The sequence below is a fragment of the Mesorhizobium sp. CA7 genome (assembly GCF_020165015.1).
Lineage (GTDB): Bacteria > Pseudomonadota > Alphaproteobacteria > Rhizobiales > Rhizobiaceae > Mesorhizobium.
Window position 1 is genome coordinate 397756 of record NZ_JAIUHH010000004.1, and the last position, 55507, is coordinate 453262.

Annotated in this window: 57 protein-coding genes and 1 pseudogene (2 of these 58 running past the window's edge); 29 read left to right on the forward strand and 29 right to left on the reverse strand. The window is 63.6% G+C overall.

Annotation, left to right across the window (positions count from 1 at the left end; translation table 11 throughout):
- The 10 genes from LB552_RS11985 to LB552_RS12030 form a co-directional block, all read left to right on the forward strand.
- Positions 1-252: the 3' end of a glycosyltransferase gene (locus LB552_RS11985; protein WP_224605653.1), read on the forward strand. 846 nt of this gene lie to the left of the window's left edge; only the last 252 of its 1098 coding nucleotides appear in the window; its start codon lies off the left edge, out of view; its stop codon occupies positions 250-252.
- A complete protein-coding gene (locus LB552_RS11990) occupies positions 252-1055 on the forward strand; it encodes a nucleotidyltransferase family protein (RefSeq protein ID WP_224605654.1) in 804 nt (267 codons plus the stop codon). The genes LB552_RS11985 and LB552_RS11990 overlap by 1 nt, the downstream gene beginning before the upstream one ends.
- A gap of 2 nt (positions 1056-1057) precedes the next feature.
- Positions 1058-1819 carry a TIGR04290 family methyltransferase gene (locus tag LB552_RS11995; protein WP_224605655.1) on the forward strand — a complete coding sequence of 254 codons (762 nt, stop codon included), beginning with the start codon at positions 1058-1060 and terminating at the stop codon, positions 1817-1819.
- Positions 1812-2747, forward strand: coding sequence for a beta-xylosidase (locus tag LB552_RS12000; protein ID WP_224605658.1), 936 nt, complete (start codon positions 1812-1814; stop codon positions 2745-2747). The genes LB552_RS11995 and LB552_RS12000 overlap by 8 nt, the downstream gene beginning before the upstream one ends.
- A gap of 18 nt (positions 2748-2765) precedes the next feature.
- A complete protein-coding gene (locus LB552_RS12005; RefSeq protein WP_224605660.1) occupies positions 2766-3827 on the forward strand; it encodes a glycosyltransferase in 1062 nt (353 codons plus the stop codon).
- Positions 3827-4819, forward strand: coding sequence for a GNAT family N-acetyltransferase (locus tag LB552_RS12010; RefSeq protein WP_224605663.1), 993 nt, complete (start codon positions 3827-3829; stop codon positions 4817-4819). The genes LB552_RS12005 and LB552_RS12010 overlap by 1 nt, the downstream gene beginning before the upstream one ends.
- The gene (locus LB552_RS12015; RefSeq protein WP_224605665.1) at positions 4816-5730 is read left to right on the forward strand and encodes a class I SAM-dependent methyltransferase; all 915 of its coding nucleotides are present in this window, start codon (positions 4816-4818) and stop codon (positions 5728-5730) included. Before LB552_RS12010 ends, LB552_RS12015 begins: the two co-directional genes overlap by 4 nt.
- A 59-nt stretch (positions 5731-5789) precedes the next feature.
- On the forward strand, positions 5790-6008 hold the full coding sequence (locus tag LB552_RS12020; protein ID WP_140725913.1) for a hypothetical protein: 219 nt from the start codon (positions 5790-5792) through the stop codon (positions 6006-6008).
- A gap of 192 nt (positions 6009-6200) precedes the next feature.
- Positions 6201-6338, forward strand: a complete 138-nt coding sequence (locus LB552_RS12025) for a hypothetical protein (RefSeq protein ID WP_224544246.1) — start codon at positions 6201-6203, stop codon at positions 6336-6338.
- Positions 6339-6461: 123 nt separating this feature from the next.
- Positions 6462-6623 carry a hypothetical protein gene (locus LB552_RS12030; RefSeq protein WP_176477115.1) on the forward strand — a complete coding sequence of 54 codons (162 nt, stop codon included), beginning with the start codon at positions 6462-6464 and terminating at the stop codon, positions 6621-6623.
- A 3-nt stretch (positions 6624-6626) separates the two neighbouring features.
- Here LB552_RS12030 and LB552_RS12035 read toward each other — a convergent pair whose 3' ends face one another.
- The 5 genes and pseudogenes from LB552_RS12035 to LB552_RS12055 all read right to left on the reverse strand — a co-directional run bounded on the left by LB552_RS12035 (position 6627) and on the right by LB552_RS12055 (position 11837).
- Positions 6627-7208: a sigma-70 family RNA polymerase sigma factor gene (locus LB552_RS12035; protein WP_224527665.1), complete on the reverse strand. Its 582-nt coding sequence runs from the start codon at positions 7206-7208 to the stop codon at positions 6627-6629.
- A gap of 132 nt (positions 7209-7340) precedes the next feature.
- Positions 7341-9266, reverse strand: coding sequence for an APC family permease (locus LB552_RS12040; RefSeq protein WP_224605668.1), 1926 nt, complete (start codon positions 9264-9266; stop codon positions 7341-7343).
- Between the two features lie 310 nt (positions 9267-9576).
- Entirely contained in the window at positions 9577-10128 is a 552-nt protein-coding gene (locus tag LB552_RS12045; protein WP_318012032.1) for a VOC family protein, read from the reverse strand.
- Between the two features lie 9 nt (positions 10129-10137).
- A pseudogene (locus LB552_RS12050) lies at positions 10138-10539 on the reverse strand (MaoC family dehydratase); the annotation flags it as partial.
- A 224-nt stretch (positions 10540-10763) separates the two neighbouring features.
- Complete coding sequence (locus LB552_RS12055) at positions 10764-11837, reverse strand: class I SAM-dependent methyltransferase (RefSeq protein ID WP_224605672.1); 1074 nt, start codon at positions 11835-11837, stop codon at positions 10764-10766.
- Between the two features lie 125 nt (positions 11838-11962).
- Here LB552_RS12055 and LB552_RS12060 point away from each other — a divergent pair, with 125 nt between their 5' ends.
- Positions 11963-13072, forward strand: a complete 1110-nt coding sequence (locus LB552_RS12060) for an AraC family transcriptional regulator (RefSeq protein ID WP_224605675.1) — start codon at positions 11963-11965, stop codon at positions 13070-13072.
- 433 nt (positions 13073-13505) lie between these two features.
- Here LB552_RS12060 and guaA read toward each other — a convergent pair whose 3' ends face one another.
- A complete protein-coding gene (gene guaA / locus LB552_RS12065; protein WP_224605678.1) occupies positions 13506-15071 on the reverse strand; it encodes a glutamine-hydrolyzing GMP synthase in 1566 nt (521 codons plus the stop codon).
- A gap of 58 nt (positions 15072-15129) precedes the next feature.
- Positions 15130-15612 carry a MarR family winged helix-turn-helix transcriptional regulator gene (locus tag LB552_RS12070; protein ID WP_140839396.1) on the reverse strand — a complete coding sequence of 161 codons (483 nt, stop codon included), beginning with the start codon at positions 15610-15612 and terminating at the stop codon, positions 15130-15132.
- An 87-nt stretch (positions 15613-15699) separates the two neighbouring features.
- Here LB552_RS12070 and LB552_RS12075 point away from each other — a divergent pair, with 87 nt between their 5' ends.
- Entirely contained in the window at positions 15700-16017 is a 318-nt protein-coding gene (locus LB552_RS12075) for a hypothetical protein (RefSeq protein ID WP_224605696.1), read from the forward strand.
- Positions 16018-16029: 12 nt separating this feature from the next.
- Here the strand turns inward: LB552_RS12075 and LB552_RS12080 are convergent, their stop codons facing one another.
- From LB552_RS12080 to LB552_RS12090, 3 genes are all read right to left on the reverse strand, one after another.
- Complete coding sequence (locus LB552_RS12080) at positions 16030-16668, reverse strand: 5'-methylthioadenosine/S-adenosylhomocysteine nucleosidase (protein ID WP_224527549.1); 639 nt, start codon at positions 16666-16668, stop codon at positions 16030-16032.
- Between the two features lie 217 nt (positions 16669-16885).
- Positions 16886-17347, reverse strand: a complete 462-nt coding sequence (locus tag LB552_RS12085) for a PaaI family thioesterase (protein WP_140635058.1) — start codon at positions 17345-17347, stop codon at positions 16886-16888.
- A gap of 94 nt (positions 17348-17441) precedes the next feature.
- Positions 17442-18734: an RsmB/NOP family class I SAM-dependent RNA methyltransferase gene (locus tag LB552_RS12090; protein WP_224605699.1), complete on the reverse strand. Its 1293-nt coding sequence runs from the start codon at positions 18732-18734 to the stop codon at positions 17442-17444.
- A 330-nt stretch (positions 18735-19064) separates the two neighbouring features.
- Here LB552_RS12090 and LB552_RS12095 point away from each other — a divergent pair, with 330 nt between their 5' ends.
- A complete protein-coding gene (locus LB552_RS12095) occupies positions 19065-19742 on the forward strand; it encodes an MIP family channel protein (RefSeq protein WP_095769152.1) in 678 nt (225 codons plus the stop codon).
- 64 nt (positions 19743-19806) lie between these two features.
- Here the strand turns inward: LB552_RS12095 and katG are convergent, their stop codons facing one another.
- On the reverse strand, positions 19807-22014 hold the full coding sequence (gene katG, locus LB552_RS12100) for a catalase/peroxidase HPI (RefSeq protein WP_224605701.1): 2208 nt from the start codon (positions 22012-22014) through the stop codon (positions 19807-19809).
- 173 nt (positions 22015-22187) lie between these two features.
- Here katG and LB552_RS12105 point away from each other — a divergent pair, with 173 nt between their 5' ends.
- The gene (locus tag LB552_RS12105) at positions 22188-23096 is read left to right on the forward strand and encodes a hydrogen peroxide-inducible genes activator (RefSeq protein WP_224605704.1); all 909 of its coding nucleotides are present in this window, start codon (positions 22188-22190) and stop codon (positions 23094-23096) included.
- 57 nt (positions 23097-23153) lie between these two features.
- On the opposite strand, the gene LB552_RS12110 is transcribed toward LB552_RS12105, so the two are convergent.
- The 6 genes from LB552_RS12110 to hisS all read right to left on the reverse strand — a co-directional run bounded on the left by LB552_RS12110 (position 23154) and on the right by hisS (position 30320).
- Positions 23154-24200 carry a calcium:proton antiporter gene (locus LB552_RS12110; protein ID WP_224605708.1) on the reverse strand — a complete coding sequence of 349 codons (1047 nt, stop codon included), beginning with the start codon at positions 24198-24200 and terminating at the stop codon, positions 23154-23156.
- 136 nt (positions 24201-24336) lie between these two features.
- The gene (locus LB552_RS12115) at positions 24337-24960 is read right to left on the reverse strand and encodes a poly-gamma-glutamate hydrolase family protein (RefSeq protein ID WP_224605711.1); all 624 of its coding nucleotides are present in this window, start codon (positions 24958-24960) and stop codon (positions 24337-24339) included.
- 10 nt (positions 24961-24970) lie between these two features.
- A complete protein-coding gene (locus LB552_RS12120; protein ID WP_224605714.1) occupies positions 24971-26731 on the reverse strand; it encodes an AMP-binding protein in 1761 nt (586 codons plus the stop codon).
- 86 nt (positions 26732-26817) lie between these two features.
- Positions 26818-27519 carry an ATP phosphoribosyltransferase gene (hisG, locus tag LB552_RS12125; RefSeq protein ID WP_224605717.1) on the reverse strand — a complete coding sequence of 234 codons (702 nt, stop codon included), beginning with the start codon at positions 27517-27519 and terminating at the stop codon, positions 26818-26820.
- Entirely contained in the window at positions 27516-28634 is a 1119-nt protein-coding gene (locus LB552_RS12130; RefSeq protein WP_224605721.1) for an ATP phosphoribosyltransferase regulatory subunit, read from the reverse strand. The genes hisG and LB552_RS12130 overlap by 4 nt, the downstream gene beginning before the upstream one ends.
- Positions 28635-28808: 174 nt before the next feature.
- Positions 28809-30320, reverse strand: coding sequence for a histidine--tRNA ligase (gene hisS / locus LB552_RS12135; RefSeq protein ID WP_224605723.1), 1512 nt, complete (start codon positions 30318-30320; stop codon positions 28809-28811).
- A 238-nt stretch (positions 30321-30558) separates the two neighbouring features.
- Between hisS and LB552_RS12140 the strand changes: the two genes are divergently transcribed.
- Together LB552_RS12140 and LB552_RS12145 are read left to right on the forward strand one after the other, a co-directional pair.
- On the forward strand, positions 30559-30795 hold the full coding sequence (locus LB552_RS12140; protein WP_224605726.1) for a hypothetical protein: 237 nt from the start codon (positions 30559-30561) through the stop codon (positions 30793-30795).
- Positions 30796-30822: 27 nt separating this feature from the next.
- The gene (locus LB552_RS12145) at positions 30823-31206 is read left to right on the forward strand and encodes a hypothetical protein (protein WP_224601053.1); all 384 of its coding nucleotides are present in this window, start codon (positions 30823-30825) and stop codon (positions 31204-31206) included.
- A 205-nt stretch (positions 31207-31411) separates the two neighbouring features.
- On the opposite strand, the gene LB552_RS12150 is transcribed toward LB552_RS12145, so the two are convergent.
- Positions 31412-32050 carry a DNA-3-methyladenine glycosylase I gene (locus tag LB552_RS12150; protein ID WP_224605743.1) on the reverse strand — a complete coding sequence of 213 codons (639 nt, stop codon included), beginning with the start codon at positions 32048-32050 and terminating at the stop codon, positions 31412-31414.
- 40 nt (positions 32051-32090) lie between these two features.
- Positions 32091-32252: a hypothetical protein gene (locus LB552_RS12155; RefSeq protein ID WP_224605746.1), complete on the reverse strand. Its 162-nt coding sequence runs from the start codon at positions 32250-32252 to the stop codon at positions 32091-32093.
- Positions 32253-32263: 11 nt separating this feature from the next.
- Between LB552_RS12155 and LB552_RS12160 the strand changes: the two genes are divergently transcribed.
- The gene (locus tag LB552_RS12160) at positions 32264-33004 is read left to right on the forward strand and encodes a L,D-transpeptidase (RefSeq protein ID WP_224605749.1); all 741 of its coding nucleotides are present in this window, start codon (positions 32264-32266) and stop codon (positions 33002-33004) included.
- 358 nt (positions 33005-33362) lie between these two features.
- Complete coding sequence (locus tag LB552_RS12165; protein WP_224605752.1) at positions 33363-34283, forward strand: bifunctional 5,10-methylenetetrahydrofolate dehydrogenase/5,10-methenyltetrahydrofolate cyclohydrolase; 921 nt, start codon at positions 33363-33365, stop codon at positions 34281-34283.
- A gap of 10 nt (positions 34284-34293) precedes the next feature.
- Here the strand turns inward: LB552_RS12165 and LB552_RS12170 are convergent, their stop codons facing one another.
- The 6 genes from LB552_RS12170 to LB552_RS12195 all read right to left on the reverse strand — a co-directional run bounded on the left by LB552_RS12170 (position 34294) and on the right by LB552_RS12195 (position 41626).
- Complete coding sequence (locus LB552_RS12170) at positions 34294-35298, reverse strand: hypothetical protein (protein ID WP_224605786.1); 1005 nt, start codon at positions 35296-35298, stop codon at positions 34294-34296.
- A 31-nt stretch (positions 35299-35329) separates the two neighbouring features.
- Positions 35330-36628, reverse strand: coding sequence for a glycolate oxidase subunit GlcF (glcF, locus tag LB552_RS12175; RefSeq protein ID WP_224605789.1), 1299 nt, complete (start codon positions 36626-36628; stop codon positions 35330-35332).
- A 64-nt stretch (positions 36629-36692) separates the two neighbouring features.
- Positions 36693-37910, reverse strand: a complete 1218-nt coding sequence (locus LB552_RS12180; RefSeq protein WP_224605793.1) for an FAD-binding protein — start codon at positions 37908-37910, stop codon at positions 36693-36695.
- A 223-nt stretch (positions 37911-38133) separates the two neighbouring features.
- Positions 38134-38646, reverse strand: coding sequence for an endonuclease domain-containing protein (locus LB552_RS12185; RefSeq protein WP_224605796.1), 513 nt, complete (start codon positions 38644-38646; stop codon positions 38134-38136).
- Positions 38646-40142 carry an FAD-linked oxidase C-terminal domain-containing protein gene (locus LB552_RS12190; protein WP_224605799.1) on the reverse strand — a complete coding sequence of 499 codons (1497 nt, stop codon included), beginning with the start codon at positions 40140-40142 and terminating at the stop codon, positions 38646-38648. The genes LB552_RS12185 and LB552_RS12190 overlap by 1 nt, the downstream gene beginning before the upstream one ends.
- Positions 40143-40303: 161 nt before the next feature.
- Complete coding sequence (locus LB552_RS12195; RefSeq protein WP_224605802.1) at positions 40304-41626, reverse strand: DUF3422 family protein; 1323 nt, start codon at positions 41624-41626, stop codon at positions 40304-40306.
- A gap of 209 nt (positions 41627-41835) precedes the next feature.
- Between LB552_RS12195 and LB552_RS12200 the strand changes: the two genes are divergently transcribed.
- From LB552_RS12200 to LB552_RS12210, 3 genes are read left to right on the forward strand one after another with little or no spacing between them, the layout of a single operon-like run.
- Positions 41836-42639, forward strand: a complete 804-nt coding sequence (locus LB552_RS12200) for an FCD domain-containing protein (protein ID WP_095769968.1) — start codon at positions 41836-41838, stop codon at positions 42637-42639.
- 15 nt (positions 42640-42654) lie between these two features.
- Complete coding sequence (locus LB552_RS12205; RefSeq protein WP_224605805.1) at positions 42655-43791, forward strand: alpha-hydroxy acid oxidase; 1137 nt, start codon at positions 42655-42657, stop codon at positions 43789-43791.
- A gap of 59 nt (positions 43792-43850) precedes the next feature.
- Complete coding sequence (locus tag LB552_RS12210) at positions 43851-44618, forward strand: metallophosphoesterase (RefSeq protein ID WP_224605808.1); 768 nt, start codon at positions 43851-43853, stop codon at positions 44616-44618.
- A gap of 42 nt (positions 44619-44660) precedes the next feature.
- On the opposite strand, the gene LB552_RS29625 is transcribed toward LB552_RS12210, so the two are convergent.
- Positions 44661-44792, reverse strand: a complete 132-nt coding sequence (locus tag LB552_RS29625; RefSeq protein WP_263481599.1) for a hypothetical protein — start codon at positions 44790-44792, stop codon at positions 44661-44663.
- Positions 44793-45085: 293 nt separating this feature from the next.
- Positions 45086-45784 (reverse strand): type 1 glutamine amidotransferase, encoded by a 699-nt coding sequence (locus LB552_RS12215; RefSeq protein WP_224605810.1) that lies wholly within the window; start codon positions 45782-45784, stop codon positions 45086-45088.
- A gap of 85 nt (positions 45785-45869) precedes the next feature.
- On the opposite strand from LB552_RS12215, the gene LB552_RS12220 reads away from it, so the two are divergent.
- From LB552_RS12220 to LB552_RS12245, 6 genes are all read left to right on the forward strand, one after another.
- Positions 45870-46517: a hypothetical protein gene (locus tag LB552_RS12220; RefSeq protein WP_224605813.1), complete on the forward strand. Its 648-nt coding sequence runs from the start codon at positions 45870-45872 to the stop codon at positions 46515-46517.
- A gap of 132 nt (positions 46518-46649) precedes the next feature.
- Positions 46650-47384: a 16S rRNA (uracil(1498)-N(3))-methyltransferase gene (locus tag LB552_RS12225; protein WP_224605843.1), complete on the forward strand. Its 735-nt coding sequence runs from the start codon at positions 46650-46652 to the stop codon at positions 47382-47384.
- A gap of 240 nt (positions 47385-47624) precedes the next feature.
- Positions 47625-48998 (forward strand): glutamate--cysteine ligase, encoded by a 1374-nt coding sequence (locus tag LB552_RS12230; RefSeq protein ID WP_224605846.1) that lies wholly within the window; start codon positions 47625-47627, stop codon positions 48996-48998.
- Between the two features lie 102 nt (positions 48999-49100).
- Positions 49101-50099: a DUF937 domain-containing protein gene (locus LB552_RS12235; RefSeq protein WP_224605849.1), complete on the forward strand. Its 999-nt coding sequence runs from the start codon at positions 49101-49103 to the stop codon at positions 50097-50099.
- Positions 50100-50127: 28 nt separating this feature from the next.
- The gene (locus LB552_RS12240) at positions 50128-50379 is read left to right on the forward strand and encodes a type II toxin-antitoxin system HicA family toxin (protein WP_224605851.1); all 252 of its coding nucleotides are present in this window, start codon (positions 50128-50130) and stop codon (positions 50377-50379) included.
- The gene (locus tag LB552_RS12245) at positions 50363-50587 is read left to right on the forward strand and encodes a type II toxin-antitoxin system HicB family antitoxin (protein WP_095819825.1); all 225 of its coding nucleotides are present in this window, start codon (positions 50363-50365) and stop codon (positions 50585-50587) included. Before LB552_RS12240 ends, LB552_RS12245 begins: the two co-directional genes overlap by 17 nt.
- Before the next feature lie 208 nt (positions 50588-50795).
- On the opposite strand, the gene LB552_RS12250 is transcribed toward LB552_RS12245, so the two are convergent.
- Positions 50796-51062, reverse strand: coding sequence for a DUF1127 domain-containing protein (locus tag LB552_RS12250; protein ID WP_224605854.1), 267 nt, complete (start codon positions 51060-51062; stop codon positions 50796-50798).
- Between the two features lie 237 nt (positions 51063-51299).
- Between LB552_RS12250 and LB552_RS12255 the strand changes: the two genes are divergently transcribed.
- A complete protein-coding gene (locus tag LB552_RS12255; RefSeq protein WP_224605857.1) occupies positions 51300-52256 on the forward strand; it encodes a LysR substrate-binding domain-containing protein in 957 nt (318 codons plus the stop codon).
- Between the two features lie 2 nt (positions 52257-52258).
- Here the strand turns inward: LB552_RS12255 and LB552_RS12260 are convergent, their stop codons facing one another.
- The gene (locus tag LB552_RS12260) at positions 52259-54469 is read right to left on the reverse strand and encodes an EAL domain-containing protein (protein ID WP_224605859.1); all 2211 of its coding nucleotides are present in this window, start codon (positions 54467-54469) and stop codon (positions 52259-52261) included.
- 119 nt (positions 54470-54588) lie between these two features.
- Between LB552_RS12260 and xseA the strand changes: the two genes are divergently transcribed.
- Positions 54589-55507 carry the 5' portion of an exodeoxyribonuclease VII large subunit gene (xseA, locus tag LB552_RS12265; RefSeq protein WP_224605862.1) on the forward strand. 647 nt of this gene lie beyond the right edge of the window, so 919 of the gene's 1566 nt are visible here — the first part of the coding sequence; it begins with the start codon at positions 54589-54591; its stop codon lies beyond the right edge, outside the window.

Below are 55507 nucleotides of genomic sequence, written 5' to 3' on the forward strand. Positions count from 1 at the left end.
GCGATCATCTCCGACGATTGGGCCGGCCTCGACAGCTTCTTCACGCCCGGCAGCGAGATTCTGTTGGCACACACTACCGGCGATGTCGTCGCCGCGCTTGGCCTGTCGGACAACGAAATCGAGACGCTTGGCCGCCGCGCCCGTGAACGCGTCCTCGACGAGCACACGTCCGCGCACCGCGCCGCCGAACTCGATCGCATCTTGAACGCCGCCGCTTCCATGGCAGGTGGAGCAATGGAGGAAGCCGTCTGATGTTGGGGATCGTGCCTGCCGCAGGCCGCGGCAGCCGCATTCAGCCGCTGGGTTTTTCCAAGGAGCTGTTGCCGGTCGGCAGCCGGCTGGACGGGCAGACCGAGCGCCCCTGCGCGGTGAGCGAATATCTGGTGCGGCGGATGGTCCGAAACGGCGTCAACCGCATCTGCTTCATCATCGGTTCCGGCAAGTCGGACATTCTCGAATATTATGCCGCGGGTTATGACACCGCCGCAGCAATCTTCGTCGCGCAGCCCTCCCCGATCGGACTGTGCGATGCGATCTTCCGTGCCGAGCCGCTGGTCACGCCGGAAGAAACGGTCCTGATCGGCCTGCCGGACACGATCTGGTTCCCCGAGGACGGCTTCTGCCGGCTGGCCGACGACCGGCTGTCCTTTCTGATGTTTCCGGTCGATCGCCCGGAACTGTTCGATGCCGTCGTCCTGGATCAGAGCGGACGTGTCAAGCAAATCCAGGTCAAGCAAGCTGATGCCGCAACAAACTGGGTCTGGGGCGCCTTCAAGATGCCTGGCCGTATCTTCCACCAGCTCGCGGCACTGTGGCGCCAGCGCGACGGCTTCGACGAGTATTTCGGCACGCTGATCAACGCCTATCTCGCAGCCGGAGGCGAGGCTTACGGCGTCAAGGCCGGAACGGCCTATGTCGACGTCGGCACTTTCGATGGATATCGCACGGCGCTCAGGCTGCTCGAAAGCAACGATGTCGTTGAAGATGAGACCCCGCCGATGCTCGCATCGCAAGATCTCTCAACGGTGCCAACCCTTCCAGGCGAAGGAGCTTAGCCATGCTGCATTCCAGCACGGAAATACGCCGCCGCATCGACGCACTGGGACCGTGGTTCCACAATATGGAGCTTGCGGGCGTGGAAACCGCGCCGGATCATTTCCTCGGCAATTATCCACTGATCAAATGGCGCAAATTCGCGGATGCCATTCCGACTGACCTTTCGGGCATGTCCGTGCTCGATATCGGCTGCAACGCCGGCTTCTATTCGATCGAGATGAAGAAGCGCGGCGCCGATCGCGTGCTCGGCATCGATTTCGACCAGGCCTACCTCGCCCAGGCGAGCTTCGCCGCCGAGATCGCCGGCTGCGATATCGAATTCCGGGAAATGTCCGTCTACGACGTCGGGGCGCTTGGCGAACGCTTCGACATCGTGCTGTTCATGGGTGTGCTCTACCACCTGCGCCACCCGCTGCTGGCGCTCGACCTGATCCGCGCACATGTCGCAGGCGACCTGATGATCTTCCAGTCGATGCAGAGGGGCAGCGGGGACGTCCTGCCGCTCGAACAGAACTACCATTTCTGGACACGCGACCTCTTCGATCAACCTGAATTTCCGAAACTGCACTTCATCGAGCATCGCTATGCGGACGACCCGACCAACTGGTGGATTCCAAACCGCGCCTGCACCGAAGCGATGCTGCGCAGCGCCGGCTTCGAAATCGTGCTGCACCCTGAGGACGAGGTCTATTTCTGCCGTGCGGCCGGCAATCCGTCCGACGGCGCCGCCGTCTATCCCGCGAAAGGAGAGGCCGATGATTGAAGCCGCGATGATCTGGAACGAGCCCAACAACAAATCGCATTGGGATCCCGAGCTCGACCCGGACTGGAGCCGTTTTGCCTCGATGGCGATCCTGGCGGCCGATGCGATCGACCGGGAGAACCCGGCCGTCACAAAGGTGCTGGGCGGTATTTCGCCGATCGATGCCGGCTTCATGACGCGCATGAAGGATTTCGGCGTGCTCGACCATGTCGACGCCGTCGCGGTGCATGGCTTCCCGCTCGATTGGAACCTTTGGCAGATTCATGAGTGGCCGCAGAAGCTCGGCGAGATTGCCGCTGTCACCGATCTGCCGATCTGGGTCAGCGAAGTCGGCGTCTCGACTTTCGGCGCCGAGGAGATCCAGCTCTGGGGCCTGCGCCGCACTGCCGAGCTGCTGCTCGATATCGCGCCGCAGGTGCAGTGGTACAGCCTCTATGATCTGCCGCGTTCGTGGGAGGCGACAACGCGCCATCGGGAAGCGGAAGGTTCGTCCTATTACAGGCATTTCTACATGGGCCTGCTGCGCGAGGACGGCACGCCCAAGCCGGCGCTCGAGGAATTCGTGCGCCATACCCCGCAAATGGGCCTGGTCCAGTGGTTCCATTTCGAGGACCATCGGCTGGATGATGCCGTTGCCTGGATGCACCGACTGGGCGTGACGCACCTGCGCACTGGCCTGTCCTGGGCGGACAGCTTCCGGCCGAACGCGCTGGACTGGTTCGATCGCCAGATGGAAGCGCTCGCCGACTTCAACGTCACGGTGACCTTCTGCTTCACGCCCGAGCATCGCGGTCTCCAGCCCCACCACACAAGTCCGCCGCAGGTGCCCGAGGAATTCGCCGAATTCTGCGCGGCGATGATCCGCCGCTACGCTCCTGCGATCAGCGACGACATGACACGAACGCGGCGCGTGTCGGCGGCATGGTGAGTTCCGGCTCGATCGGCGATGACACTGACTGTCCTCAACGTCGCCTACCCCCTCGCGCCTGTCGGGCCGGATGCGGTCGGCGGCGCCGAGCAGGTGCTGTCGGCGCTGGACCGGGCGCTGGTTGAGAAAGGCCACCGGTCGGTTGTCGTCGCCTGCCATGGGTCAAAGACGGCCGGCGTCCTGGTGGAAACACCGGCCGAAGCAGGCGTGCTCGATAAGGCGGCGAAGGACCGGGCCCAGCAGGCGCATCGCGACGCGATCGCGGCCGCCCGGGCGCGCTGGCCTATCGACGTCGTTCACCTCCACGGCATCGACTTCGATGCCTATCTGCCCACCGACGGCCCAACCTTGGTGGCGTTGCACCTGCCGCTGGGCTGGTATCCCTCCGAAGTGCTTGCGCCGTCGCGCGAGGACCTGTGGCTGCACGCGGTCTCGGAGGCGCAGCACCGGACAGCGCCGGCAGGGTCGAGACTTGCGAAGCCTATTCCAAACGGCGTCGATATCGATGCGCTGAACGAGCCCCGGTTGCGGCGCAATTTCGCTTTGGTGCTCAGCCGCATCTGTCCCGAAAAGGGCATCCATCTCGCAATCGAGGCGGCCAAGCGCGCCGGCACTCCCCTGGCGATCGCCGGCCACGTCTATCCCTATGAGACCCATTTGCGCTATTTCGCCGACGAGGTCCGTCCTCGCCTCGATCGGCAGCGGCGTTTTCTCGGGCCGCTGGGGTTTCGCGCCAAACGGCGGCTGCTCAACGCCGCCCGCTGCCTGGTCGTCCCCAGCCTTGCCGCCGAAACAAGCTCGCTTGTCGCAATGGAGGCGCTTGCCTGCGGCACGCCGGTCGTCGCTTTCCCGAATGGCGCCCTTCCCGACGTCGTCCAGCATGGCAGAACCGGATTTCTGGTCAATGACGTCGAGGAGATGGCTAAGGCCATCGTCCATTCTGGAGCGCTGGACCATGAGACCTGCCGGGCCGAGGCGCGCCGCCGCTTCTCGCTTGAGCGCATGGTCACATCCTACATGGATGCTTACGAAGCGCTGGCCAAGCTTGGCACCCGCCGCACCTTGCTGGGAATCGCGTGATGGGCGGTCTGCGCACCGAGATCATTCGCGATCCAGGGACGTTCGAGGACCTCGAGCCGTGCTGGTGGCAACTCTGGGGGCGGAGCATGTCGGCCACGCCGTTCCAGTCTCCTGCCTGGCTCATCCCCTGGTGGCGTACATTCGCGCCGGGCGATCTCACGGCAATTGCCGTGTGGAGCGGAGACGAACTCGCCGGACTGGCGCCGCTCTATATCGAAAGGCATGGCTGCGGTCAGCGTCTGCTCCCCATCGGGATTTCGCTGAGCGACTATCTCGACATTTTGTGCGCGCCGGAACTGGAGGCGGAGACTGAGGCCGCCATAGCCGAAGCGGCGCTGTCGCTGGAATGGTCGCAGTGGATCCTGCCCGATCTCTCGGCCGATGCCATATCGCTGAGCCTTGAGCTGCCGAATGCCGAAGAGCGCCGGTCGATGGCGCACGCGGCCTGTCCTGTGCTGTTGCTCGACGGCGATCGGACTCTGGCCCGCTCGGTTCCGGCGAGACGGAGGCGTCAGTTGCGCCGCGCAGAGAGAGCTGCCCGGCGAAGAGGAGCCGTCATTGTCAGCCGTGGCGAATCCGATCCGCAGACATTTCTCGACAGGCTCATCCGACTGCATGGCGCGCGCTGGACCGGCCATGGCGGTGGCGTCCTGTCCGACACGGCTGTGGAATTTCATCGCCGTGCCCTGCCGCGGCTTGCCGATAACGGCATGGCGCGATGCTTGACGATCCAGATCGACGATGCCGTCGTCGGCGCCTATTACGGTTTTCATCACCGCGACCGGGCCTATGCCTATCTTGGCGGTTTCGATCCGGCCTATGCCGACGAAAGCCCCGGCGCGATTCTGATCGGGCATGCCATCACCGAAGCCGCCAGCGAGGGCGCGCTGGAGTTCGATTTCCTGCGCGGCAGGGAAGGTTACAAATATGGTTGGGGCGCGAAGGACCGCTGGACGGCGCAGAAGGTCTGGACCAGGAGCGCCTCGCCGTGAACATCGCGAGCCAACCCGGCGCGATTGCCAGGCGCCTGCTCGAGGATTGCATGACGGACGGCCTTTCCGTCGACAACGCGCTGGCCAGATTAGCCGTTTATACCGACAAGACGACCAGCGCGGTGCAACTGGCGGATATCGCGCTGGACATGCGTCCAAGCCATGCTCCCCGGCGATGCTGGCTGGAGGAGGTCGCCACGATGCTGCGTGGCAAGGCGGACACCTTCGACAAGGTCCGCAGAGCGGCTGCCTGCGTGTCGCATGACCGGCCGGATAGCGAACCGACCGCCATGACCGTCAAACGGCTGGCCGGCAGCTTCGATCGGGCGGCCGCCATATCTCCCGCGGCCAGCGTCCAGTTGTCCTCGCTTGGCGACGAGCACAGGCTGTCGACCACCACCGCCGAGATTGCCGCATGGCTGGAACAGCAGGGTTTCCTTGGTGCCCATAAGCACATACTGGACATCGGCTGCGGCATCGGGCGTCTCGAACATGCGCTCGGCACCCACGCAGGATATGTCGTCGGCATCGATATTTCGTCGCGGATGATCGAAATCGCGCGCCGGCGATGCGCCGGCCTTGCCAATGTGGAATTTCACCTGACCTCAGGCCTTGATCTCGGTGATTTCGCCGATGCAAGCTTTGACGGCGTGCTGGCCCTGGACAGTTTTCCTTACCTGGTGCTCGCCGGGGTTGCCGAGCGGCATTTCATCGAGATCGCGCGCGTGCTGCGGCGGGGAGGAATGGCAGCGATCCTCAACTATTCCTATCGGACATCGCCTAGCATCGATTCTGGCGACATCAGCCGTCTTTCTCATGCATGCGGCATGGACCTCGTGGTCGACGGCGAAATGCCGTTCGGCAGTTGGGACGGCATGGCCTTCCTTGTCCGTCGTGACGGCGGAACATAACGCACCGGCGGCAGTTCGGTCACCGAACAGTTCCAGGCCAGCAGAACAGGGAGAAGCAGATGGCATCCGGCGGTAAGAAACAGATGGGCCGCGGCAGCCAGGGCAAGGGTTCCGGAACCGGAGCCAAGACGACGCTTGCAAAGGACGTGGTCGGTGAGAACGACGTGCTGTCCAACCGGGACAAGAAGCAGCATACCGAGCAACGAGGTCTGGACGGCAACCGGATCAAATCCGATCAGTATCAGGATCACGCTGCGAACCGCCTTCCCAAGGATTGAGCTGATGTTTCCAGATCACCTCTTGCCGCGAAATCCGGGGACAACGGACCGGAAACCCTACAGCCTGCGGCAGGCGCCTTGCATAGGCCGGTCGGCTATGCCTCTGTGAGATTTGAAGGGGCCTCTGTTTGTTAAGAGAATGCCATGTCTCACAGGAGTCAGCGCGACCTTTGCGCCCAGGTAATCCAGAGCTTGGACCAGGAGATCGCATCGCTGCTGAACGCTATCGAGCGGGAGGAGGTCCCTGACCGGCTGACAAGGCTTGCTCTCGAACTGCAGAACGCTCTGATCGAAAAGCGCAAAGGCGACATGACGGGTGAGCGCGGTTGAAGATGTCACCAGCAAGGATGCGGCATTCCTTGGAGACGGGAAGCCATCGATATCGCCCGCTGTCGCGTGATCGGTGGAACCTTAACATAAGTTAATCGTTGTAGCCGATTGGGGATCATCCCGATGGCTGGCAGAACTCCGGAAGTGGACGAACTCGTTCGGCGTCTGGTCGCGCAGACGGGCATCACCGAAGCGCAAGCGCTCGAACTTGTTTCTCTGCTCGGCCTGAATTGGGCCTCGTTGATGAGAGAGGCCAAAGTCATGACGGCAGCCCAGCGCCGGTAGGATTTAGCGCCTCGCGCCCTCTGTATCCCAATGATTGTCCGAAAGTTGACGTCGTGGCTCGATCAGCGCTTGCGGCGAGCTTTCTCCGAGGAATTCCAGAACGCCGGCACGGGCGCGGTTGAGGCGGCTTTTGACGGTGCCGACAGCGCAACCGCATATTTGCGCGGTTTCTTCGTAACTTACGCCCAGTACGCCGATCAGCATCAAGACCTCACGCTGATGGGACGGCAGCTTCTGGATGGCTTGATGCACTTCCCTGCTTTGCACGGACCAATCCTGGGACGGTTCCGAAATCGGCCGGCTGGAGGCGCAGTCGAGCAGCCCGGGGGCCTCCCTGGCCGCCGCTTTGACACGCGTGTAGTGCGTGTTGCGCATGATGGTGAAGAGCCAGGACTTCAGGCGCGTGCCGGGCTCGAATTTGTCCAGGTTGGAGAGCCCCTTGGTCAACGTTTCCTGCACAAGATCGTCGGCATCGTCAGGCACGCGACAGAAGGTTCGCGCAAAAGCCCGCAAGGCAGGAATGAGGTTGACGATGGAGATCTCCTCGGTGCTGGGGTTCGGCAGATTATGCTCTCTGAATGACAATGTTCCGGCCCCAGCAAGTAGGAATTACGCAGTGCAGACTAGGGAGAATGTTTGAGAAATCGGAACGTTCCTGTTTTCCATCGCTCGGCCAAACTTTTGGTGAGGTGGCGTGATCGAAGGGAGCGGCAACATTCAACGGGCCGCCTCGATCTTCGGTTCCTCGATATACCAAGGCATGGAAATGATCACGATGTCCGATCCGCCGAACTCGAGCAGTTTGGCGTGCAATCGGCGAGCGCGCTGCGTATGCAGCATATATTGCCACCAATTGGGGGGCACGACCTCTGGGAGCAGCACTGCAATGGTGCGGCCGTCGAACTCGCCGCGCAGCGCCTTGATCTCCTTCAATAACGGCTCGTACATCAGCCGGTAGTCGGCATTGAGCAGAAGCAGGCGTGGCGGGCGCAGGCCAGCCGCCCTCGCCGGCGCTTCCACATCCTGCGACCACCTCCCGCGAATTGCGCGCTCTTCGTCGCTCTCTTCACCCGACAGCCGCGCCACATGGACGGCGATGACATCTTCGGACAGGTGAAAGGCAAAGCTGAGCGCCTTGTCCGCCATCTTGTTCCATTGCTGGGTCACGACAAGAACGACAGGAGGCTCGGTGCTGCTCAAATCGACTTTCCCGGGCTCGCGCAGACTTGCCTCGAGCTGGTCGTAATAGCGCCTCACCAGCCGCAGCAGGAGGATCACAACCGGGATGACGATCACCGTGATCCAGGCGCCTTCCCTGAATTTAGCGACGACAATCACGATGAGCGCCAGCGCGGTGACTATGCCGCCGAACGCGTTGATCGCCAGATGCATCTGGTTGCCCGTCCGGCTCGTATCCTTGGTCGTGCGAAGCGCCCTTACCCAGTGCATCACCATCCCGGTCTGCGACAGCGTGAAGGTCAGAAAGGCGCCGATGGCGAAAAGCGGGATCAGATGGTCGGTGATGCCGCCGAACACGACCAGCAGCAGTCCTGTCGACGAGGCGAGGTAAAGGATGCCGATGGAGAAAACGAGCCGGCGGCCAACCATGGCGAAGGGCTTGGGAAGATACCCGTCTTCCGCCACCATGCGGCAAAGGCGGGGGAAATCGACGAAGCTTGTATTGGCCGAAAGCGCCAGCACGCAAAGCAGGCTACCGATGGCGACATAGTAGAAGACCCCGTCGCCAACGACGGCATGCGCAAGCTGCGACAGCACGCTCTGATAGCCGTCCTTCTCCTGATCCATCGCACCGATGCGGTAGCGTGCCGACAGGAAGGCAATGCCGCCGAGCAGCAGTCCAAGGATCAGACAAATCGCCGCCAGCGTGCGCCGGCCGTGCCTGACGGGCGGATCCTTGAATGCGGTCATGCCGTTGCTGACCGCCTCTACGCCGGTCATGGCCGTGCAGCCGCTGGCAAAGGCGTGCATCAAGAGGAGCAGGCTTACCGTTTCGGACGGCTGCTGCAGGGGCGGCGGTGGAATTGCCGGCACCGGCTGACCGCCGGAGGCAAGCGTCTTCGAGACGCCGATCGCCAGGATCGCCAGGAAGCTCGCAACGAACAGATAGGTCGGCAGGGCAAACAACCGGCCGGCATCGAGCGTGCCGCGCAGGTTGACGACGGTTACCAAAAGCAGGATCCCGAGGCAGAGCCAAAGCGTGTAGGCATGCAGCGAAGGCAGCGCCGACACCAGCGCGCCGACGCCGGCAGAGATGCCTACGGCGACATTGAGCACGTAGTCGACCATCAGCGCGGCGGCGGCGAGCAGGCTGGCATTGCGGCCGAGATTTTCGCGCGAGACGATATAAGCGCCGCCATTGCCGGGGTAAGCGGCGATGGTCTGACGGTAGGAAAGATAAAGGACCGCGAGCAAACCGACTATGGCGCCCATGATCGGACCGATATAGCCGAGACCCGCCGCGCCGAGCGGGATCAGGATCGTGAGCGCCGCTTCCGGCCCATAGGCCGACGAACCCAGCCCATCGAGACCCATTGCCGGCACGCCCTCGAACACGCCGATCTTGCGTTGCGACTGTTCCTGATTTGCCAGGCGCCGGCCGAGAATCCAGCCCAGTATCGACATGTCGTTGTCCCGAGAAACTTCTCCCGAATAGCGCGGGGAGAAGAATGTTCCTCGACTGCGCCTTCCGATTCTGAGGGCAGGCGGGAATGGGCCGGTCGCTAGGAATCACCGGCCGCGAGCGGATCTCGTGGCGCTATGGGCGGTCGCGCAGCGCGAGCGCTCGGATTGCTTGTCTGCTTGGTTTCAGCGACTGTGGCATCAAGTGCGGCCACGCACTTCAATGCCAGCCGGGCAGATCCCTCAGCTGCATTCGCTCGGACTTGCGAAGCGCATGAACATGAACCTCGTTGTTGACGATCTGCGCGCCCATTCATTTCTTCTTGAATTCAAACAGCTCAACCAGATTGCCCGACGGATCTTCCAGAAGTCTGGCGCGACCAGCTCCCGCCTCGCTGATTTCTCCTTTGAATTTGACGCCTGCATCGTTCAACCGGCCGACGACGACATCTATGTCCTTCGTGACGATCATGAATCGGTTCCACCCGCCAGGCTCTGGTTTGCCGCCAGCAGTTCCTCCACTGCCTGCCCCCGGAGCGCTAAGGTAAAGCGTGAGATCATCGCGAATGAGCGCTGCGAACTTGCCAGGGTTGTGCATGTCCACCTCGAACTCGAGGTTATCGCGATAAAACGCGACCGAAGTGTCAACGTCTGTCACAATGTATCGGATGGACGCCATGGCCCGTGCTCCTTTCACCAAAGAAAGTGAACTGGCCGATGGGAATGTGGTTCCTTGGCGATCGCGGCCAATAGTCTGCCAGTCGGCTGATGAGAACACGACCTGGGCTTCTACCGCCTGCGGAGCAGCGTCGCTCGATTTCTGTCTGTCGCTGGTCTCCGATCGCTTTACATCCTCCTGTCCCATGCCTACGGGCCGGCGCGGCACCACACTGATCGGCGTGAACATGTAGACCGGCTCGCCGCGTTGGTTGAACGCCGTCCACTTGGTCCGGACGAGCCCTTGCTGCTTCGTTTTCGAGGGAATGAGTTCGGTCACTTCACCTTCAAGATGGAGGACATCGTCCGGCCGAACGGGGGCGAGCCAGCGCAATTCATCTACACCTATACCCAACAGGGGATGCCGCCCGCTGGCACCAACCTCGACCAACAGACGCATTGCGATCGCGGCAGTATGCCAGCCAGAGGCCGCAAGGCCTTGCAACGGCGTTAGAGCGGCAGCGGCTTCGTCGAGGTGAATCGGCTGCGGGTCGAACTCCGATGCAAAGCGCTTGATGTCTTCGCGCATGATCCGCTTCCCGCGGCTCCTGAAGCGCATGCCTAGTGCGAAATCGTCGAACCACTCAATCGTCGGATTATCCTGGACATGATCTAGGTTCGGGATCGCGGGTTTGGACTGAGTGTCAGTATTCGTCGTCATGATCGTCTCCGATAGCTTGCAGGGTGGATGCGACGTTGTTGCCGTAGCCCTCGCGGGCTCGAGGCGAGTGGGGGTACAGGCCAGGGCGGAACCATGAGTGATGCCGGGCCGACCGTCGCCGCTCAGGGAGTCAGTTCGAGGATCAGGTTGACCGGCGTCTGCGCGGCGCGCCGCAGGCTGGAAAACCCCGCTTCGCGCGCCACCTTGCGCAGTCGCTCTTCGCCCGCCTGGGCACCGAGGCCGAGCCCGACTTCCTGCGACAGCGAGTTCGGCGTGCATGCCATCGCCGATGCGGCGTAGTACATGCGGCCGATCGGATTCAGGTTCTCCTCCAGCCGGTCGCCCGCATAGGGCTCCACCAGCAGCACCTTGCCATCGGGCTTGAGCGCCTCGTGGCAGCGCGCGAGCGCGCCGACCGGATCGCCGAGATCATGCAGGCAGTCCATGAAGCAGACGAGATCGAAGTCTTCACCGTCGAATTCGGTCGCAGACTTGACTTCGAAAGCGATGTTGCCGGTCACGCCCTGCTCGGCGGCGCGCGTGCGCGCGGTCGCGATCGACCCGTCGTGATAATCGAGGCCGATGAAACTCGATTTGGGGAACGCCTGCGCCATCAAGATGGTGGAGGCGCCGTGTCCGCAACCGATGTCGGCAACCCGGGCGCCGCGCTTCAGGCGCTCGACGACGCCATCGAGCGCCGGCAGCCACTCGTTCACCAGACATGCACGATAGCCGGTGCGGAAAAAGCTCTCGGTGCCGCAGAACAAGCGATGGTTATGCGCGTGCCAGCCCAGGCCTTCGCCCGAGCGAAAGGTCGCGACGATCTGGTCTTCGTCGAGCCAGAACGAGGCCGCGACCTCGAAGGCAGATGCCATGAAAATGGGGCTCTGCTCGAGTGCCAGCACCATCGCTTGCGCCGGCGGCAGCGCGTAAGTCTGCTTCGCGGGATCATAGGCGACATAGCCGCCGGCTGCCTGATTGGCGAGCCATTCACGGATATAGCGCTCCCGAATGCCAGTGGCTTCGGCAAGCGCCGTCGAGGTGCAGGCGCCGAGATCGGCCATCGCCTGATAGAGTCCGAGCTTGCGTCCGACATTGACGAGCACGCCGGAAAAGGCGGCGCCGAGGTCGGTAACGACCCGCCCGATGAAAGCTTCGACTTCGCTCGGCGCTGGCGGTGGTGTGAACTGGATCATGACCGGTTTCCCTCTTGCGTTGGTGTAGCGCGGCCGAAAGCAGCCGCTTTCTGCAGCGCCTGAGATATTCGGCAAAGGGAAGCAGGTCTTGATATACTCCGCCAAAGCCTTGCGAGATCGTGCCAATGACGACGGAAAGACGCGCGGCAGCCAAGCTCGCTACGCCGACCATTAATCTGGCCAGCATCGTCTACGGCCTCGACGCCTATATGCGCTCGCGCGGGGGTCATGCAGGCGAAGCCTTGCGCCGTGCCGAGCTCGAGCCGGGGGACCTGACCGACCCTGACCGACGCGTACCGCTCATTCGCTATCTGGAGCTGCTGGAAATCTGCGCTGGCGTCCTGGAGGATCGGCAATTCGGCTTAAAGTTCGGAGCTCAGTACGAGCCGCGCCACGCCGGCGTCGTCGGCAACATCGCCTTGGCCTCGCGCACGGTAGGCGAAGCGTTGGAATCCATGGGTCGCTATCTGCCGACCATGGTCGACGCCACGGTTCATGGTGTGGAAGTGAGCGATGGGGTCGCCTTTGTGTATTCCTACTACATTGACCCGCTGATGATGTCGTACCGGCAGAAAGGCGACTGGGCGATCGCTTTCGCGTGCAACCTCATGCGCGTCGGGCTCGGCGATCCACGTTGGACCCCGCAGGAAGTCCTGCTGCCGCAATTGGCAGATGAAACGCCCGCGGAACGCCGCGGTCGCGCGGAGATCATGGGCGATAATATTCGGGTCGGCCACCCCTGGGCCGGCATCCGGTTCGACGCCGGCCTGCTTAAACGGCCAATGGCGACGGCCGATGCCATGATCGAGAGCCTGATGCGCCATTACGGCGATCTTCGGCTCGCCGCTTTGCCGGAACAACGCGGCGCGATCGAGCAGTTGCGGCGCGAGATCGCCCGCGCGCTGGTCAAGGGCGAAATCGGCATCGAGCACCTCGCCAATGCGACTAGCACCTCCGTGCGGACACTGCAGCGGCGGCTGAAGGAAGCCGGCGTGAATTACAACGACCTGCTGAACGACGTTCGCAAAACGCTGGCGTTGAACCTCTTGGAGAATGAGACGCTGGCGCTGGGTGAGATCGCCTTTTCACTCGGTTACTCTGAAGTCAGCGCGTTCAATCACGCCTTCCGGCGCTGGGTCGGCCGATCGCCGGGCGATTATCGCCGCCTGCGAGCAACTCGTTCCAATTCCGCCGCAGAGAAGAATTCAGAACCATCGGCCGCGGGATCGATTTGAATGGCTCCGCTCATGAGGCTTCGAACCGCGGCATGCCGACCGATGGGTACGGCCGCCCCTGCGTCAATTCCGCACTCGGCCAAATTAAGCCTCGATGTCACCGAATCGTAGCGCAACTACGACAATTCGCACTTTCTCAAATATCCGCGGTCGCCGGAAGGCGGGTGGCGTCGGGAAAGACCGTCAGAACGATCACAATTCCTGACGGTCTTTTCTCCGTGACATCCTGCGACTTCTGATCGAACCGTCGGAAGAACCGTCAAATGGATCGGCATGGTTCGTCCGCCGCGAACGTCGATTCCAGTCAAATCGATGACTTGGGACAAACAACGCTCGAAGAGACGATGGAGGGCAGATGATCAACGAACTATCCGTAACCCTCTACTTTTTCTACGCTATTCCCCTCCAAGCCCACCAGGGTATTCCACACCCCTCACTCCCACTCGATCGTCCCGGGCGGCTTTGACGTCACGTCATACACCACCCGGTTGATGCCTTTGACCTCGTTGATGATGCGGGTGGCGGCGGCGGCGAGGAAGTTCATGTCGTAGTGGTAGAAGTCCGCCGTCATGCCGTCGACGGAGGTGACGGCGCGCAGCGCGCAGACGAATTCGTAGGTCCGGCCGTCACCCATGACGCCCACGGTCTGCACCGGCAGCAGCACGGCGAAGGCCTGCCAGATGGCGTCGTAGAGGCCGGCTTTGCGGATCTCGTCGAGATAGATGGCGTCGGCCTCGCGCAGGATCTCCAGTTTTTCGCGCGTGATGCCGCCCGGGCAACGGATGGCAAGGCCGGGGCCGGGGAAAGGATGGCGGCCGATGAAGCTTTCGGGGAGGCCGAGCTCCTTGCCGAGCGCCCTCACCTCATCCTTGAACAGTTCGCGCAGCGGCTCGACCAGCTTCATGTTCATGCGTTCGGGCAGACCGCCGACATTGTGGTGCGACTTGATTGTCACCGACGGACCGCCGGAGAAGGAGACGCTCTCGATGACATCGGGATAAAGCGTGCCTTGGGCCAGGAAATCGGCGCCGCCGAGCTTCTTCGCCTCTTCCTCGAACACCTCGATGAACAGCCGGCCGATGGTCTTGCGCTTCTTTTCGGGGTCGGCCTCGCCTTCCAGCGCCGAGATAAAACGGTCGGAGGCGTCGACCAGGATCAGCGGCAGGTTGTAGTGCTGGCGGAACATCTCCACGACGCCCTTGGCCTCGTCCTTGCGCATCAGGCCGTGGTCGACGAGGATGCAGGTCAGCTGCTCGCCGACCGCCTCGTGGATGAGAAGCGCCGCGACGGAGGAGTCGACGCCGCCCGAAAGCGCGCAGATGACCTTGCCCTTGCCGACCTGCTTGCGGATCAATTCCACGGCGTGCTCGCGATAGGCGCGCATCGTCCAGTCGCCTTCGATGCCGGCGATGTTGTGGACGAAGTTCCGGAGCAGCCTGGCGCCGTCCGGCGTGTGCACCACTTCCGGGTGGAACATGATGCCGTACATCTTGCGCTCGATATCGCCGAAGATGGCGAAGGGCGAGCTTTCCGACTTTCCGAGCACCTTGAAGCCCGGCGGCAACTCGATGACCCGGTCGCCGTGACTCATCCACACCTGGTGGCGCTGGCCAGGCGCCCACAGGCCTTCGAACAGCGGGCTCTCCTTCTCGATCTCGACGAAGGCGCGGCCGAATTCGCGGTGGTTGGAGCTTTCGGCGACGCCGCCCATCTGCACGCAGAGCGCCATCTGGCCGTAGCAGATGCCGAGCACCGGCACGCCGGCATCGAAGACGATCTGCGGCGCGCGCGGGCTGCCGATATCGGTGGTCGAGGCCGGGCCGCCCGACAGGATCACCGCTTTCGGCTTGATGCGCTTGAAGGCCGCTTCGGCCGATTGGAACGGCACGATCTCGGAAAAGACGCCGGCCTCGCGGATGCGGCGGGCGATGAGTTGCGTGAACTGGCTGCCGAAATCGACAATCAGAACGGTGTCGGGATGATTGGCTGTCGTCGTCATGGCGAGCCTTTAGAGAAAGAAACGAGTCGGCGCAATGGGTTGTGCGCGGTCGCGCCGTTCACTTCGATGCTGGTGCTTCTCCCGAAGCATCGCCCTGCCCGGCGTCAAGTGAGCGCAAGGCGTCCATCAGCGCCGCGAACCGCTGCTCGCCGATGCGATCGATATAGCTGCGTTCGATCTGAAGCTTGATGCGATCGCCGTCGCGCAAGGCATCCAGGCCTTTGCGCGTATAGCGCACGAGCTTGCCGCGCCCGTCCCGTGGATCGGGCAATCGCTCCAGCACGCCTTCCGCCTCCAGCCCGTCGAGCAATTGCTGAACCGCTTGCTTGGAGGTCGCCGCGCGCTCGATCAATGCCGACTGGCGCGTGCCGTTGCGCGGGATGTGTCCAAGCAGCCCGGCGCGCGCTTCGCTGAACCAAGCGTGGCCGGCGGCCCGCATGGCAGCGGCAAATTCCGCCTGCCAGGCACGGCTCGCCTGCCACAGCCGCCAACCGACGTGATCGGGCAGCCCGTCAGTTTTTTCGTCAAGTTCCTTGACCATTTAATTCGAACTCCGTATGGTCAAGATACTTGACGATCTTCTTGGCGTCGAGGCCATTCGAGAAACGCAAACCCGCGGACAGGAACAATGACGATACTGAACAGGGACACGTTGGCCATTATCATGGTCGGAACCACGCATGTCATCGACATGGGCGGCAAGAACGCCTTCATCCACTATGAAACCGACGATCGGGCGCACATGCTCCTGCCGGATGGCACGCGCTTTCACGGGACCTGGACGCTGCTTGACGACGGCTACAAGGTCGAATGGAAAAACGGCCCCGCCGGCGCGTGGAAACTCGATCATACAGCGGGGGCAATCGACTATGTCGATGCGACAGGCGCCTCCCGTGGACGCATTTCACGCATCGATTTCGGCGATCCGCAACGCCTTGCTGCCTGATCCAACCGGCAGTCAGCCACCAAGCAGGCCGCCGCCGATCGCCTGTTCCAGCAGGGCGACGGCCGCGGCGAGCTTCTCGTCGATGACGTGCAGATATTCCGTCCAGTCGTTGACATGCCTGAGATCGGCCGCGCCGTCGGAAATGCCGCGGAGCCCAATCAGCGGCAAACCGAATAGCTGGCAGGCACGCAGGCAGGCAAAGGTCTCCATGTCGACCATGTCGGCATCGATGGCGTCATAGGCAACGCCGGAGACGATCGCGCCGCCGGTCGAGAGCGTGGCGGTCTTGATGCCTGGAATGACGAAGGGCAGCGGCACCGACACCGGTAGTTCGAGGAAAGGCGTCGCGCCCTTCTCGAAGCCAAGCGGCGAAGCATCCATGTCGCGATAGCTCACCGACACGGCCTGGTAGATCTCGGTCTGCTCCAGCCTGCGGCTGCCGGCCGAGCCCAGCGAGACGACCAGGTCCGGAAGCGCGCCTTCAGCCTTCAACGCCGCGAGCTCGGCGCCCAGCCTGACCCCGGCCTCGACCGGACCGACCCCGGTCATCAGCGGCGTGAACAGGTTTTTCAGGTGCGGGCCGTATTCGGCCTCAGCCGCCATGACGAAGAGAACGGATTTTTGCGACAGGCGTGACACTTCGACAGTCATGAAGCTTTACCCCTATTTGCTACGACGACGCGAAAGGGACACCGTGCTCTCGCCGCCTGCCTTTCGCTATGGCTCCGGGCGTTCGTCGCTCGAAAAGCCCATTTGGGGGCTTTTCGTCCGCTGCGCGGACCGCCTGCCGGCCCTTCGCTATGGCTCCGGGCGTTCGTCGCTCGAAAAGCCCATTTGGGGGCTTTTCGTCCGCTGCGCGGACCGCTCCTCACCCCTCTATCCCGTCGCGGCCGACCACCGTCATCATCGTGCCGGTCATGGTGGCGATCAGCTTGGCCTCGCCGTCGGCGGCGAAGGCATAGGCCTGGCCGTCGGCGACGATGATGGTGCGCCCGGGTTTGGTCACGGAGCCGCGGAACAGGAACCGCTCGCCCCTGCCCGGCGCGAGCAGGTTCACCTTGAACTCGATGGTCAGCACGCCGGAATTCTCCGGCATCAGCGAAAAGGCCGCGTAGCCGCAGGCGGAGTCCAACGCGGTGGAGATGACGCCGGCATGCAGGAAACCGTGCTGCTGGGTCAGCGAGGCGGAATACGGCATCTCGATCTCGATGATGCCAGGCGTCACCAGCGTCAGCTCGGCGCCGATCGTCGCCATCGCCTCCTGGCGGGCAAAGGACGCCCTGACGCGTTCCTCGAAATCCGGAGCGGGTACGATCTTGGCTGCCGCCATGGCGCTTTGCCTCACATTGCTGGCGAAGTTTATTGCAGAGCCAGGCAAGACAGGCAATCATTTATGCTGCAGCGCAACAAAAACCCGGCTGGCTTCAAGAGGCAGTCCTGCGCAAGGCGTGGAGATAGAACCCGTCGGTGCCGCTGAGCGCCGGCGACAGCGAGATACCGCCGGTATCAGCAATGCGCGCGGCCCCTTCATGGCCCGGGAAGCGGCTGTCCCAGAGCTGGCGATGATCGACCGGCGCGAAGCCTTCATGGCGCGCGCGGAACGCGGCGACCTGCTCGCCGTTCTCGGCGTCGAACACCGAACAGGTGATGTAGACCAGCAGGCCGCCCGGCTTGACGAAGACTTGCGCGGTGTCGAGGATCGCCTGCTGCTCTGCCTTGCGGGCATCGAGCTGCCTTTCCGTCAAACGCCATTTGGCGTCGGGCCGCCGCCGCCAGGTACCGCTGCCGGTGCAGGGCGCGTCGATCAGCACGATGTCCATATGCCCGGTGAGCGGCGCAAGCTCCGCGGGCTTGCTGACGACCTGGACGTTGCGGTTATGTGAGCGGCGGATGCGCTCGAAGATCGGCGCCAGTCGCACCTTCTCCGCGTCATGGGCAAAGAGCTGGCCCCGATTGTCCATCTCGGCCGACAGCGCCAGCGTCTTGCCGCCGGCGCCGGCGCAATAATCGAGCACCTGCATGCCGGGCTCGGCGCCGGCAAGCGCGGCGGCAAGCTGCGAGCCTTCGTCCTGCACCTCGAACCAGCCTTTCTGGAAGGCAGGCTCGGCCTGCACGTTCGGATGCCGGCCGTCGCCGTCGATCGGCGGGATGCGGATGCCATGCGGCGCGATCGCCGTAGGCGCGGCACCGGTGCCCTGGAGCTCGGCCAGCACCTTGGCGCGATCGGCCTGGAGCGTGTTGACCCTCAGGTCCAGCGGCGGGCGCTGCGCCAGGGCGGCGCCTTCCTTGACCCAGGCGTCGCCATAGGCTTGCTCGAGCAGCGGCGCGCACCAGTCCGGGATATCGGCCCGTACCACATCGGGGGCCTCGCCAAGCCTGCGCTCGGCAGCCGCTTTCAACTCGGACGCGCTGAGCAGCGGCGGCGCGAATTTGTCGCCGTCCAGCGCATCGTTGAGCGACTGCGCCGTCTGCCCCCACTCCAGCAAAAGCGCGCCGAAGCCGATGGCGCGCGGCGTGTCCTCGCCGAACAGCCAACCGGCCGAGCGTTTGCGGCGCAGCGCATCATAAACGATGTTGCCGATCGCGGCGCGGTCGCCGCCGCCGGCGAAACGATGCGACAGGCCCCAGTCGCGCAGGGCGTCGGCCACCGGCCGGTGGCGCCGGCCGATGTCTTCAAGAACCTCTATGGCCGCTGCCAGCCTTCCGCCCAGTCGCATCCCGTTTTCCGTAGCTGTTACAAATCGGTTCCAGCCCGCTCATAAAGCCTTTCAGGCCAGGATTGAAACAGTTCCGTTCGGCTTGCTGACGAAATGATGTTTCAGGACCGGACGATTTGGCCGAACGGTTTTTCCACGGTGAGCGGCGCAGCCAGGAAACAAGAACAATCGAATAGAATATGAAAGAGTTCTAATGTCTTTGATTGACCCTGTAAGGAAGCCTACAGGCTTAACCTATCAGCTTTCCAAGTGTTGTCCGCAGGAATACTCTTCCGGCAGTGATTCGCGACGCGGGAAACGCGGTTTTACGGATCCTATGAGGAGAGGGCAATGAAGACTTATCTTGCAGAAGTTCTCGGCACGTTTTTGTTGGTATTCATCGGCACCGCCTCCGTGGTCACGGGCGGTTTCGGCGGCGCGCTGCCGCTCGGACAAGAAGGCATCGGCCTGGCGTTCGGCATCGGCCTGATCGCCGCGGCCTATGCGATCGGCCCGATCTCGGGCGCGCATCTCAATCCGGCGGTGACGCTCGGCGTGTTCCTGGCGGGGCGGATGCCGGCCAAGGATGTCGTCCCCTACTGGATCGCGCAGATCATTGGCGCCATCATCGCCTCGCTGGCGCTGTGGATCATCGTTTCCGGCCAGGTCGGCGGCCACACCGGCGGCTTCGGCGCCAATGGCTGGGACGAAACGAAATGGGGCATGAGCTCAGCCTTCCTGTGGGAACTGATCGGCACCTTCACTTTCGTCACCGTGATCCTCGGCGTCACCAACGCCAAGCACACCACCGCCTTTGCCGGCCTGGCCATCGGCCTGACGCTGGCGGGCATCCACTTCGCCATGATCCCGGTGACCGGCACCTCGGTCAATCCGGCGCGCTCGATCGGCCCGGCGCTGTTTTCGGGCGGTGCTGCGCTCAGCCAGCTCTGGCTGTTCATCGTCGCGCCGCTGGTCGGCGGCGCGATCGCCGGCGTGGTCGCCAAGGCCGGCGTCTTCGAAAAAGACTGACCGCAGTTCGATAAAGTAAAAGGCGCGGGCATGACCCGCGCCTTTTTGCTTGGGAGGTACGACCTTATCTCGCGATGTCGAAGCGGTCGGCGTTCATCACCTTCGTCCACGCCTTGACGAAATCCTTGACGAACTTGGCCTTGGCGTCGGCCGAGGCGTAGACTTCGGAGAGCGCGCGCAGCTGCGCGTGCGAGCCGAAGATCAGGTCGGCGCGGGTGCCGGTCCACTTGACCTCCTTGGTCTTGCGGTCGCGCGCTTCGTAAACCTCGTCCGAGCCCGGCTCTGAGCCGGCCGCCGGATCCCAGACGGTCGCCATCGAGAGCAGGTTGACGAAGAAGTCGTTGGTGAGCTGGCCAGGCCTGTCGGTGAAGATGCCATGCTTGGAACCGCCGGCATTGGCACCGAGCACGCGCAGGCCGCCGACCAGTACCGTCATTTCCGGCGCGGTCAGCGTCAGCAACTGGGCGCGGTCGACCAGCATCGCTTCGACCGACATCGGCAACCTGCCGCGGGCATAGTTGCGGAAGCCGTCTACCTTCGGCTCCAGCGCGGCGAAGGAGGCGACGTCCGTCTGCTCCTGCGAAGCGTCCATGCGGCCCGGCGTGAAGGGTACCTTGACTTCCGTGCCGCCGTCCTTCGCCGCCTTCTCGACCGCGGCGACGCCGCCAAGCACGATGAGGTCGGCGAGCGAGACCTTCTTGCCGCCGATCTGGTCTGCGTTGAATTCTTTCTGGATGGATTCCAGCTTGGCCAGCACCTTGACGAGCTGAGTCGGCTCGTTGACCTCCCAGTCCTTCTGGGGCGCCAGACGGATGCGGCCGCCATTGGCGCCGCCGCGCTTGTCCGAGCCGCGGAAGGTCGAGGCCGAGGCCCAGGCAGTCGAGACCAGCTCGGATACCGACAGGCCGGAGGCCAGGATCTTGGCCTTGAGCGCAGCGATGTCGGCCTCGCTCACCAGCTCGTGGTCGATGGCCGGGATCGGATCCTGCCAGATCAGCTCTTCCTTGGGCACGAGCGGGCCGAGATAGCGCACGACCGGGCCCATGTCGCGGTGGGTAAGCTTGAACCAGGCGCGGGCGAAGGCGTCGGCAAACTGGTCCGGGTTCTGGTGGAAGCGGCGCGAGATCTTCTCATAGGCCGGATCGAAACGCAGCGCGAGGTCGGTGGTGAGCATGGCCGGCGCGTGACGCTTGGAGGGATTGTGCGCATCCGGAACGGTGCCGGCGCCGGCGCCGCCTTTCGGCGTCCACTGATGCGCGCCGGCCGGGCTCTTCGTCAGCTCCCATTCATAGTTGAACAGGTTGTCGAAGAAATTGTTGCTCCATTTGGTCGGCGTCGTCGTCCAGGTGACCTCGAGGCCCGAGGTGATGGCGTCGCCGGCAATGCCGGAGGCGTATTTGCTCGACCAGCCGAGGCCCTGCGCTTCGATGCCGGCGCCTTCCGGCTCGGCGCCCACCAGCGAAGCGTCGCCGGCGCCATGCGTCTTGCCGAAGCTGTGGCCGCCGGCGATCAGCGCCACGGTCTCCTCGTCATTCATGGCCATGCGGCCGAAGGTCTCGCGGATGTCGCGCGCCGCCGCAACCGGATCCGGCTTGCCGTTCGGGCCTTCCGGGTTGACATAGATGAGGCCCATCTGCACGGCGCCGAGATGGCCGCGAAGCTCACGGTCGCCCGAATAGCGCTCGTCGCCAAGCCACTTGGTTTCGGAGCCCCAGTCCACGTCCTGCTCCGGCTCCCACACGTCTGCGCGGCCGCCGGCGAAACCGAAGGTCTTGAAGCCCATCGATTCCAGCGCGACGTTGCCGGTGAGGATCAGAAGGTCGGCCCAGGAGATCTTGCGGCCATATTTCTGCTTGACCGGCCACAGCAGCCGGCGCGCCTTGTCGAGATTGGCGTTGTCCGGCCAGCTGTTCAGCGGCGCGAAACGCTGCTGACCGGCGCCGGCGCCGCCGCGGCCGTCGCCGATGCGATATGTGCCGGCGCTGTGCCAAGCCATGCGGATGAAGAGCGGCCCGTAATGGCCGAAGTCGGCTGGCCACCAGTCCTGCGAATCCGTCATGACCTTGTGCAGGTCTGCGATCACCGCATCAAGGTCGAGGCTTGCGAACTCCTTGGCGTAGTCGAAATCTTCATCCATCGGGTCCGAGAGGTTCGACTGCTGGTGGAGAACGGAAAGGTCGAGCTGGTTCGGCCACCAGTCGCGGTTGGTCCGTGCGGATCCATGCGCCACCGGGCATTTGCCAGCGCTGTTGTCGTCGGTTTTCGCGTCCATCTTAGTCTCCCGATTCTGCCGAGGTTTTGCCGTGGTTGAATTTTGCCGAGGTTGATTTTTCCCGAAATTTCGGGGGCAGCCGCTGGCCGCGCCAACCTGGAACGATTCCAGATTAGGCCGGCCTGCCGATAAAGACAAATTGCCTTTCCTGTTTCGTTTGATAGGATTTTCTTATGATTGGCCTCACCGTCCGGCAAATGCAGTATTTCGACGCGCTGGCTCAGACGCTGCATTTCGGCCGCGCGGCGAAGCTCGCCGGCGTCAGCCAGCCGGCCCTTTCCGCGCAGATCGCCGAGATGGAAGAGCGGCTGAACTGCCTTTTGTTCGAGCGCGGCGGCAAGACGGTGCGCATGACCGACGAGGCGCTTGCCCTGCAGCCGCGTATCGAGCGCATTCTGGCGGATATACGTGACGTCGAGACGACTGCCCGGCGCGGCCGCCCGACCATGGAAGGACGCTTCCGGCTGGGCATGATCCCGACGGTCGCGCCCTATCTCCTGCCGCATGTGCTGCCGGAGCTGAAAAAGCACTATCCTGCCCTGCAGCTCGAACTGCGCGAGGCAGTGACCGCGTCGCTGGTCGAGGACGCGACGTCCGGCCGGCTCGACGCCTTCATCGCGGCCTTGCCGCTCGATCAGCCGGCGATCGTCACCGAAGGGCTTTTCCCCGACCGCTTCTTCCTCGCCGTGCCCGCCGGCGATCCGGCGTTCGCCTCGCCGCCGGTGCCGCCCGAAAGCCCGGCGCTGGAGCGGCTGATGCTTCTGGAGGAAGGCCACTGCCTGCGCGAGCAGGCCCTGGCCGTCTGCGGCAATGTGCGGCCGGTGGCGATGGCAAGCTACGGCGCGACAAGCCTGACGACGCTCCTGCAGATGGTGGCGCATGGGCTCGGCGTCACGCTGGTGCCGGAAATGGCGGCAAGTGCGGCCGGCGTCATGCCGGATCTGAAGATCGTGCCGTTCCAGGAGCCGATGCCGCAGCGCATGATCTGCATGGCCTGGCGCCGCAACAAGGCAAGGCAGGACGAGTGCGTTGAATTGGCGCGGATCATACGCGGGCTGGACCGGGCGGTGCTGGGGGTGTGAAGCGCTGGTTCATGCCCCTCTCCATCTGCGGCGCCGATGCTCGGCCCACCGCAAATTTCACGGCACAAAGATCAGAAACACGTAGGTAAAAAACACCACGACATGGACCATGCCGGTCAGGAACGTCGTTCGTTCGGTGCTGAAGCTGACGCTGCAGATGAAAAGCGCCAGCACCAGAAGCACGGCATCGGACGCCGGGAGCCCCAAGGTCAGGCCCCTGCCCGTCAGCAGGCTGGCCGCCGCGACCGCCGGTATCGTCAAGCCGATCGTGGCGCAGGCCGAGCCCATCGCGACGTTCAGGCTGCGCTGCAGCTCATTCTTGAAGGAGGCGCGGATCGCCGAGATCGCCTCCGGCATCAAAACCAGTGCCGCGATCATTGCCCCTACGATGCTGTCGGCCTGGATCACCTGATAGGCGGCGAGCGCATCCTCCACGCTCGCGGCGACCTGCTCGGCGAGCAGGACAATGCCGACGAGCCCGCTCAGCAGCAGGAGCGCGCTGACGGAGATGCTTCCGTGGGTTGCAGTTCGCGTCGGAGCGTCGTGCGCCTGCCCCTGGACGAAGTCCTCCCGGTGCCGGACGGTTTGGGCGAACACGAAGCTCGCATAGAGCAGCACCGAAAGGACGCTGACAAAACCAAGCTGAGCCGCCGAAAACGTGCCGGGATCCGTGGCTTGAGTGTAGGTCGGAAGAATAAGCGTCATCACGGTCAGCGCGATCAGAACCGACAGGTATGCGCTGGTTCCTTGCCGCAGGATCGCCTGCTTGCGGTAGCGCCAGCCGCCAAGCGTGAGACAGATGCCGACGACGCCGGTGGAGGTGATCATCACCGTCGAGAAAACGGACTCGCGCGCCAGCGTCGGGTTGTTTTCTCCATGCAGCATCATGGAGACGATGATCGACACTTCGATTGCCGTCACCGCAAATGTCAGCACCAAAGTTCCATAGGGCTCGCCCACGCGCGAGGCGACTGCCTCGGCGTGGTCGAGCACGACGAAAATGGTGGTGAACATGATGGCGCTCGACAGCACCCCAATGAGGATCCTGGTATTCAGCGACCCTTCGTCGACCGAAAGGCCGCTGGCCCTGACCGCGAAAGCCATTGCCAGCGCCACCAACGGCATCGTGTAGGACGTCACCGATCGCGCATAACCAGTCATCGAAGCCACCGAATGCCAGGCGTTTGCCCGAGCTTAGCGGAAAAGCGCCTGGGGAGCATCACGGGCATCGTTGCAGCATTCAAAACATGGTCGGGGACTGGGCGCCGTTTATGGCGTCGAATGTCTCGATGGCGTTACGAACTGCCCCACAGAATTTTTCCAGAAGTTCCGGCTCGTTGCCCAGTCGGCGGCGCAGCGAGAAAGGCACTTCCAGCTGCGCTCCCTTCCCCGTCAGCCCGCGATTCACGATGTTCGAATCCTGGATACCGGGAAAGGGATGATTGTCTCTTTTTGTCTGGAAACCGGCCTCCTGCAGACGCCCGGCTATCTCTGAAACCAACGCGGCGTCCTTGCCGCCCAGATAGACTGTCGAAAAATCGTCGCGATCCTGACGGCCGTGGATAGCGACGACGGTGGACTTCGTCCGCAACAGTTCGAGCGCGATTGCCTCGTCAAAGTTCCTGGACGTTATGTGCAGCTCCCGGTTGCTTTCCGGCATGAGCCCTTCAAAGCAATACATATCGAGATCGGCCCCTGCTATCGTCTCGGTGATCAGGGAGGTGCGAGGCTCGATTTTGCCGCCATGCGGGGCCATGACGATGGCACTTCCGGTTCGCGCGCCCCGCCGGACAACGATGCGATAATCCACGTTTTCAATTTTGGCGGCTCTCAGCGCCGCGAAATTTGGAAACTCGTTGTCCATAGATGCCGTTTCACGCCGTCTTCTGCGCCACCAGCCCGAGCTCCTCCACCATCGCCTCGCGCATCAGGAACTTCTGCGGCTTGCCGGTCACCGTCATCGGCAGCTCGGTGCGGAAGCGGATGTAGCGCGGCACCTTGTAGTGCGCGATCTGGCCGGCGCAGAAGGCCTTGATCTCCTCGGCGGTGGCGATCTGATCGGGCTTCAGCACGATCCAGGCGCAGAGCTCCTCGCCATATTTGTCGTCCGGGATGCCGAAGACCTGCACTTCCTTTATTTTCGGATGGCGGTAGAGGAATTCCTCGACCTCACGAGGGTAGACGTTCTCGCCGCCGCGGATGACCATGTCCTTCACCCGGCCGACGATGTTGCAATAGCCCTCGGCGTCGATCGTGGCGAGGTCGCCGGTGTGCATCCAGCCGTCGACGTCGATCGCCTCGCGGGTCTTTTCGGCGTCGTCCCAATAGCCCTTCATCACCGAATAGCCGCGCGTGCAGAGCTCACCCGGCTCGCCGACCGCGACGGTGCCACCGTCGGCGCCGATCGCCTTGACCTCGACATGCGGGTGGATGCGGCCGACGGTGGAGACGCGCTTTTCCAGCGGATCGTCGACGCTGCTCTGGAAGGAGACGGGACTGGTCTCCGTCATGCCATAGGCGATGGTCACCTGGCTCATATGCATCAGCGACACCACCTTCTTCATCACCTCGATCGGGCATGGCGAGCCGGCCATGATGCCGGTGCGCAGGCTGGAGAGATCGAAGCTCGAAAAACCCGCATGGTCGAGCATGGCGACGAACATGGTTGGCACGCCATAGAGACCGGTGCAGCGCTCCTGCGCCACCGCTTTCAGCGTCGCGCCGGCATCGAAGCCTTCGCCAGGGAAGACCATTGTCGCGCCTTTCGACACGCAGCCCATCGTGCCCATCGACATGCCGAAGCAGTGATAGAGCGGCACCGGAATGCAGAGCCGGTCTTCGGTGGTGAGTTTTATGGCCGAGGTGACGAAATTGCCGTTGTTGACGATGTTGGAATGCGTCAGCGTCGCGCCTTTCGGCGCGCCGGTCGTGCCTGAGGTGAACTGGATGTTGATGGCCTCGCCGGGCTTCAGGCCTTCGGAGATGCGGTCGAGGCTGTCATGCTCGTCGCGACCGGCCATTGCGAGCACGTCGCCGAAATTGAACATGCCGGGCGAGTTGTCGTCGCCCATCCGGATGATTATTTCCAGCGCCGGCAGTTTCTTAGCCTTGAGCTTGCCGGGCTCCGCCTTGGCGATCTCCGGCGCCAACATCTCGATCATGCCGAGATAGTCGGAGGTCTTGAACTGAACCGCCGTGACCAGCGCCTTGCAGCTGACTTTGTTCAATGCGTATTCGAGCTCGGTCAGCCGGTAGGCCGGGTTGATGTTAACCAGAATCAGGCCGATGCGGGCGGTGGCGAACTGCGTCACCAGCCATTCCCAGCGGTTCGGCGACCAGATGCCGACGCGGTCGCCTTTTTCGAGGCCGAGCGCCAGGAAACCGGCAGCCAAGGCGTCGACCGCGTCCGACAGCTCGCTCCAGGTGAAACGCTTGTCCTGGCCGACGAAGACGGCGGCGTCGAGCGTGGCGTATCTGCTCACCGTATCGGAAAACAATTCCGGAATGGTCTTGTCGAGCAGCGGCACCGACCGGTCGCCCGACACATGCGCCTTGTCGCCAACCGGGGCAACGAAGCTGTTGCGCGTCTTGCGCAGATTGGTGGCGTTCATGAGCTCGTCGAGTTTGATCGCCATCGCCGTTCTCCTCCCGGGATAAGCCAGCCTATCAGCCGATGGGGACGGTGGAAATCCGTCAATGGTCCCCCTCTGCTTGAGGCCCCTCAGCGAGGAGGGAGGACGCTCATCTTCGCGGCGATGTCGCGCAGGATCGCTTCGTCGGCCGCATCGCGCTGCTTCTTCGAAGCAACGAGACAAGCCTGCGACTTCAGGATCACACCGTCGCCCAGCACCTTGAGGTGGTTGGCGCGAAGCGTTGAGCCGGTGGTGGTGATGTCGACGATGACGTCGGCCAGCCCCGCGGCCGGCGCGCCTTCGGTGGCGCCGAGGCTTTCGACGATGCGGTAGACCTGGATGCCATGCTTGAGCGAAAAGAACTGCTGCGTCAGCCGCCAGTACTTGGTGGCGATCCTGAGCCTCCGGCCATGGCGCTGGCGGAAATCGGCGGCAACATCATCGAGGTCGGCCATGCTGTCGACGTCCAGCCAGATGTCGGGCACCGCCACCACGACATCGGCATGGCCGAAGCCGAGGCGGGCGACGATCTCCGCGCACGCTTCCCAGTCGGCGAGGTTCTCGCGCAAAAGGTCCTCGCCGGTGATGCCGAGATCGACCGCGCCCTGGCCGATCTCGCCGGCGATCTCGGACGCGGACAGGAAAGCCACCTCGACATTGTCGAGACCGTCGATGCGGGCGCGGTACTTGCGGTCGTCTTCAGGCAGGCTCACGGCCAGGCCGGCCTTGGCCAGCACTTCGAGCGACTGCTCCTTGAGACGGCCCTTCGACGGGATCGCCAGCGTGATCATTTGGCGTTCTCCCGCAAGGCTTCGATACGGTCGAGCCAGACCGAGAAGCCGACGCCGGGAATCGGCTTTTTTGCACCCAGCAGCGTCAGCAGCCGGTCGTAGCGACCGCCGCCGGCCAGCGGGCGATCGCCATCCGCCGCCGCGATCTCGAAGACCAGGCCGGTGTAGTAATCGAGCGGACGGCCGAAGGCGGCGTCATAGCGGATTTGCGCCGCCGACAGCCCATGCGCCTCGATCGCCTTAGCGCGGGCGGCGAAATTCTCCAGCGCCGGTCCCAGCGACAGGCCGGCATCGGCGGCGAATTTTTCCAGCGCCGCGGTCGCGTCGCTGAGCGCGACGTCGATCTCGAGAAAGCCCTTCAACGCCGAGAAGGCCTCGTCGGACAGCCGCACGCTGCGCAGTTGCGCTTTCTCGATCAGCCGGCGCGCAATGTCGGCAGGCGCGCGGCCGGATGACGCCGACAGCCCGGCTTCCTCCATGCCGTCGGCAATATGCGCGGCAAGGCCTTCCACATCGCCGTCGAGCACCAGGAGCGCGACCGGACCGGAAAGCTGACTGTTGCGCGGCGGATTGGCGAGATCGGCAAGGGCGGCCTCCAGCATCGGCGCCGAGCCGAAGGCGCGGGCAAGGCGCATGCGCCAGCCGCGCGGCAGGCCGAGCGCGGCCAGCACGGCCTCAAACAAGGTCTGGTCACCAAGCGTGACGGCGAGCTTCCGGCCGGGCAGCACCAGCGACAGCAGCGCATGGGCGTCGGCCAGCGAACGGGCATCGGCGGCGGCCGTGTCGCGGTCGCCGAGATCCTCGATGCCGGCCTGGAAGAACTCGTTGCCGCCGTCGCGGCGCTGGCGGAACACCTCGCCTAGATAGGAATAGCGGCGAGGCGTGCCGGCCTGGCTGGCGATGTGATCGAGGCAAACGGGAATGGTGAATTCGGGCCGCAGGCACAGCGTCTTGCCGGTCTCGCTTTCGGTGAGGAAGATGCGGCGGCGCAGATCCTCGCCGGCCATGTCGAGGAACGGATCGGCAGGCTGCAGCACGGCGACTTCCACGGCGTGGGTGTCGCGGGCGGCGAAGAGTTCGACGATGCCGGCGGCGATGGCGGGACGGGAGGTCATGCGGCGCCCCTTCCCCTTCTCCCCTTGTGGGAGAAGGTGGATCGGCGCGCAGCGCCGAGACGGATGAGGGGTGTTGGAAGGAATGAGACGCCGGCGTTCCCTGGAACACCCCTCATCCGACCGAGCTTCGCTCGGCCACCTTCTCCCACAAGGGGAGAAGGGGAGGTCGGCGCCCTATCGGCCACGTGCGCGCTCCTCAGCCTGCGCCGCGAGTATCTTCTTCACCTCGCCAACCAGCTCGCTCTCCGCCACCGTCACCTGCGCCGGCCTTGCCGCGCGCCATTCGGCATTGTCGGCGATCTCGGCCGACAGGCGCGCGCCTTCGATCAGGTCCTTGATCTGCACCTCGCCCTTGGCGCGCTCGTCGCCGCCCTGGATGATGGCGACCGGGCTGCCGCGGCGGTCGGCATATTTCAGCTGCGCCTTCATGCCGGCGCCGCCGAGGTACATTTCGGAGCGGATGCCGGCGGCGCGCAGGTCGGCAACCATCTTCTGGTAGCGGCCGAGGCTTTCGGTGTCCTTGTCCATGACCAGCACCACGACCGGCGCGATGACATCGGAGGCGTCGAGCTTGCCGAGGTTCTTCAGCGCCGTCATCAGCCGCGAGACGCCGATGGAGAAGCCGGTCGCCGGCACCGGCTCGCCGCGGAAGCGCGAGACTAGCCCATCATAGCGGCCGCCGCCGCCGACCGAGCCGAAGCGCACGATCTGGCCTTCGTCATTGGGGATCTCGGCCAGCAACTCGGCCTCGAAGACCGGGCCGGTGTAGTATTCGAGGCCGCGCACGACGGAGCGATCCATCACGATGCGGTCTTCGCCATAGCCAGCGGCCCTGACCAAAGCTTCGATAGTCGACAATTCAGCCAGACCGTCATTGAAGAATTGGCTCGCTCGAATAGCCGAATCTTGGTGGCCCTCGCTGGCTCGATCAGGCTTTGCGGTAGCGAAAAGGACGGCCTCAACTTGGACATCGTCAAGGCCGGCTCCCTTGGTGAAATCACCTTCGCCTTCCTTGCCGCCATCCCAACGACCCTTGCCCAGCAAGAGTTTCACCCCCTGTGGTCCAAACTTGTCTAGCTTGTCGATGGCTCGCAGCACTTGCAGTCGGCGCCCAATGTTCTCGTCGCCGCCAAGGCCAATTGCTTCCAGCACGCCGTCCAACACCTTGCGGTTGTTGACGCGAATGACGTAGTCGCCGCGCTTGATGCCGAGCGCTTCCATCACGTCAGCCATCATCATTGCCATCTCGGCATCGGCGGCGACACCCGGCGTACCGATGGTGTCGGCGTCGAACTGCATGAACTGGCGGAAGCGGCCGGGACCAGGCTTCTCGTTGCGGAACACCCAGCCGGAGCGGTAGCTGCGATAGGGTTTTGGCAACCTGTCGTAATTCTCGGCGACGAAACGCGCCGTCGGCGCGGTCAGATCGTAACGCAGCGACAGCCACTGGTCGTCATCGTCCTGGAAGGAGAACACGCCTTCATTCGGCCGGTCCTGATCGGGCAGGAATTTTCCGAGCGCATCCGTATATTCGATCAGCGGCTGGTCGGCCGGCTCGAAGCCATAAAGCTCATAGACCGAGCGGATGGTCGCCATCATCTTCTCGACGGCGCGAATATCCTCGGCGCTGCGGTCGGCAAAACCGCGCGGCAGCCGCGCTTTCGTCTTTTCGGATTTGTCGGCCATGGGATGAGTACTCGGCGTTTCGTGGCACGCCTTAGATAGGAAATTTCCTATTTCCAAGGCGCGCGTGTCCTAACCGATGCTGCTAGGTGCGGCAAGGGTGGGCTCTTTCCTTCTCCCTTGTGGGAAGGAAAGAGCTGAAACAAACCACGCGAAAAACGAAACAATTCCGCCGTCGGCGCGGCATGCTGCCGACACAATCGGCGACCATAAAGCGCGTCGAAACAAGGGTTCGGGGACCATGACGACGGCTAACGACATTATCGAGAGCGGCACATCGGCCAGGCTGCGGCCTGCCGGCGGCTTTACGCTCAAGCCGGCCCAGCAGCCGGCCGGGCCGTTCGAGGTCGCGGCCGAGGCGCGCGAGCCCGCCGTGCGCGACGCGCTGGTGACTGGCCTGCTGGTGATCTATCCGGCCTTCGCGGCGGTGGCGGCGATCATTGCCGGGTTGTTCCTGGCCGGCGCCGGCACCGTCTGACCTTTCACTCAACGATCGGGGATCATCATGCAGTTGCGATTTGCGTGCGCGCTTGCCGGCGCGCTGGCTGTTGGCGCGACGAGCGCCGCCAACGCCTGCCAGCCGGGCGATGCCCGTCTTGCCGGCCATTATTACCTGAACGGCGTCATGGAGGTCGGTTCAGAACTGCTGTTGAAGAAAGACGGCAGCTTCGAGTTCGCGCTCGCCTATGGCGCCAACGACCAGTACGGCAAAGGCTGCTGGGTGAGGAAGGGCTCGACTGTCGAGGTCATCCCGGCAGGCCGCAGCTCCGCCTCCACGCATCATACGCCCGACGACAGCGGCTTCAGCGGACTGGTGCTGACGGTGTCCGGCTCCAGTCTGGTCTGGGACATCAACGGCAGCGGCCATAAGGGCAGATTCGAGAAGTAGCGCGCCTCTTTTCCTTCTCCCCCTGTGGGAGAAGGTGGATCGGCGCGTTAGCGCCGAGACGGATGAGGGGTGCTCCAGCGAAGTGAGGCGCCGGCAAACTTGCCGTCTCCTCCGGCGGTGTGAGCGCTGGCATTCCCTGGAACACCCCCTCATCCGGCCGCTTCGCGGCCACCTTCTCCCACAAGGGGAGAAGGCAAAAGCACCCCTACTTCGGCCGCTTCAGCTTCTTGCGCTCTTTCTCCACCTCTGCCCGGCAGTAGCAGCCTTCGAGATGGTCGTTGACTAGGCCCATCGCCTGCATGAAGGCATAGACCGTGGTCGGGCCGACAAAGCTCCAGCCGCGCTTCTTCAATTCCTTGGATATCCTGACCGACACCGCCGTCGTCGGGTTAGCGCGCAGATGCGCCAGGTCGACGATTTCGGGCCGCTCGCCCGGACCCGGCTCGAACTTCCAGAACCAGGCGGCAAGCGAGCCGAACTCGTCGACCATCTCGCGGGCGCGTTTGGCGTTGTTGATGGTCGAAACGATCTTGCCGCGGTGGCGGATGATACCGGCATTGCCGAGCAGGCGCTCGACATCAGCGTCTGTGAACGCCGCCACCTTGTCGAAGTCGAAACCGGCGAAGGCCTCGCGGAAATTCTCCCGCTTGCGCAGGATGGTCAGCCACGACAAGCCCGATTGGAAGCCTTCGAGGCAGATCTTTTCGAACAGCCGGCGATCATCCGTCACCGGCCGGCCCCATTCGTGATCGTGGTAGTGGAGATAGTCCGGCAAATTGCCGTGCCAGAAGCAGCGCGCCCTGCCGTCGGGGCCATCGAGAATGCCGGCATTTTCAGTCGCCATCGTCAGCAGATCCATTTGTTAATGCGCTTCAGCGCCGCTTTTACCGTGGCTTTACCAGATTCCTGAACTGGCCGGTAACCACACCAAAAGGTTTACTGACAAAGCGGCATTTTACGCATTCCGATTCATGTTTTGCTTGCCGCTCCGCGCCAAGGATCGCGAAACCGAGGGCGCCCTCGCCGCCCCGGATGAGTTCGATCAAGGTGCGTTCCGATGAAGACAGCGTTTTGTTCCCTGCTCGGCGCGGTGGCCATTCTTGCCGCCGGCGCCACGACTTCCCTTGCCAATGACCGCTATGCCGACGTGCCGCCCGTCATGGTGAGCCCCGACCTTTCGGCGCCCTGGGTGCTGCAGCTTGGCCACGCGCCGGGCATCGTGCGCCGAACCCGGCAGGCGGCACAGCAGCCGCTGCAGCGCCTGTTTCAGGCGCAGCCCGACCGGCAGAAGACGGCGGCCGTGCAGCAGCCGGCCAAGCGCATGGTGATGCGGCCGCAGATCAATCCGGTCTACCTGCCGCAGGAAGTCGCCTATGACGGCCCTGCGAAGCCGGGCACCATCGTCATCGATACGCACCAGAATTTCCTCTTCCTGATCGAGAAGAACGGCAAGGCGCGCCGCTACGGCGTCGGCACCGGCAAGCCCGGCTTCGAATGGTCGGGCACCCACAAGATCACCGACAAGAAGGTCTGGCCGGACTGGCGCCCGCCCGCGGAGATGATTAAGCGCGAGGCGGCCAAGGGCCGTTACCTGCCGACCTATCTTGCCGGCGGCATCGAGAACCCGCTCGGCGCGCGCGCGCTCTATCTCGGCACCACCGAATACCGCATCCACGGCACCAATCAGCCCTGGACGATCGGCGGCGCGGTGTCTTCCGGCTGCATCCGCATGCGCAACGAAGATGTCGTCGACCTTTACGAGCGCGTGAATGTCGGAACGACGGTCGAGGTGATATAATCGCAGCGAATCAGCTGGTTAGACGGCGCAGCACCTTTTGTCTGATGCTGTTGCAGCCAAGTCATAGTGCCATCCTGCGGGATGTGCTTTAACCAGCGAAGGGGTTTACGGGGGACGGGCCGTGTGGGGATACGGCCAGTCGCGAAAAGGCAGCGCAGGGAAACCGCGCTGCCTTTTTCGTTTTTTGTTTTTTTCCATGCATGAGGCGGCAAGTCGCCCCGAAAGCAGGGCATTTCGTTTCCGGGGCTGATTTCCCGGCGCTCCTCTGCTATTGCAGTGCACAAATCTTGATAGTCACGCAATTCCGGACGGCAGTGCGCCTTTCCTTGAATTGCCTCAGAAGGCAGAGGTGCCAGCCATGACCCGGACCGACGACAGCCGCTACCTGAAAGGCGGCCCGGTTGCCCAGCGTATCATCGCTTCGGTGCGCGACGACGCAGCGATCGCCACGGCCGAAGGTTTCCCGCCGAAGCTGGTCTCGATCACCGTCGGCGATACCGCAGCGGTCGATGTCTATGTGCGCAACCAGCGCGCCAAGGCAGCCCTTGCCGGCATCTCCTTCGAGGAGCGGCGCTTTTCCGCCGACATCACCGCTGGCGAGCTGGAAGCGGCGATCCACGGCCTCAATGCCGATCCGCGCGTCACCGGCATCATCATCCAGCGGCCGGTGCCAGCGCATATCCCGATCAAGACGCTGCAGGCGGCGGTGCATCCGCTGAAGGACGTCGAAGGCATGCACCCGGCCTCGATCGGCAACATCGTCTACAACCAGCTCGACCTGGCGCCCTGCACAGCGGCGGCCTCGGTCGAACTGCTCAAGGAGACCGGCCTCGAGCTCAAGGGGCTGGAAGTGGTCGTTGTCGGCCATTCGGAGATCGTCGGCAAGCCGATCGCCTTCCTGTTGATGAGCGAGGGCGCGACGGTGACGGTGTGCCACCACATGACGCGCTCGCTGGCCGCCCATGCGCGGCGCGCCGATGCGCTGTTCGTCGCGGTCGGCAAGCCGCGGCTGATCAAGACCGACATGGTGAAGCCGGGCGCTGCCGTCATCGACATCGGCATCAATTCCGAGGTCGGGCCCGACGGCGAAAGCCGCATCGTCGGCGACGTCGACACCGACAGCGTCAAGGAAGTGGCTTCCTGGATCACGCCGGTGCCCGGCGGCGTCGGTCCGCTCACGGTCGCGATCCTGTTGCGCAACACCATGGTGGCGCTCAACCGCCAGCGCACGCTTTATCGCGCGACCTATGGCGTGCCGGACCAGCTCGCGGCGGAGTAGGCGATAGCCGTCAGGTGTATTGCGGCACGTGGCAGGTGATGCGGCTTTCTTCATCCCAGAAGACGTAGAGCATGCCACCGCTGCCCCAGAAGAAGCCGGCGAGCGAATCGAACTGCAGCAGGAATTTCATTTCCCGATCGGTTCCAGGGACCAGTGGGCACTGCGGTCCCTGAACCCATGACGGCAGCCCGCCGAGCCGGAACAGATTCTGCCGCGAATTGCTGGTCCCCCAGGACTGCCTGAGCCAGCGCGGCGGCGTGGGCGCCAGACGGACGATGCTCTTCCTTGTCATCGGCTCGGGCGTGAAATCATTATCGGAATGAAACGGCGCAATCGGGGTCGGCCTGCCCTCTGCATCGTGCGCATAATAGGTCGGCTCCAGCGAGCCTTGGCACGTCTCAATGCATAGCCGAGGAAGGGATAAATTCGGGACGCAGAAGTCGTCCAAGGTGATCAGATGCACCAGCGTTCCGCCGCAGGCAGGACACTGATCTGCTCCTGCACCACCGATCGTGAATGGCTGCCCCGCCGTCGGCAAATGCCAGGTAGGATGATTGAGGCGTGTTGGAAAAGACGGGCCGTCCGGGGCGCCTCCTTCAAAGATAAAATGGTGACATGCTGGAGGTGAGCGGGGATCGGCATGGGTCTGCCAATCCGCAAAATCGTAGCTGGTGGCCAGTGCGCTGTCAGGGAACAATTCTGGTGCCTGCAGCATAACGTGGGATAAGAGATGTTCTACATCGATCCCGCGTTTCACCTCCCCTTGCAGAAAAAATGCGAGGCGGATCAGATGAGCATCGTCTAGAAACGAAACAGCATCCTCGATCAAAGTGGCCTGGTGAACGCCGGATTCGATCGCTGCCTTGATCAGTGCAACAAGGAATTCGAATCCGTCCTTGAGATGCCGCGCGGTGATTGCCGTGCAATCTTCATAGCGCGCCTGAAGGGTCAGGCGCGGCGTCTTCGAGAGCAGCCGAACTACAGTTTCGATTTCCAGGATTTCCAAATCGGTCATCCCGCTATTGTTACGAGCAAGCGTCTTGCGATCAACTCATTTGGGGTGGTTCGCCGCCATAGGCCCAGTCGAGCAGTTTTATCGTATGCACCACCGGCAGTTTCGCTGCGGACGCAATCTGCGTGATGCAGCCGATATTGCCGGTAGCGACGATTTCGGCCCCGGTCGCCTCGATGTTCTTCACCTTGCGGTCGCGCAACTTGGCGGAGATTTCGGGCTGCAGGATGTTGTAGGTGCCGGCCGAGCCGCAGCACAGATGTCCCTCGCGCGGCTCGCGCACGACGAAGCCCGCCTTGGCGAGAAGCTCCTTCGGCTGACGCGTAATCTTCTGGCCATGCTGCATCGAGCAGGCGGAATGATAGGCGACGACCGTGCCTGGCTTGCGCACGGGTTCGGGCAGGTCGAGGGCTGCCAGATATTCGGTGACGTCCTTGGCCAGCGCCGAGACACGCGCGGCCTTTTCCGCATAGGCCCGATCGAGGCGCAGCATGAAGCCGTAGTCCTTGATGGTCGTGCCGCAGCCCGATGCTGTGATGATAATGGCGTCGAGCCCACCCTGCTCGATGGCGCGCGTCCAGGCGTCGACATTCCGCCTGGCCGAGGCAAGTGCCTGATCCTCGCGTCCCATGTGGTGAACAAGCGCGCCGCAGCAGCCCTCGCCGCCCGGCACCACGACCTCGACGCCGAGCCTGGTCAGCAGCGAGATGGTGGTTTCGTTGATGGCCGGGTCGAGCACCGATTGCGCGCAGCCGGTGAGGATGGCGACGCGGCCTCGCTTTGCACCCTGCCCAGCATGCGTCCCCGGTTTCGCCATCGGCGACACCGGCGGGATCGCGGACGGCGCGAGCTTCAGCATCGCCGCGACCGGCTTCAACCCCGGCAATTTCTCGAATAATCCAATGAACGGCCGGCCCAGCCCGGCAAACTTCAGCGCGGCGCGAAAGCGTGATGGGTAAGGCAGCACGGCAGCCAACACGGCACGGATCAGCCGGTCGATCAGCGGACGCTTATAGGTCTCCTGGATATGAGCGCGGGCATGGTCGACCAGATGCATGTAGTTCACGCCCGAGGGGCAGGTCGTCATGCAGGCAAGGCAAGACAGGCAGCGGTCGATATGGGTGACGATCTCCTTGTCGGCCGGCCGGCCGTTCTCCAGCATGTCCTTGATGAGGTAGATGCGGCCGCGCGGCGAATCGAGCTCGTTGCCCAACGTCACATAGGTCGGGCAGGTGGCGGTGCAGAAGCCGCAATGCACGCATTTGCGCAGGATCTTTTCCGATTCCGCGACATGCGGGTCGGCAAGCTGCGCGGCGGAGAAATTGGTCTGCATATCGCCGTCTCTGTTAGACGCAATTCCGAACGGAAAACCGTTTCACACTTTTCCTGGAATTGCTTTAGGCCATGCGGCCGAGGTTGAGAATCTGCTTCGGGTCGAACTCGGCCTTGAGCCGCGCCGAAAGCGCGGCCAGATGCGGCGGCTGCGGCTCGAACACCGGCAGCGCCGCGCGATGCGGTGCGGATGCGCGCACCAGCGTCGCGTGGCCGCCGCCATATTTGCGGATCAGTCCGCGCAACAGATCGGCCTCCGGATCGTCCTCGCGCATCGACAGCCACACCAGACCGCCCTGCCAGTCATAGAAGGCATCGACCGCCGCCTGCATGCGCAGCGCCATCACCATGTGATGCGCCTCAGACGGCGCCATCGAGACGCGCCAAACCGGTCGCGTGCCACTATCGGCGAAAGGCACGCAATCGCGAATGTCGCGCCAGATGGTTTTCGAGGCCTCGCCGGCGATCTCTTCCAGCGGCCCGGCCTTGCCGAGCAGTTGCTTCAGCGCCTCGATGCGATAGACGACCGACGGTCCAAAGCCCTCGACGCGCAACAGCGTGGCGGCATCGCTACCATGCTTGCCGCCTGCAACCTTCGCGGCGATCCGTTCCGGCAGATGCGCCGCGCTCGAAACCTCGGCGCTGGAGCCGAGCGCCAGCGCCATGGCGGCCACGGCGGCATCGTCGAGCAGGCCACGGATGGCCAAAGTCACTTCGGTCTCGGCCGCCGGCAGGACCTTGAAGGTGACGTCGGTCAGCACGGCCAGTGTGCCCCAGCTGTTGGCCATCAACTTGGAGAGATCGTAGCCGGTGACGTTCTTGACCACGCGCCCGCCGGACTTGAAGGCTTCGCCACGGCCGGACACGGCGGCGACGCCAAGGATGTGGTCGCGCGCCGCACCTGCCTTGAGGCGGCGCGGACCGGACAGGTTCGAAGCCAGCACGCCGCCGATCGTGCCGTTCTTGTCCCCTTGGCCCGGCTCGCCGCCGAGCAACGGGCCGTAGTCCATCGGCTCGAACGCGAATTGCTGGCCGTTTTCGGCAAGCAATTTTTCGATCTCGGCGAGTGGCGTGCCGGCACGGGCTGAGAGCACGAGTTCGGCCGGTTCGTAGAGGGTTACGCCGATGAGGTGCGACAAGTCGAGCGTATGCTCGGTCTGCAATGGGCGACCGATGCCGCGCTTCGAGCCATGGCCGAGGATTTCGAGCGGCGTTTCCTCGGCGGCTGCCCATTGGATGGTGGAGAGGGTTTCGGTGAGTGTGGAGGGGGTGAAGGTGGTCATAGGCGAGCGCCTTTCCTCGCCCCCGCAAGGCGGATAGGGCAATCGTAAATGGCAGCGCCGGCCCCCTCTCCGTCTCGGGCTTCGCCCGAGCCACCTCTCCCCCATTTCATGGGGGCGAGGAAAGCCAATCGCCAAGGTCGCGGCCTTGAAGGGTTTAGGTTCCTCGCCCCCGCAACGCGGGGGAGAGGTGGCTCGGGCGCAGCCCGAGACGGAGAGGGGGCCATCATAGAGCGCTATCTCCCGTCTTCCTGGCTGCGAAAACAAACCTGAGGTCGGCAGCAACTACGTCTTCGGCAAGCCGTCCTTCCAAGGCCGCAAAGATCGTCTCGCAAACGCTCCTCTTGTTCTTCAAGACATCGAAGCTCCAAAACCGCAAAACCGATAAGCCCTCGCCCCGCATGAATTCATCCCGCCGCCTGTCGTACGAACTGTCCGCGTGCTGGCTGCCATCCAGTTCCACAATCAGCTTTTCGCTCCTGCACGCAAAATCCGCGAAATACGGACCGATGGGCATCTGGCGAACGAATTTGTATCCGCCTAGCCTTCTTGCCTTCAGTTCGTTCCAGAGGATCGCTTCCGCATGGTTGTCGCCGCTACGAAGCGCGCGGGCGCGGGCAATTTTCTCGGGCGAGCGGCGGCTTGGCTGATAGGCCGCCCCCCTCTCCGTCTCGGGCTTCGCCCGAGCCACCTCTCCCCCGCTTTGCGGGGGCGAGGAACTTTGATCCTGAGTCTTCATCAAAACCTCGGAATATCCGGAAACGCGACCTGCCCCCGATGCACATGCATCCTCCCAAGCTCCGCGCAGCGCCGCAGCTGCGGAAACACTTTTCCCGGGTTGAGCAGGTGGTTGGGGTCGAAGGCGCATTTGACGCGCATTTGCTGGTCGAGGTCGATCTGGTTGAACATCTCCGGCATCAGGTCGCGCTTCTCGACGCCGACGCCGTGCTCGCCGGTCAGGACGCCGCCGACCTGGACGCAAAGGCGCAAAATGTCGGCGCCGAAGCTTTCGGCCTTGTCGAGCTCGCCCGGCACGTTGGCGTCGTAGAGGATCAACGGGTGCAGGTTGCCATCGCCGGCGTGGAAGACATTGGCGACGCCGAGGCCGTATTTCTCGGAGAGATCACGCATGCCGGCGAGCACGCGCGGCAGTTCCTTGCGCGGGATGGTGCCGTCCATGCAGTAATAATCCGGCGAGATACGGCCGACCGCCGGAAAGGCCGCCTTGCGGCCGGCCCAGAAGGCCAGCCGCTCCTGCTCGGACTGCGAGATGCGGCAGGTGGTCGAGCCATTCCTGTAGGCGATCGCCTCGACGAGGCCGATCAGGTGGTCGACCTCGACACTCGGCCCGTCGAGCTCGACGATGAGCAGCGCCTCGACGTCGAGCGGATAGCCGGCATGGACGAAATCCTCGGCCGCGTGGATCGCCGGGCGGTCCATCATCTCCATGCCGCCGGGGATGATGCCGGCGCCGATGATGTCGGCGACGCATTGGCCGCCCTGTTCGCTGGTCGGAAAGCCGATCAAGAGAGCGCGCGCCGTCTCCGGCTTCTTCAGGATGCGCACAGTCACCTCGGTGACGACGCCGAGGAGGCCTTCCGAGCCGGTCATCACGCCGAGCAGATCATAGCCTTCCTGATCGAGATGGCTGCCGCCGAGGCGCACCACCTCGCCGTTCATCAGCACCATCTCGATGCCCAGCACATTGTTGGCGGTGAGCCCGTATTTCAGGCAGTGCACGCCGCCGGAATTCTCGGCGACATTGCCGCCGATCGAGCAGGCGATCTGGGAGGATGGATCGGGGGCGTAATAAAAGCCCTCCTGCTCGACGGCGGTGGTGATGCCGAGATTGGTGACGCCCGGTTGGGCCACGACAACGCGATTGGGATAGTCGATTTGAAGAATGCGGTTGAAGCGGCTCATCACCAGCAGCACCGCATCCTCGAGCGGCAGCGCGCCGCCGGACAGCGAGGTGCCGGAGCCACGCGGCACGACGCGGATGTTGCGCTCGTTGCAGTATTTCAGCACGCGCGAGACCTGGGCGACCGTTTGCGGCAACACCACGACCAGCGGCAGCTGCCGGTAGGCGGTCAGGCCGTCGCTCTCGAAGGCGCGCATTTCATTGGCCGCGTCGACGACGCCCTCGCCCGGCACGATGATGCGCATGTCGGCGACGATCTCGGCGCGCCGGCGCATCGTTTCGGCATCTGGCTTGGGCATGGCTAAGCCGGACATCGGGCAGCCTCATCCGTTCTTGACTGGTCAAAATCTTTTACCAGCCCGACGGTTTTGTTGCAAATGCTGCTTTGCTTGCATTCGGCGGCGAGCGTGACGCCAAGCTTCCGCAGCGGCAATCTGCCGCTGCGGACAGACCCGCGCATGAAGATGGTTGTCCGCTACTCGCCCGGATGCTTTGCCGGCTCGGAATGCATCTTCCGCACCCGGCGCACGCCCCACCAGACGAGCAGGATGGCGACCGGCACGGAGGCCGCGGTGATCACTTCGGGCGCGAAAGCGTGACCGAAGACCGAGGCGCCCTTGGCGACATAGCCGACGAGGCCGACGACATAATAGGATACGGCGGCGACCGACAGGCCTTCGACGGTCTGCTGCAGGCGCAGTTGCAGCCGGGCGCGGTTGTTCATCGAGGCCAGTAGATCGCGGTTCTGCTTCTCCACATCGACATCCACCCAGGTGCGCAGCAGCGTCGTGGCGCGGGTGAGTTTTCGCGACAGGTTGGCCTGGCGCTCCTCGACCGAGCGGCAGGTACGCATGGCGGGCGCCATGCGCCGCAAGAGGAAGCCCGCCCAGGTGTCGTAGCCTTGCACCGGCTCTTCATCCAGCGCCTCCAGCCTCGCGGTGACGATGCCGTCATAGGCGCGGCTGGCGCCGAAGCGATAGAGGCTGGACGCGGCGTCGGCCTCGAGCTCGGCGGCAAGTTCGGTGAGGTCGGCGAGCAAGGTCTGGCTGTCGCGGGTCTCGACCGCCTTCATTTCCAGTGTGGTCTGCGCCAGGCGGTCCTCGATGCGACGGGCGCGGCCTGACAGCGTCAATGCCATCGGCAGGCCAAGCATGGCCAGCGTCCGATAGGTCTCGATGTCGATCAGCCGCTGCGACAGGGCGCCGGTGCTGGCCGGCGTCAGGCCGCGATCGAGCACCAGCATGCGGGTCAGGCCGTCGCCGTCCTGGCGGAAATCGGTGACGATGGCGGCAGCGCCCCGCTCGACCAGCGAATAGCACAGGCTGGTCGGGTCGAAGCCGGCGATCAGCCTTTCGCTCGCCTGCGTCCATTTGCGGATTTCCAGACGGATGCCGGAAATCACGGTGCCGGGCGGCGAGAAGCCATTGCCGAAGGGCGAATCCTCTTGCCCCCGGCCGTTTTCGGCCAGCGGCCCTTCCCAGAGATAGGTCGAGAATTCCGTATGGCGCTCCCAGCGCAGCGTGCCCTTGCCCCATTTCATCGCATGATGGCGGGCAGTGCGCTCGGGCGCGGCGATGCCCAGCCGCCGCGACAGTTCCGACAGCACGGCATGATCGACCGCGGTGCCGCCCTCGGTCATGAAGGAGAGCTGGACCAGCACGCGCGGTTTCTCGATCAGCGGATGCGGGCGGGCATGGACCTCGCCCAGCGCGCCGGGCCGTCCCTCATGCGCCGGAAAGCCCATCACGCTGCCTTGGGCGCGCGGTTGGAATTCGAGACTGGACATCTCGTCGGACACGGTTGGTCCCCCTGGTTTCGACCTTCGTGCGAACCCTTCCGTCTTGCGTCAATCGGCGGGACGCGTAAACAGCAAATATCTCCGTCCCGGCCGGTTAGCACGCGGCCGGCAATGCGACGGGCTGGACGAATTGGATAAATAATTTGACCAGTTGGCGACAGAGGCTTTAATCTGCGCCACATCCGTCCCGTTCCCCAGGCACCCTTCCGTTGAGCGACATCTTCTCCAGGATCGAGCATTCGCGCACCGCCGACGAGGTGGTGCAGCAGATCGAGAGCCTGATCCTCGAAGGCGTGCTGCGCACCGGCGACCGGTTGCCCGGCGAGCGCGAGCTGGCGCGCCAGTTCGACGTGTCGCGGCCGATCCTGCGCGACGCGCTGAAGGCGCTGGAAGGCCGCGGGCTGCTGACGACCAAGGCCGGCGGCGGCACGCATGTCGCAGACGTCATCGGCCAGCTCTTCACCAAGCCGGTGACCGATCTCATTTCCACGCACCGCAAGGCGGTGACCGACTATCTGGAATACCGGCGCGAGATCGAGGCTGTGGCGGCCGAATACGCGGCGCGCCGCGCCACGCCGGAGGACCTCGCCCTGCTCGACCGCATCATGGCACGCATGGACGAGGCGCACCGGACCGGCGATTTCGACGATGAGGCGGAAATCGACGTCGAGTTCCACCACGCCGTCTGCGAATGCGCGCACAACATCATCCTTTTGCACACGCTGCGTTCCTGCTACCGGCTGCTGTCGGAAGGCGTGTTCCAGAACAGGCTTCTGGTGTTCGGCGTGCCCGGCGCGCGCGAGGCGCTGCTCGAGCAGCACAGGGCGATCCACGCCGCGATCAAAGCGGCAGACCCAATCGCGGCGCGCAAGGCTGCGATGGACCACATCACCTATGTCGAGCGCTCGATGGCTGAAGCCGAGCGCAGCGGCGACTGGCAGCGCGTGTCCAGGCTGCGCCTCAGACAGCGCTCGGACGCCGGTGACATCGAACCCACACGAAAACGCTCCTAAGCAGCGGGGACAACCATGAGCGAAATCCTCACCATCGCCGACCTCAAGGACCTGGCACGCCGCAAGGTGCCGAAGATGTTCTTCGACTATGCCGATTCCGGCGCCTGGACGGAGAGCACCTACCGGGCCAACGAAGAGGATTTCGGCAAGATAAAGTTCCGCCAGCGCGTGCTGGTCGACATGAGCAACCGTTCGCTGGAATCGACCATGGTCGGCGAGAAGGTAGCGATGCCGGTGGCGCTCGCGCCGACCGGGCTTACCGGCATGCAGCATGCCGACGGCGAGATGCTGGCGGCGCAGGCGGCAGAAGCGTTCGGGGTGCCGTTCACCCTGTCCACCATGAGCATCTGCTCGATCGAAGATGTCGCCTCGGTGACCAAAAAGCCGTTCTGGTTCCAGCTCTATGTGCTGCGCGACAAGGACTTCGTACTTAATCTGATCGACAGGGCCAAGGCGGCGAGATGCTCGGCGCTGGTGCTGACGCTCGATCTGCAGGTCCTGGGTCAGCGCCACAAGGATGTGCGCAACGGTCTCTCGGCGCCACCCAAGATGACGCTCGCCAACATCGTCGACCTTGCGCTGAAGCCGCGCTGGTGCCTGGGAATCGCCGGCACCAAGCGCCGCACCTTCCGCAACATCGTCGGCCACGCCAAGGGTGTCGGCGACGTCTCTTCGCTGTCGTCCTGGACGAACGAGCAGTTCGATCCGCATCTGTCGTGGAAGGACGTCGCCTGGATCAAGGACCGTTGGGGCGGCAAGCTCATCCTGAAAGGCATCCTCGACAAGGAGGACGCGCTGATGGCGGCTGAGACTGGCGCCGATGCGATCGTGGTCTCCAATCACGGCGGACGGCAGCTCGACGGCGCGCCCTCCTCGATCTCGGTGCTGGAAGAAATCGCCGATGCGGTCGGCGACAGGATCGAAGTCCATATGGATGGCGGCATCCGCTCCGGCCAGGACGTGCTCAAGGCGCTCTGCCTCGGCGCCAAGGGCACCTATATCGGCCGACCCTTCCTCTACGGCCTCGGTGCGATGGGCAAGGACGGCGTCACCAAGGCGCTCGAAATCATCCGCAAGGAAATGGACATCACGCTGGCGCTGTGCGGTAAGCGTTTGGTAACCGACATGGGCAAGGACCAGTTGCGGCGCTAGGCCTTATTCACCGATCCGCCCTAGTTTCCCGTAGTGGACCACACGGGAAGACGTACGCCTTGACTGAGACCGGCATCCATTATCTCGACGCGCGCGGTCCGGACGGCATGCGTCTCTATGCGATCGGCGACGTGCACGGACGCCACGACCTGCTCGCCGCCATGCATCGGCGCATCGAGAGCGAACTGGAACACGCGCCCGGGTCGGACTGGCGCATCATCCATCTCGGCGACTATGTCGACCGCGGACCGGATTCCAGAAGCGTCATCGATTTCCTGATCGAGACGCGCAAGCGCGATCCGCGCAACATCATGCTCGCCGGCAACCACGATATCGGCATGCTCGAATTCCTGGCCGAGGCAGAGCCGGACGGCCTGTTCGTGAATTACGGCGGCGTGCAGACGGCGCAGTCCTATGGCGTCGATCTTCTTCGCGACGGCCACTGGTACGGCAAGGCGCAAGCGATCGCCCGGGGACATATGGCCCTGGTGAAAGCGGTGCCGCACAGCCATATCGATTTCCTGCAATCGCTGACGTTTTCGGCGACCTTCGGCGACTTCTTTTTCTGCCACGCGGGGATAAGACCGGGTGTGCCGCTCGACCGTCAGAACCAGCAGGATCTGATCTGGATCCGTGACGCCTTCCATGACCATCCAGGGCTTTTTTCCAAGGTGATCGTGCACGGGCACACGCCCGTCCCGGAAGCCGAGGTGAAGGCCAACCGCGTCAATGTCGACACGCTCGCCTGGAAATCCGGAACGCTAAGCGCGCTGGCCGTCAATGGCGGCGACAAACGCATCCTCGCCATGCAGGGGAAAGCGTTTTAGGCGCGATCCCGGCGCAGGCCTGCTTGCGATTTTGATTGTGGCCTAGTTCAGCGAGGCGGTGACGCCATAGCCGTCGACGGCGCGGTGGTTGGTCGCTGCGTCGGCGGCATAAATGCCCAGGCCGCAGAGCACGATGGCAGACAGCATGACAAAAGACAGGAGAGCTGCTTTCACGGACGTCATCTCTGGTTAAGCTTTCTGCATCTGGGCACGAGGCGGTTACCAATGCGTTGAAACGATAAAATGCGTCTCAATGTTTCGACGATTTCGCGCTTCTAAGCAGATTCTGTTTCGCCGGTGTGTCGGCTGGATCACACAAAAGGTTCATGGCGGTTGCATCGACGATACAAAGCGCGCCCTCTTAGAAGAGCGGCCGGACACAAACCAAGAAAGAAGAATGTTGTCCCCAGACGGAAGCGCTGAGGCGTGCCAATTATGCCACGCTTCGCCCGATCGGGGTCGGATGTTCAGATCGTCGCAACCCAGGCGCGGGCTATCGCCAGTCCGGCGCTATCGGCGTCGGCGCCATTGCGGGCCAGTTCGTCGTCGAGACGATCGTTCCAGTCGGGATGACGCTCGGCGATCATAGCGGCGAAGGAGGTGCTCCAGTCGCGCACCATCGGCGTATCCGCCTCGAAGTGGAACTGGAAGCCATAGACGGCGCGGCCGAGGCGGAAGGCCTGGTTTTCGGCGACCGCGCTGCCGGCGAGCCGCACGGCGTTTTCCGGCAGGCCGAACGTGTCGTCATGCCATTCGAAGATCGGGAATTTCTCGGGCAGCGCCGCCATGACCGGATCCGATTTGGCGGCCGGCGTCAGCGACACCCTATGCCAGCCGAACTCGGTGGCGCCGCCGATCTGGTTGGTGCCGCCGAAAGCCCGCGCCAGAAGCTGACCGCCGAGGCAGATGCCGAGAACCGAGCGATCCTTGTCGGCGAAATCGCGTGCCAGGTCGAGCAATGCGGGGAAATAGGGACAGATCTCGTCGTCGAGCGCGTTCTGGGCGCCGCCAAGCACCACGATGGCATCGTGCCCGGTGCTGTCGCCGGGCAGCTTATCGCCGCGATAGGGCTTGCGCAGGTCGATATCGGCGCCGGCTTCCACAAGGGCAGCGCCAATCTGGCCAAGGCCCTCATTGTCGAAATTCTGGACGACCAAAACCCGCATCGAAAACCTGCTGACATGAAAACGCTGGGGCGAGCGATATCATGCGGCCCGTGTTTCAGCCAAGATGCGTGCCGGAGAGAAAGCTATGCCACTGCAGAACCGGGTCGACCCTTTCGGCGCCATTCAAGCCGTGCCGGAACGCGGCCTGTTCACCGGCAATCGCGGCATCATCCATGACCCCGAGACGAAGACGCTGCTGAAGAAGCGCTGGGCCTTGCCGGCCTGGATCATCTGCGTCTGCGAATTCGGCTATGTGCGGCGCGAGCCGATGGGCCGCAACCGGCCCGGAGGAAAAGCCGGCTGGACCGAATTGTTCTTCCTCGACGAGGTGACGGCTTTGGCCGCCGGCCACCGGCCCTGCTTCTTCTGCCGGCGTGAACGGGCGACCGACTTCGTCAGCCGTTTCGGCAAGGCGTTCGGGATTGAAGAACCGCGCGCGCCGATGGTCGACAAACGGCTGCACAAGGAGCGGCTGGCTTCCGGCGGACGGCCGCCTCTGGTGACCGCGCCGGAGCTCGGAGCCTTGCCGGATGGAACGGTGGTAGCGCAGGGCGACGCTGCTTATGCGCTGCGCGGCGGCAAGGCACGCAAATGGTCGTTCGCGGGTTATTCGAGTCCTATCGCCTTCGATCGCCTCACCGGAGGGTCGCTGCGCCTGCTGACGCCGGCGACCACCATTGCGGTATTGCGGCAAGGCTTTGCGCCTGTCTGGCATCCGACCGCCGATATTTGATGCCGCAGCCGGCCTCGCTCGTTCCTAAGCAGATATCGTGGGATGTCCCACGAATATCTGCTTAGATTCCCTTGTTTTTCGCAGGTTCTGATCGCAAAACCGCGAGACACTTTTGCGGAACCTGCTTGGGCCATGCGCGCCAACTACAAAATGCAGCGGCTGTTCGTGCCTGACGATCTCGGACCCGGCCTCGAATTCGACGCCGGACAGCAGCAGAGCCATTATCTCGCCCATGTGCTGCGGCTCGGCGAAGGTGCCGAAATCCTGCTTTTCAACGGCCGCGACGGCGAATGGTCGGCGTCGGTCGCTGCAAAGTCCAAGAAGGCGGTCCGGCTGAAGGTGCTGGAACTGCAGCGGTCGCAGCCGCCGCTGCCGGACCTCGTCTATTGCTTCGCGCCGCTGAAGCAGGGCCGGCTCGATTACCTTGTGCAGAAAGCGGTCGAAATGGGCGCAGGCATGCTGCAGCCTGTCATCACCCAGCACACGCAGGTGGCGAAGCCCGGCATCGAACGGCTGCACGCCAATGTCGTCGAGGCGGCCGAGCAATGCGGCATCCTGGCAGTGCCTGAGGTGCGCGAAGCGGAGAAGCTGGAACGGCTGCTTGCCAGTTGGGACCAGGAGCGGCGGCTGATCTTCTGCGACGAGGATGCCTCGACCAACAATCCGCTGCCGGCCTTGCAGGCGGTAAACGAGAAGAAACTTGCGCTTCTGGTCGGACCTGAGGGCGGATTTTCCGAGGACGAGCGCAAGATGCTGAGGGCCCTGCCTTTCGTCACCGCGATCCCGCTCGGGCCGCGCATCCTGCGCGCCGACACCGCGGCGGTGGCCGCATTGGCCGTGATCCAGGCAACGATCGGCGACTGGTAGGACCTTGCCTTCTCCCTTTGTTTGGACCGGGGATATCGCGAACAGGTGTGCGAGGACATCGCGAACAGTTTTGCGCGTTTTGCGCGAGGGGGTTCGGATTATCCCCGAGCGGAAAGGGAAGGTAAGCCATGCAGATCAAATCCAGTTGAGCCGTGGCTCAGGATTTTTCGCTTGATCGGCTACTGACATTTCGTCCATCTAGCGCCCGGCGGCCAGCTGATGGCTGCGGAGGGCTTTCTAATGGCGCGCGACACAACCGATACCCAGCTCATCGAAGGCGTCGACGAACTTGTCGGCTATCTGGCCGACGGCAACAAGCCGCGCGACAAATGGCGCATCGGCACCGAGCATGAGAAGTTCCCCTTCTATGTCGACGGCAACGCGCCGGTGCCTTATGGCGGCGAGCGCGGCATCCGCGCCATCCTCGAGGGAATGCGCGAAAAACTCGGCTGGGATCCGATCATGGATGCCGGCCGTATCATCGGCCTGGTCGAGCCGACCGGCCAGGGCGCGATCTCGCTGGAGCCCGGCGGCCAGTTCGAGCTTTCCGGTGCGCCGTTGGAATCGATCCACCAGACCTGCCGCGAGGGCAATGCGCATCTGGCGCAGGTGCGCGAGATCGCCGAGCCGCTCGGCATCCGCTTCCTCGGCCTCGGCGGCAGCCCGAAATGGTCGCTGGCCGATACGCCGAAAATGCCGAAGTCGCGCTACGAGATCATGACGCGCTACATGCCGAAGGTCGGCACCAAGGGCCTCGACATGATGTACCGCACCTGCACGATCCAGGTGAATCTCGACTTCGAGAGCGAAGCCGACATGCGCCGCAAGATGCAGGTGTCGCTGAAGCTGCAGCCGCTGTCGACGGCGCTGTTTGCCAACTCGCCCTTCACCGAGAGCAGGCCGAACGGCCTGCAGAGCTGGCGCGGCGACATCTGGCGCGACACCGACAACCAGCGCTCCGGCATGCTCGAATTCTGCTTCTCGCCCGATTTCGGCTTCGCCGACTATGTCGAATGGGCGCTCGACGTGCCGATGTATTTCGTCATCCGCGACGGCCACTATCACGACATGACGCGCTACACCTTCCGCCAGTTCATGGCGGGAGCCGCCCGCAATGAACTCCCTGACGGCCTGCCGACGATGGGCGACTGGGCAAATCATCTCTCGACCCTGTTCCCGGATGTGCGCCTGAAGCGTTTCCTCGAAATGCGCGGCGCCGACGGTGGGCCGTGGCGGCGCATCTGCGCCCTGCCCGCTTTCTGGGTCGGGCTGCTTTACGACGAGCAGGCGCTTGACGCCGCCGAGACGCTGACCGCGAGCTGGACCTACGAGGAAGCGCTGGCGATGCGCAACGCCGTGCCGGAGCAAGGCATCGCGGCGCCGTTCCGCAACGCCACCTTGCGCGATGTCGCCCGCGACGTGCTCGCCATCTCGCGCATGGGCCTGAAGAACCGCGGCAAGAAGAACCGCGACGGCTATGACGAGACGTCGTTCCTGAACACGCTGGACGAGGTCGTGGCGCGCGGCACCACCAGCGCCGAGGAGATGCTGTCGGCCTACCACACGCGCTGGGGCGGCTCGATCGAGCCGGTGTTCATGGAATATGCGTATTAACCGTCCGGCATGCGCCGAGCGGTTGGGCGCCAAAAGCCGCTTCAATCGGTGATGGAAACGAACTAGGCTCTCCGATGAGGATATTCTCGGAGGAGAACCCAAATGCCTTCCCTGTTCGACATTTTCGCCCAGGCCCAGAACGGCGCCGGCATGCAGGCGCTGGCACAGCAATACGGGCTTTCGATGCAGCAGACGCAGGCCGCGGTGCAGGCGCTGCTGCCGGCATTCTCGCAAGGGCTGCAGCGCAACACCGCCGACCCTTACGGGATGGGCGCGTTCATGACGGCTATGGCGAGCGGCCAGCACGCCAAATATTTCGAGGACACCACGAGGGCCTTTTCGCCGCAAGGCATCGATGAGGGCAACGGCATACTCGGCCATCTGTTCGGCTCGAAGGATTTGTCGCGCGCCGTGGCAGCCCAAGCCGCGCAGGCGACGGGCTTGAGCCAGCAGGTGCTGCAGCAGATGCTGCCGGCCATGGCCTCGATGATGATGGGCGGGCTGTTCAAGCAGACCAACAATCAATTGAGTGGGGGGCAGATGCAGGCCGCCGGCTTCGGCGGCAGCGGCAATCCGCTCGGCGAGATCATCGAGCAGATGATGCGCCAAGGCGGCCTCGCGCCGGCGCCGCAGCCGGCGCCCTATGGCGAGAACCCGATCGGCAAGGTGCTGCAGGACATGTTCGGCGGCGGCACGCAGCAGTCGCAAAACCAGCCCCAGCAGGCCCCCAGTCCGTACGGCGAAAACCCGCTCGGGAAGGTGCTGCAGGATATGTTCGGCGGCGGCGCGACGCAGCAGCCGCAGCAGACTCAACCACAGCAGACGCAAAGCCCCTATGGCGATAACCCGCTCGGCAAGATCTTCGAGGAGATGCTGCGCCAGGGCGGCGGCGGTTTCGGCATGCCTGGGGCACAACCGGCGCCGCAGCCGCAGCAGAGCGCGCCGCAACAGCCGCAAACCAATCCGAGCGGCCGGCCGCGAAACCCGTTCGACGATATCTTCGGCAAGATGTTCGAGACCGGTGCCCAGCAGCGCGACGAATATGAGAAGAGCGTCGGGACGATCTTCGACCAGTTCAAGCGCGACATGGACCGGCGGTGAGTTATCGAACGCCCCCGGAACGACTTTCGTGAGCAAGAGACTCGAACAAATGCGCCGCAATCTCCGCGGCGACTGGTCGATGCGAGATGTTAAGGCAGTTTGCGACGAGGCCGGCATTCAATGCGTGCCGCCGAGATCGGGCGGTTCGCATTACAAAATCTACCACACGGCAATGGCTGACATTTTGACGGTGCCTTTCAAACGCCCGATCAAGCCCGTATATATTCGAAAACTCGTGTCCTTTATCGACGAGGCAAAAAAGCATGACGGACAAACTTGAATATCCTGTCGTCATCGCACCACTCTCGATTGAGGACGGTGGCGGGTTCTCCGCTTATGTCCCGGATCTTCCCGGCTGCATGAGCGATGGCGAAACCCCCGAAGAGGCCATCGCGAATGTTCAGGATGCCATCGCGGCTTGGATAGAAGCTGCGCATGAACTTGGCCGATCAGTGCCAAGACCATCGAGAAAATTGGCTTTCGCCTGATCCCCTGAGACGCCTTCCAGAAAGAGGCGCGGTCAAAAAAATGCCCGGTCCTGGAGGAGGAACCGGGCAATGTGCAGGCTGGCCGGCGGGGAACCGGCAGGGAGTGTGGGAGCCTGCATGAAGCTTGGTCGCGCCGAGCCATGAAAAGGTTCAACGCGACCGGAAATCCAGGCGATGCGGCCGTTCAGGCTACCTGACGAGCAAGATCCTAGATCGTGTCGGCGCGCTCGCTGGCGATGGCGCGCAGCTTCACTGTCGGATCGCGGCCGAAGGGCACGGCGACGGCGACATGGAGGTCGGCGCGGGTCAGGCCGATATCGGCAAGCTCGGCGTCCGACATGTCGCCCAGGCGATAGAAGGCGCGGCGGTTTTTCCAGGCGACATAGGCGTTGGCGAGAGCATTGAGCACGCGCGTCGCAACGGCCGGACGCGTGGTGATGCGCGGGGTCTCGGAAGCGAGTTCAATCGTGGTCATGTCAGTCTCTCCTTCAGGAGTCGAGCGGACGAAACCGGGCAAACGGCGCCTTGGGAGAAGCGCCGTTCCAGTTTCCATTCATTGACGTGATGCATGTCGTCGTCCCTGAACCGGGAACCGACTTCTGGGCGACATGCACTGCTTTCATGTGAACGATGCCAATTTGCCATCGCGCGATTGATTAATCCAACGAATGTTTTTAATCTCTAGCATCAACATCAATGATAGGTTGGACCGATGAAAGCGCCGCTCGACCTCGATCAGTTGCAAACCTTCATCTCGATCGCCGACACTGGCAGCTTCACCCGCGCGGCTGAGGAGGTGCATCGGACACAGTCGGCAGTGTCGATGCAGATGCGGCGGCTGGAGGAGCGGATCGGCAAGCCGTTGTTCGAAAAGGACGGCCGCACCAACAAGCTGACCGAGGAGGGCGAAAGGCTGCTTGCCTACGCGCGGCGGCTGATCCATCTCAACCGCGAGACTTTGGCCGCCTTCGACGACCAGCGGCTCGAAGGCACGATCCGCATCGGCACGCCGGACGATTATGCCGACCGCTTCCTGCCCGAGATCATGGCGCGCTTCTCGCGCTCCAACCCGCGCGTCGAACTGACGGTCGTCTGCGAGCCGACGCCAGGGCTGGTCGAGCACATCAAGCGCGGCAATCTCGACCTGGCGCTGGTGACGCATAACGATACGCGCGGCCAGTCGGAAGTGGTGCGGCGCGAGCCGCTTTTGTGGGTGACGTCCGCCAACCATGCCACACATGAGCAGGAAACCCTGCCTATGGCGTTCGGCCGGCCGAACTGCATCTGGCGGCGCGCGGCGGTCGACGTGCTCGACCGGCAGAACCGCGAGTATCGCGTGCTGTTCTCCAGCTTCTCGGCCACGGTGATCACCGCGGCCGTGCTTTCCGGCCTGGCGGTCTCGGTGCTGCCGGAATGCGCGCTTCGGCCCGGCATGCGCGTGCTCGGCGAGGCCGACGGCTTCGGCCAGTTGCCGGACTGCCGCATCGGCATCATGCGCGGCCAGACCTCGCAACCGGAGATCGTCGACGCTTTGGCCCGTCACATTGCCGAAAGCCTCGACAACATTTCCATGCCGCTCGGCGAGGAGGCGGGTAGCTTCGACTTCGCCGCCCTCGCCTTCGCCAAGATGAAGCGGGTCAAGGCGAACCAGATCATGCCTGGCTGGTAGAGTCAGCCGCGAGCGGCGGAACGTTCCCGGTCGGCAGGTGAAACACCCGGCAGCGCAAGCAATTGGCCGGGCTCCAGCGGCGGCGACAGCAGATAGCCCTGCAACTGGCGGCAGCCCATGCCGACCAGCAAGGCCTTTTGTGCATCGGTCTCGACGCCTTCCGCGGTTACCTCGACCTTGAGCGCCTGCGCCAGCTCGATCAGTGTCTTGACGATTGCGCGCGCGCTTTCGTCCTCGTCGAGCAGATGCACGAAAGAGCGGTCGATCTTCAACTTGTCGATCGCCTGGCGGCGCAGATAGCTCAGCGAGGAATAGCCGGTGCCGAAATCGTCGAGCACGATGCAGATGCCGGATTGGCGCAGCGCGGCAATCACCGTGCCGATCGTATCATTGTGCTCGAGCAGTACGCTTTCGGTGGTCTCAAGCTGCAGGCGACAGGGATCGAGCCCGGTTTCGCTCAGGATATCGGCGACCTGTCCGGCAAAGCCGATGTCACGCAGCTGCATCGGCGAGATGTTGACCGCAATCCAGGGTAATTCGGTCCCGGCGGCAAAGCGGCAGGCTTCGCCCAGCGCCCATTTGCCCAAATCGCCGATGAGGCCGCGCTCTTCGGCGATGGCGATGAATTGCGCCGGCGGCAAAGCGCCGTGCACGTCATGGCCCCAGCGGATCAGCGCTTCGGCCCCCAGTATCGCGCGGCCGTCGGCCGCGAAAACCGGCTGATAGGCGAGCTTGATGCCACCTTCGCCCTCAAGCGCCTTGCGGAGTTCCGATTCGACCTTGCGCTTGCGCAACAAGAGATCGTCCATGTCGCCGGCAAACAGCTCGTAGCGGCCACGACCGTTCTTCTTGGCCTCGTAAAGCGCGATGTCGGCCTTGCGCAACAGCTCGTCCGCGTCGATGTCCGATCCAGACGACAGCGCGATGCCGACGCTCGCGCTGACGAAGACCTGGTCGTCGATCAGCCGGAACGGCTCACGCAGCTTCAAGAGCAGCCTTTCGGCGATGTCCTCGGCACTTCCGACGTCGGGAACGTCAAGCAGGATGACGGCGAATTCGTCACCGCCCAGCCGCGCGACGGTATCGACTTCGCGGATCGTATGCTTGAGCCGCGCCGCCGTCTGGCGCACGAGCTCGTCACCGGCCGGATGGCCGAGCGTGTCGTTGATATGCTTGAAGCGGTCGAGGTCGAGGTAAAGCAGCGCGACGCGCGTCTTGTCCCTGCTGGCGAACAGCAGCGTGCGCCGCAAGCGGTCCTCGAACAGCGCCCGGTTGGGCAGGCCGGTGAGCGTGTCGTGGAAGGCGAGATATTGCGCCTGGTCCTGGCTGGTCTGCAGCGCGGTCGAGGCGCGACGCAAGCTGCTCAACAGGAACACCAGCACGCCGCCCGCCAACAGCAGCGCGATCGCCAAGGCAGGAGCGATCTCGCGCACCAGAGCAAGGCCGGGCCGCAGCTGGTCCCAGCCGATATAGCCGAGGATGACGCCGCGCGAATCAACCAGCGGCACGGCGGCTGGGCCAGCCGGCTGTGACAAAGGCACCAGCCGCGCGCCATCAAGCAGGTACTTTCCGGCGATCTTGCCGATCACCGCGTCATTGATGAATTCGACCGACACATGCAGATATTCGGTGCCTTGCGCCTGGCTGATCCTGTCCGAGCTCGGCAGGAGCGGCGCGACGCTGACGATCGCTGGCGCGCCATCGAGGGATACCAGATCCTCGGCCACCATCTTCGCAGGCTGGCCGTACGCATCGGTCTGCGGCGGCCCAGCCAGCATGCGACGCAGTTTTTCGATGATTGGAAGAAGCGTGGGCTGGTCCTCGCCATAGGCGGAAGCGTCGACCACCTTGCCCTCGCGCATGGCGTGGATCGCATGATTGGCGGCGTCGAGAATATAGACCCGGTTGTGACCATAATAGGTGTACATCCAGACACTGAGATTCTCTTCGATCCAGGTCTGGTTGCCTGCCCTCACATTGATGATCGCGTCATCCCAGACCGAAACGCTTTCCTGCTCCCGCTGAACAGACGCAATCTGGTCATTCAAACCATCGGCGATGAACATCTTTTGTCGTACGAGCGAGGCATCATCGGCCTGGCTGGCCGCGTAGAAGCCGAAGCCCACGACGATGGCTAAAGCGAAAGTGGCGAGCGTCAGCACGGTCAGCGTGACCTGACGGGTCAACGGGCTGCTGTTTTGGCGTACGCTCATCAGGTCCCCGGCCGGCTCTTCTGGGCCTGTCAAAGCAAATCGGGCTTAAGATCGCGTTATGATATTAGCGCGGTTTCGCCGCGCTTGACGCGGGCCGATAAGCGTTCCCCAATCGCGCAATGAGTGAAACAGCAACCGAATCACGCAGCAACGCCACCGAATATACGGTGAGCGAGATTTCCGGCGCGCTGAAGCGCACTGTCGAGGACGCCTTCGGCAATGTGCGGGTGCGTGGCGAGATTTCCGGCTATCGCGGCCCGCATTCGTCCGGCCATGCTTACTTCGCGTTGAAGGACGACCGCGCGCGGATCGATGCGGTGGTCTGGAAGACCACCATGGCGCGGCTGAAGTTCCGCCCCGAGGAAGGCATGGAGGTGATCGCCAGTGGCAAGCTGACCACCTATCCCGGCAAATCCAACTACCAGATCGTTATCGACAATCTGGAGCCGGCGGGCGCCGGCGCGCTGATGGCGCTGCTCGAAGAGCGCAAGCGCCGGCTGCAGGCCGAAGGCCTGTTCGATGCCGGCCGCAAGCGTCGGCTGCCTTTCATGCCCAAAGTCATCGGCGTCGTCACCTCGCCGACGGGCTCGGTGATCCGCGACATCATCCACCGCATCAAGGACCGGTTTCCGCTTCATGTGCTGGTGTGGCCGGTGAGGGTCCAAGGCGACACGACGGCCAAGGAGGTGACCGCGGCCGTCAACGGCTTCAATGCGCTGACATGGGACGGACCCATCCGCCAACCCGATCTGTTGATCGTGGCACGCGGCGGCGGCAGCCTCGAGGACCTCTGGGGCTTCAACGACGAAGGGCTGGCGCGGGCGGTGGCGGCGTCCGCCATCCCGGTGATCTCGGCCGTCGGCCATGAGACCGATACGACGCTGATCGACTTCGTCGCCGACATGCGCGCGCCGACGCCGACGGGCGCGGCCGAGATCGCCGTGCCGGTCAGGGCGGATCTGGAGGCTACCTTGGCCAGCCTTGCCGCGCGGCTCAACGCCTGCGCCTCGCGGCATCTGGAACGCAAGCGCCAGGCGG

What these genes read in the sequence shown, in the direction of transcription:
- LB552_RS11990 (WP_224605654.1), top strand. Translation starts at nt 252, where the DNA reads ATGTTGGGGATCGTGCCTGCCGCAGGCCGCGGCAGCCGCATTCAGCCG.
- LB552_RS11995 (WP_224605655.1), top strand. Translation starts at nt 1,058, where the DNA reads ATGCTGCATTCCAGCACGGAAATACGCCGCCGCATCGACGCACTGGGA.
- LB552_RS12000 (WP_224605658.1), top strand. Translation starts at nt 1,812, where the DNA reads ATGATTGAAGCCGCGATGATCTGGAACGAGCCCAACAACAAATCGCAT.
- LB552_RS12005 (WP_224605660.1), top strand. Translation starts at nt 2,766, where the DNA reads ATGACACTGACTGTCCTCAACGTCGCCTACCCCCTCGCGCCTGTCGGG.
- LB552_RS12010 (WP_224605663.1), top strand. Translation starts at nt 3,827, where the DNA reads ATGGGCGGTCTGCGCACCGAGATCATTCGCGATCCAGGGACGTTCGAG.
- LB552_RS12020 (WP_140725913.1), top strand. Translation starts at nt 5,790, where the DNA reads ATGGCATCCGGCGGTAAGAAACAGATGGGCCGCGGCAGCCAGGGCAAG.
- LB552_RS12030 (WP_176477115.1), top strand. Translation starts at nt 6,462, where the DNA reads ATGGCTGGCAGAACTCCGGAAGTGGACGAACTCGTTCGGCGTCTGGTC.
- LB552_RS12040 (WP_224605668.1), bottom strand. Translation starts at nt 9,266, where the DNA reads ATGTCGATACTGGGCTGGATTCTCGGCCGGCGCCTGGCAAATCAGGAA.
- LB552_RS12045 (WP_318012032.1), bottom strand. Translation starts at nt 10,128, where the DNA reads ATGGGACAGGAGGATGTAAAGCGATCGGAGACCAGCGACAGACAGAAA.
- LB552_RS12055 (WP_224605672.1), bottom strand. Translation starts at nt 11,837, where the DNA reads ATGATCCAGTTCACACCACCGCCAGCGCCGAGCGAAGTCGAAGCTTTC.
- LB552_RS12060 (WP_224605675.1), top strand. Translation starts at nt 11,963, where the DNA reads ATGACGACGGAAAGACGCGCGGCAGCCAAGCTCGCTACGCCGACCATT.
- guaA (WP_224605678.1), bottom strand. Translation starts at nt 15,071, where the DNA reads ATGACGACGACAGCCAATCATCCCGACACCGTTCTGATTGTCGATTTC.
- LB552_RS12070 (WP_140839396.1), bottom strand. Translation starts at nt 15,612, where the DNA reads ATGGTCAAGGAACTTGACGAAAAAACTGACGGGCTGCCCGATCACGTC.
- LB552_RS12075 (WP_224605696.1), top strand. Translation starts at nt 15,700, where the DNA reads ATGACGATACTGAACAGGGACACGTTGGCCATTATCATGGTCGGAACC.
- LB552_RS12080 (WP_224527549.1), bottom strand. Translation starts at nt 16,668, where the DNA reads ATGACTGTCGAAGTGTCACGCCTGTCGCAAAAATCCGTTCTCTTCGTC.
- LB552_RS12085 (WP_140635058.1), bottom strand. Translation starts at nt 17,347, where the DNA reads ATGGCGGCAGCCAAGATCGTACCCGCTCCGGATTTCGAGGAACGCGTC.
- LB552_RS12090 (WP_224605699.1), bottom strand. Translation starts at nt 18,734, where the DNA reads ATGCGACTGGGCGGAAGGCTGGCAGCGGCCATAGAGGTTCTTGAAGAC.
- LB552_RS12095 (WP_095769152.1), top strand. Translation starts at nt 19,065, where the DNA reads ATGAAGACTTATCTTGCAGAAGTTCTCGGCACGTTTTTGTTGGTATTC.
- katG (WP_224605701.1), bottom strand. Translation starts at nt 22,014, where the DNA reads ATGGACGCGAAAACCGACGACAACAGCGCTGGCAAATGCCCGGTGGCG.
- LB552_RS12105 (WP_224605704.1), top strand. Translation starts at nt 22,188, where the DNA reads ATGATTGGCCTCACCGTCCGGCAAATGCAGTATTTCGACGCGCTGGCT.
- LB552_RS12110 (WP_224605708.1), bottom strand. Translation starts at nt 24,200, where the DNA reads ATGGCTTTCGCGGTCAGGGCCAGCGGCCTTTCGGTCGACGAAGGGTCG.
- LB552_RS12115 (WP_224605711.1), bottom strand. Translation starts at nt 24,960, where the DNA reads ATGGACAACGAGTTTCCAAATTTCGCGGCGCTGAGAGCCGCCAAAATT.
- LB552_RS12120 (WP_224605714.1), bottom strand. Translation starts at nt 26,731, where the DNA reads ATGGCGATCAAACTCGACGAGCTCATGAACGCCACCAATCTGCGCAAG.
- hisG (WP_224605717.1), bottom strand. Translation starts at nt 27,519, where the DNA reads ATGATCACGCTGGCGATCCCGTCGAAGGGCCGTCTCAAGGAGCAGTCG.
- LB552_RS12130 (WP_224605721.1), bottom strand. Translation starts at nt 28,634, where the DNA reads ATGACCTCCCGTCCCGCCATCGCCGCCGGCATCGTCGAACTCTTCGCC.
- hisS (WP_224605723.1), bottom strand. Translation starts at nt 30,320, where the DNA reads ATGGCCGACAAATCCGAAAAGACGAAAGCGCGGCTGCCGCGCGGTTTT.
- LB552_RS12140 (WP_224605726.1), top strand. Translation starts at nt 30,559, where the DNA reads ATGACGACGGCTAACGACATTATCGAGAGCGGCACATCGGCCAGGCTG.
- LB552_RS12145 (WP_224601053.1), top strand. Translation starts at nt 30,823, where the DNA reads ATGCAGTTGCGATTTGCGTGCGCGCTTGCCGGCGCGCTGGCTGTTGGC.
- LB552_RS12150 (WP_224605743.1), bottom strand. Translation starts at nt 32,050, where the DNA reads ATGGCGACTGAAAATGCCGGCATTCTCGATGGCCCCGACGGCAGGGCG.
- LB552_RS12160 (WP_224605749.1), top strand. Translation starts at nt 32,264, where the DNA reads ATGAAGACAGCGTTTTGTTCCCTGCTCGGCGCGGTGGCCATTCTTGCC.
- LB552_RS12165 (WP_224605752.1), top strand. Translation starts at nt 33,363, where the DNA reads ATGACCCGGACCGACGACAGCCGCTACCTGAAAGGCGGCCCGGTTGCC.
- LB552_RS12170 (WP_224605786.1), bottom strand. Translation starts at nt 35,298, where the DNA reads ATGACCGATTTGGAAATCCTGGAAATCGAAACTGTAGTTCGGCTGCTC.
- glcF (WP_224605789.1), bottom strand. Translation starts at nt 36,628, where the DNA reads ATGCAGACCAATTTCTCCGCCGCGCAGCTTGCCGACCCGCATGTCGCG.
- LB552_RS12180 (WP_224605793.1), bottom strand. Translation starts at nt 37,910, where the DNA reads ATGACCACCTTCACCCCCTCCACACTCACCGAAACCCTCTCCACCATC.
- LB552_RS12185 (WP_224605796.1), bottom strand. Translation starts at nt 38,646, where the DNA reads ATGAAGACTCAGGATCAAAGTTCCTCGCCCCCGCAAAGCGGGGGAGAG.
- LB552_RS12190 (WP_224605799.1), bottom strand. Translation starts at nt 40,142, where the DNA reads ATGTCCGGCTTAGCCATGCCCAAGCCAGATGCCGAAACGATGCGCCGG.
- LB552_RS12205 (WP_224605805.1), top strand. Translation starts at nt 42,655, where the DNA reads ATGAGCGAAATCCTCACCATCGCCGACCTCAAGGACCTGGCACGCCGC.
- LB552_RS12215 (WP_224605810.1), bottom strand. Translation starts at nt 45,784, where the DNA reads ATGCGGGTTTTGGTCGTCCAGAATTTCGACAATGAGGGCCTTGGCCAG.
- LB552_RS12220 (WP_224605813.1), top strand. Translation starts at nt 45,870, where the DNA reads ATGCCACTGCAGAACCGGGTCGACCCTTTCGGCGCCATTCAAGCCGTG.
- LB552_RS12225 (WP_224605843.1), top strand. Translation starts at nt 46,650, where the DNA reads ATGCGCGCCAACTACAAAATGCAGCGGCTGTTCGTGCCTGACGATCTC.
- LB552_RS12230 (WP_224605846.1), top strand. Translation starts at nt 47,625, where the DNA reads ATGGCGCGCGACACAACCGATACCCAGCTCATCGAAGGCGTCGACGAA.
- LB552_RS12235 (WP_224605849.1), top strand. Translation starts at nt 49,101, where the DNA reads ATGCCTTCCCTGTTCGACATTTTCGCCCAGGCCCAGAACGGCGCCGGC.
- LB552_RS12245 (WP_095819825.1), top strand. Translation starts at nt 50,363, where the DNA reads ATGACGGACAAACTTGAATATCCTGTCGTCATCGCACCACTCTCGATT.
- LB552_RS12250 (WP_224605854.1), bottom strand. Translation starts at nt 51,062, where the DNA reads ATGACCACGATTGAACTCGCTTCCGAGACCCCGCGCATCACCACGCGT.
- LB552_RS12255 (WP_224605857.1), top strand. Translation starts at nt 51,300, where the DNA reads ATGAAAGCGCCGCTCGACCTCGATCAGTTGCAAACCTTCATCTCGATC.
- LB552_RS12260 (WP_224605859.1), bottom strand. Translation starts at nt 54,469, where the DNA reads ATGAGCGTACGCCAAAACAGCAGCCCGTTGACCCGTCAGGTCACGCTG.